Annotated in this window: 42 protein-coding genes and 1 pseudogene (2 of these 43 cut by a window edge); 31 read left to right on the forward strand and 12 right to left on the reverse strand. The window is 61.2% G+C overall.

Features of this window, described 5'->3' with window-relative positions:
* Window positions 1–661: the 5' portion of an AraC family transcriptional regulator gene (locus VGD45_RS24930; RefSeq protein WP_331158086.1), read on the reverse strand. It extends 302 nt beyond the left edge of the window; the window shows 661 of its 963 coding nt (coding positions 1–661); it begins with the start codon at window positions 659–661; its stop codon lies off the left edge, out of view.
* An 84-nt stretch (window positions 662–745) separates the two neighbouring features.
* On the opposite strand from VGD45_RS24930, the gene VGD45_RS24935 reads away from it, so the two are divergent.
* The 10 genes from VGD45_RS24935 (at window position 746) to VGD45_RS24980 (ending at window position 12869) form a co-directional block, all read left to right on the forward strand.
* Window positions 746–1504, forward strand: a complete 759-nt coding sequence (locus VGD45_RS24935; RefSeq protein WP_331158087.1) for a glucose 1-dehydrogenase — start codon at window positions 746–748, stop codon at window positions 1502–1504.
* A 172-nt stretch (window positions 1505–1676) separates the two neighbouring features.
* Complete coding sequence (locus VGD45_RS24940; RefSeq protein WP_331158088.1) at window positions 1677–3836, forward strand: TonB-dependent receptor; 2160 nt, start codon at window positions 1677–1679, stop codon at window positions 3834–3836.
* A 91-nt stretch (window positions 3837–3927) separates the two neighbouring features.
* Window positions 3928–4917 carry an amidohydrolase family protein gene (locus tag VGD45_RS24945; protein ID WP_331158089.1) on the forward strand — a complete coding sequence of 330 codons (990 nt, stop codon included), beginning with the start codon at window positions 3928–3930 and terminating at the stop codon, window positions 4915–4917.
* A gap of 183 nt (window positions 4918–5100) precedes the next feature.
* Window positions 5101–6273, forward strand: a complete 1173-nt coding sequence (locus VGD45_RS24950; RefSeq protein ID WP_331158090.1) for a thiolase C-terminal domain-containing protein — start codon at window positions 5101–5103, stop codon at window positions 6271–6273.
* 28 nt (window positions 6274–6301) lie between these two features.
* Window positions 6302–7267, forward strand: coding sequence for a fumarylacetoacetate hydrolase family protein (locus VGD45_RS24955; protein ID WP_331158091.1), 966 nt, complete (start codon window positions 6302–6304; stop codon window positions 7265–7267).
* Window positions 7268–7269: 2 nt separating this feature from the next.
* A complete protein-coding gene (locus VGD45_RS24960; RefSeq protein WP_331158092.1) occupies window positions 7270–8211 on the forward strand; it encodes a VOC family protein in 942 nt (313 codons plus the stop codon).
* Window positions 8202–9710: a bifunctional 3-(3-hydroxy-phenyl)propionate/3-hydroxycinnamic acid hydroxylase gene (locus tag VGD45_RS24965; RefSeq protein WP_331158093.1), complete on the forward strand. Its 1509-nt coding sequence runs from the start codon at window positions 8202–8204 to the stop codon at window positions 9708–9710. The genes VGD45_RS24960 and VGD45_RS24965 overlap by 10 nt, the downstream gene beginning before the upstream one ends.
* Before the next feature lie 9 nt (window positions 9711–9719).
* Complete coding sequence (locus tag VGD45_RS24970; protein WP_331158094.1) at window positions 9720–11315, forward strand: AMP-binding protein; 1596 nt, start codon at window positions 9720–9722, stop codon at window positions 11313–11315.
* Window positions 11316–11322: 7 nt separating this feature from the next.
* Window positions 11323–12075, forward strand: a complete 753-nt coding sequence (locus VGD45_RS24975) for an alpha/beta hydrolase (protein WP_331158095.1) — start codon at window positions 11323–11325, stop codon at window positions 12073–12075.
* Window positions 12075–12869 (forward strand): SDR family oxidoreductase, encoded by a 795-nt coding sequence (locus VGD45_RS24980; protein WP_331158096.1) that lies wholly within the window; start codon window positions 12075–12077, stop codon window positions 12867–12869. The genes VGD45_RS24975 and VGD45_RS24980 overlap by 1 nt, the downstream gene beginning before the upstream one ends.
* A 48-nt stretch (window positions 12870–12917) precedes the next feature.
* Here VGD45_RS24980 and VGD45_RS24985 read toward each other — a convergent pair whose 3' ends face one another.
* The 5 genes from VGD45_RS24985 to VGD45_RS25005 all read right to left on the reverse strand — a co-directional run bounded on the left by VGD45_RS24985 (window position 12918) and on the right by VGD45_RS25005 (window position 20821).
* Complete coding sequence (locus VGD45_RS24985) at window positions 12918–14855, reverse strand: NPCBM/NEW2 domain-containing protein (protein ID WP_331158097.1); 1938 nt, start codon at window positions 14853–14855, stop codon at window positions 12918–12920.
* 21 nt (window positions 14856–14876) lie between these two features.
* Complete coding sequence (locus VGD45_RS24990; RefSeq protein ID WP_331158098.1) at window positions 14877–18041, reverse strand: TonB-dependent receptor; 3165 nt, start codon at window positions 18039–18041, stop codon at window positions 14877–14879.
* A 164-nt stretch (window positions 18042–18205) separates the two neighbouring features.
* Window positions 18206–19279 (reverse strand): FecR family protein, encoded by a 1074-nt coding sequence (locus VGD45_RS24995; RefSeq protein WP_331158099.1) that lies wholly within the window; start codon window positions 19277–19279, stop codon window positions 18206–18208.
* Window positions 19276–19824: an RNA polymerase sigma factor gene (locus tag VGD45_RS25000; protein WP_331158100.1), complete on the reverse strand. Its 549-nt coding sequence runs from the start codon at window positions 19822–19824 to the stop codon at window positions 19276–19278. Before VGD45_RS25000 ends, VGD45_RS24995 begins: the two co-directional genes overlap by 4 nt.
* Before the next feature lie 97 nt (window positions 19825–19921).
* Complete coding sequence (locus VGD45_RS25005) at window positions 19922–20821, reverse strand: AraC family transcriptional regulator (protein WP_331158101.1); 900 nt, start codon at window positions 20819–20821, stop codon at window positions 19922–19924.
* A 172-nt stretch (window positions 20822–20993) separates the two neighbouring features.
* Between VGD45_RS25005 and VGD45_RS25010 the strand changes: the two genes are divergently transcribed.
* The gene (locus tag VGD45_RS25010) at window positions 20994–21953 is read left to right on the forward strand and encodes an aldo/keto reductase (protein WP_331158102.1); all 960 of its coding nucleotides are present in this window, start codon (window positions 20994–20996) and stop codon (window positions 21951–21953) included.
* 11 nt (window positions 21954–21964) lie between these two features.
* On the opposite strand, the gene VGD45_RS25015 is transcribed toward VGD45_RS25010, so the two are convergent.
* The gene (locus VGD45_RS25015) at window positions 21965–22729 is read right to left on the reverse strand and encodes a FadR/GntR family transcriptional regulator (RefSeq protein ID WP_331158103.1); all 765 of its coding nucleotides are present in this window, start codon (window positions 22727–22729) and stop codon (window positions 21965–21967) included.
* A gap of 252 nt (window positions 22730–22981) precedes the next feature.
* Between VGD45_RS25015 and VGD45_RS25020 the strand changes: the two genes are divergently transcribed.
* The 4 genes from VGD45_RS25020 to VGD45_RS25035 all read left to right on the forward strand — a co-directional run bounded on the left by VGD45_RS25020 (window position 22982) and on the right by VGD45_RS25035 (window position 30149).
* Window positions 22982–25495, forward strand: coding sequence for a DUF4832 domain-containing protein (locus VGD45_RS25020; RefSeq protein ID WP_331158104.1), 2514 nt, complete (start codon window positions 22982–22984; stop codon window positions 25493–25495).
* 167 nt (window positions 25496–25662) lie between these two features.
* Window positions 25663–28083, forward strand: a complete 2421-nt coding sequence (locus VGD45_RS25025; RefSeq protein ID WP_331158105.1) for a TonB-dependent receptor — start codon at window positions 25663–25665, stop codon at window positions 28081–28083.
* A 34-nt stretch (window positions 28084–28117) separates the two neighbouring features.
* A complete protein-coding gene (locus tag VGD45_RS25030; protein ID WP_331158106.1) occupies window positions 28118–28783 on the forward strand; it encodes a response regulator transcription factor in 666 nt (221 codons plus the stop codon).
* A gap of 10 nt (window positions 28784–28793) precedes the next feature.
* Complete coding sequence (locus VGD45_RS25035; protein ID WP_331158107.1) at window positions 28794–30149, forward strand: HAMP domain-containing sensor histidine kinase; 1356 nt, start codon at window positions 28794–28796, stop codon at window positions 30147–30149.
* A gap of 177 nt (window positions 30150–30326) precedes the next feature.
* Here VGD45_RS25035 and VGD45_RS25040 read toward each other — a convergent pair whose 3' ends face one another.
* Both VGD45_RS25040 and VGD45_RS25045 read right to left on the reverse strand, forming a co-directional pair.
* Window positions 30327–30989, reverse strand: a complete 663-nt coding sequence (locus VGD45_RS25040; protein ID WP_331158108.1) for a hypothetical protein — start codon at window positions 30987–30989, stop codon at window positions 30327–30329.
* Window positions 30986–32527 carry a family 43 glycosylhydrolase gene (locus VGD45_RS25045; protein ID WP_331158109.1) on the reverse strand — a complete coding sequence of 514 codons (1542 nt, stop codon included), beginning with the start codon at window positions 32525–32527 and terminating at the stop codon, window positions 30986–30988. The genes VGD45_RS25040 and VGD45_RS25045 overlap by 4 nt, the downstream gene beginning before the upstream one ends.
* Window positions 32528–32663: 136 nt before the next feature.
* Between VGD45_RS25045 and VGD45_RS25050 the strand changes: the two genes are divergently transcribed.
* From VGD45_RS25050 to VGD45_RS34205, 5 genes and pseudogenes are all read left to right on the forward strand, one after another.
* Window positions 32664–33071 carry an NIPSNAP family protein gene (locus VGD45_RS25050; protein ID WP_331158110.1) on the forward strand — a complete coding sequence of 136 codons (408 nt, stop codon included), beginning with the start codon at window positions 32664–32666 and terminating at the stop codon, window positions 33069–33071.
* A gap of 285 nt (window positions 33072–33356) precedes the next feature.
* The gene (locus tag VGD45_RS25055; protein ID WP_331158111.1) at window positions 33357–34187 is read left to right on the forward strand and encodes an alpha/beta fold hydrolase; all 831 of its coding nucleotides are present in this window, start codon (window positions 33357–33359) and stop codon (window positions 34185–34187) included.
* A 174-nt stretch (window positions 34188–34361) separates the two neighbouring features.
* Window positions 34362–36389: a glycoside hydrolase 43 family protein gene (locus VGD45_RS25060; protein ID WP_331158112.1), complete on the forward strand. Its 2028-nt coding sequence runs from the start codon at window positions 34362–34364 to the stop codon at window positions 36387–36389.
* Window positions 36386–38344 carry an NPCBM/NEW2 domain-containing protein gene (locus VGD45_RS25065; protein ID WP_331158113.1) on the forward strand — a complete coding sequence of 653 codons (1959 nt, stop codon included), beginning with the start codon at window positions 36386–36388 and terminating at the stop codon, window positions 38342–38344. Before VGD45_RS25060 ends, VGD45_RS25065 begins: the two co-directional genes overlap by 4 nt.
* 64 nt (window positions 38345–38408) lie before the next feature.
* Window positions 38409–38486 (forward strand): annotated as a pseudogene (locus VGD45_RS34205) (hypothetical protein); the annotation flags it as partial.
* A 31-nt stretch (window positions 38487–38517) separates the two neighbouring features.
* On the opposite strand, the gene VGD45_RS25070 reads toward VGD45_RS34205, so the two are convergent.
* The gene (locus tag VGD45_RS25070) at window positions 38518–39438 is read right to left on the reverse strand and encodes a pyridoxal-phosphate dependent enzyme (RefSeq protein WP_331158114.1); all 921 of its coding nucleotides are present in this window, start codon (window positions 39436–39438) and stop codon (window positions 38518–38520) included.
* A 278-nt stretch (window positions 39439–39716) separates the two neighbouring features.
* Between VGD45_RS25070 and VGD45_RS25075 the strand changes: the two genes are divergently transcribed.
* The 8 genes from VGD45_RS25075 to VGD45_RS25110 all read left to right on the forward strand — a co-directional run bounded on the left by VGD45_RS25075 (window position 39717) and on the right by VGD45_RS25110 (window position 53296).
* Window positions 39717–40841 carry an alanine racemase gene (locus tag VGD45_RS25075; RefSeq protein ID WP_331158115.1) on the forward strand — a complete coding sequence of 375 codons (1125 nt, stop codon included), beginning with the start codon at window positions 39717–39719 and terminating at the stop codon, window positions 40839–40841.
* Between the two features lie 79 nt (window positions 40842–40920).
* Window positions 40921–43116, forward strand: a complete 2196-nt coding sequence (locus VGD45_RS25080; RefSeq protein WP_331158116.1) for a TonB-dependent receptor — start codon at window positions 40921–40923, stop codon at window positions 43114–43116.
* A 76-nt stretch (window positions 43117–43192) separates the two neighbouring features.
* Window positions 43193–44830 (forward strand): MFS transporter, encoded by a 1638-nt coding sequence (locus tag VGD45_RS25085; protein ID WP_331158117.1) that lies wholly within the window; start codon window positions 43193–43195, stop codon window positions 44828–44830.
* 31 nt (window positions 44831–44861) lie between these two features.
* Entirely contained in the window at window positions 44862–45968 is a 1107-nt protein-coding gene (locus VGD45_RS25090) for a LacI family DNA-binding transcriptional regulator (protein WP_331158118.1), read from the forward strand.
* Window positions 45969–46139: 171 nt separating this feature from the next.
* The gene (locus VGD45_RS25095) at window positions 46140–48251 is read left to right on the forward strand and encodes a hydantoinase/oxoprolinase family protein (RefSeq protein WP_331158119.1); all 2112 of its coding nucleotides are present in this window, start codon (window positions 46140–46142) and stop codon (window positions 48249–48251) included.
* Entirely contained in the window at window positions 48248–50074 is a 1827-nt protein-coding gene (locus VGD45_RS25100; protein ID WP_331158120.1) for a hydantoinase B/oxoprolinase family protein, read from the forward strand. Before VGD45_RS25095 ends, VGD45_RS25100 begins: the two co-directional genes overlap by 4 nt.
* Before the next feature lie 4 nt (window positions 50075–50078).
* A complete protein-coding gene (locus VGD45_RS25105; protein WP_331158121.1) occupies window positions 50079–51575 on the forward strand; it encodes a CoA-acylating methylmalonate-semialdehyde dehydrogenase in 1497 nt (498 codons plus the stop codon).
* 182 nt (window positions 51576–51757) lie between these two features.
* Window positions 51758–53296, forward strand: a complete 1539-nt coding sequence (locus tag VGD45_RS25110; RefSeq protein ID WP_331158122.1) for a phospholipase D family protein — start codon at window positions 51758–51760, stop codon at window positions 53294–53296.
* A gap of 6 nt (window positions 53297–53302) precedes the next feature.
* Here VGD45_RS25110 and VGD45_RS25115 read toward each other — a convergent pair whose 3' ends face one another.
* Entirely contained in the window at window positions 53303–53875 is a 573-nt protein-coding gene (locus VGD45_RS25115; RefSeq protein WP_331158123.1) for a lipid-binding SYLF domain-containing protein, read from the reverse strand.
* A 22-nt stretch (window positions 53876–53897) separates the two neighbouring features.
* Entirely contained in the window at window positions 53898–55619 is a 1722-nt protein-coding gene (locus tag VGD45_RS25120) for a L,D-transpeptidase family protein (RefSeq protein ID WP_331158124.1), read from the reverse strand.
* A 124-nt stretch (window positions 55620–55743) separates the two neighbouring features.
* Between VGD45_RS25120 and tal the strand changes: the two genes are divergently transcribed.
* The 3 genes from tal to VGD45_RS25135 form a co-directional block, all read left to right on the forward strand.
* A complete protein-coding gene (gene tal, locus VGD45_RS25125; RefSeq protein ID WP_331158125.1) occupies window positions 55744–56850 on the forward strand; it encodes a transaldolase in 1107 nt (368 codons plus the stop codon).
* A 72-nt stretch (window positions 56851–56922) separates the two neighbouring features.
* On the forward strand, window positions 56923–57624 hold the full coding sequence (locus tag VGD45_RS25130) for a class D sortase (protein WP_331158126.1): 702 nt from the start codon (window positions 56923–56925) through the stop codon (window positions 57622–57624).
* 10 nt (window positions 57625–57634) lie between these two features.
* A protein-coding gene (locus VGD45_RS25135; RefSeq protein WP_331158127.1) for a hypothetical protein crosses the window boundary here: on the forward strand, window positions 57635–57671 show its 5' end (the start). It continues 602 nt past the right edge of the window; only the first 37 of its 639 coding nucleotides appear in the window; it begins with the start codon at window positions 57635–57637; its stop codon lies beyond the right edge, outside the window.

Genomic DNA, 57671 nt, shown 5'->3' on the forward strand with positions numbered 1-57671 from the left:
AAGCGTGGACGGCGGCCAGTGTGCGGCTGACGTGTGGATCGGCGAGGCCCGCGAGCAGGCCGATGGGAACACTCGGCTGTGTGATCGCGGAGCGCAGGACTTGAATGAACAGCAGATCCATCAGACGAGTCGCCACGGCGACGTAGCCGGGGCGGGTGGCCTGGCTTTCGTGATGGATGAAATCCAGGGCCATCTTCAGCTGTGGGGCGAGGTTCTGTTCCTCGACACTCAGATGCATCATGGCGGGCAACTGATCGATCAGGATCGCGGCGCCTCGACCCTTGAGAGAGAAAACGCCCGAGAGGATGGTTACGTCCGGCTCCGCGTTGCCTGCTCGCAGGATGTTGGGCCGACCCAGCGTGCCGCCCGTCCAGAATTCGGATCCATTCGACGCGATGAGATCGCGGGCGGTTTGCAGCGGACTGTCCGGGAAAGATGCCAAAGCGTGACGCGGCCAATGCATTGCCACCACCAGGTCTCCCTTGGAGAGCTGGACGGGCCTGGCCTCGCCCAGCAGCCAGCATTGGCCTTCGATCACGTAGTAAAAAGGAATCCCGTGGCCGGATTCCATGTCGATTCCCCAATCTCCGCCGCAGCGGATTTCCGCGAGCACAGAGCCGTCGATTCGGATGGATGAAAAGATATCGCTCAAGACGTCCATGGACGCTGTTCGGATGCATCGTGTCGAAAGACCGGTACCTTGGAACAATACGTCCTGGCGAGGCCAATTCCTAGAGGTTTGTAAATGACTACGCTTGAAGGACAGTGCGCGATCGTCACCGGCGCAAGCGGCTCCATTGGTTTTGCAACGGCGCGGCGTCTCGCCGAAGCGGGCGCTGCCGTCGTGATGGCCGATATAAAGGGGCAGGAGGAGGCCGCACGCCGACTGGCAGAGATCGGACACACGGCGTTCGCTTGCGACGTCAACGTCACTGATGAGAGAAGTGTCGGACGATTGGTGGAGTCGGCCATGGGCCGGTTCGGCCGCATCGATATCCTCGTCAACAACGCCGGCATTGCCAGCGTGCTGAAGCCAGCGCCATTCGAGTCGATTGCCTCCGATCAATGGCATCAAGTTTTTGACGTCAACGTCGTTGGGGCGGTTCGTATGTGCGCGGCCGTCTCGCCCCACATGCGCAAAGCGAAGGCGGGCCGGATCATCAATCTTACGTCGGGCGTCGCTTACAAAGGCACGCCAGGACTATTGCATTACGTGGCGAGCAAAGGCGCGATGATCTCGGTCACGCGGTCGCTGGCGAGCGAGTTTGCCGCCGACAACGTACTTGTGAACGCAGTTTCTCCAGGCTTCACAGTCACCGACAGCATGGCGGCGTCGCCCGAGATGATCGAGCGCTTTGCGTCGGTTGCTCGGGCAACGAGGTTGATCAAGCGCGACTCGGCGCCGGCCGACGTCGCCAACGCCATCTACTTCCTGGCCGGGCCGGATTCTGGATTCGTCACTGGCCAGGTCCTCGTCGCGGACGGCGGATCGGTCTTTCACTAGCGGCGGCGGACGATAGGTGTCGAAAAGCGAACTTCCAAGCGCTATTCAGACGCCGATGGCTCCCTAGAATGTCCTCCACATCCAAGGCCCGTCACGGGCCAAGAACCGAAGAATGCAAGGGGGGCATGCAATGCATTCGAGAAATCATCGTCTCTGGTTTCTTGCGACCGTCATGACGTCAGCCGTTGCCGGAGCGGACCTCGCTCACGCGCAAACCGTGACGCCACCGGAAGCAAGCGCCGCCGATACTTCGAGCCCGAGTTCCTCGGCGAGTGGTGAGGGCGAACTCCACGGCGTTCTCGAGGACGTAGTCGTCACGGCGCAGAGGCGTTCCGAACGGCTGCAAGACGTGCCCATCGCGGTGACGGCGCTGAGCGGGGAAGCTCTGGCATCTAAAGGACTGGCGAGCACCTTCGACATCGTCGCAACGACGCCCGGGTTGACGTTCGTCCAGGCCGGCGGCTCGGCGGCGCCACGCATCCGTGGCGTTGGCTCGAGCGCTGCTCAAGGCGGGAACGAAAACGCCGTTGCGACCTATGTCGATGGTGTCTACTACGTCGCGCCGTACGGCACGATCTTCTCCCTCAACAACATCGAGCAGATTGCCGTCCTGAAGGGGCCGCAGGGAACGCTGTTCGGCCGTAACGCGACCGGTGGACTCATTCAAGTCACCACCCGAGATCCCGAGCAGGACTTTGGCGCAGAGGTGAGCGCAAGTTACGGCAACCGAAACACTCGGGGTGGATCGCTCTATGTGACCGGCGGTCTGACGGATCAGGTTGCCGCGGATCTCGCGGTTTACTACGACGACCAGATGGATGGCTTCGGCAAGAATCTGTTCAACGGCCAGGACGTGAACAAGTCCAAGAACGTCAACGTTCGTTCCAAGCTGAAATGGGATCTCGGCGATGACACGACGGTGAAACTCAGCGGCGACTACGGGACTCGCGATACCGGCCTCGATCGACGGCCGCTGTATGGTTCGTTGCCATCGACGGGTGTGCCGTTCACGGGTGGTCCCCATGACGTGAACTCGAATGTCCAGCCCTTCTTCAAGAACCGCCAATATGGCGGCAGCCTCGAAGTCGTCCATCATTTCGACGCCTTCGACCTGATCGGCATCAGTGCGTATCGCTACTCTCGCTCGCACCTCGAGTTCGACGTGGAGGGCCTGCCGCAGAAGATCATCGACGCACTCGATATCGGCAAGGATCACCAGTTCAGTCAGGAGATTCAGCTGGTATCGACTGCGCCGGGCCCGTTTTCCTGGCAGATCGGCGGTTACTATTTCAGATACAAGGGCGGCTACGACCGGGTGGTCATCGACCTGCCGCCCGCCACCCAGGACTTTCAGTCCTACACGCGCGCGCGGTCGCCGGCGATCTATGGACAGGCTACCTACGAATTTGTGAGCGACACGTCGCTCACTCTCGGTCTGCGCTACACCTCCGAAGACCGTTACCAGGACACCAGCGGCACGCTGTTCATGAAGGCGACGAACACGCTGATCACCCAGCCGCCGCTGCACGACAAGATCACCGCGAGCCGTCCGACGTGGCGCATCGCGTTGGATCACAACCTGAATCCGGATACGCTGGTGTACGCGTCCTATAACCGTGGCTTCAAGAGCGGCGGCTTCAATACCGGCATCTACTTTCCGGCGCTGGTGCCTTTCGCGCCCGAATCGCTCGACGCGTACGAGATCGGCATCAAGTCCGATTCGTTCGACCGGCGCGTGCGTATCAACGCATCCGGCTACTACTACGATTACAGCAACATCCAACTGGTGAGTTATTTCGGCGGGCAGGTGACGATTCGCAACGCGGCCCAGGCCGGGATCTATGGTCTGGATGCCGACATTACTGTGAAGCCTGTCGATCGCCTGACGCTGACAGCAGGCGTCTCATACATCCACGATCGGCTGGGCACCTACACCAATGCGCAGGTCAGCACGCCGCTGCCGGCGGGTGGCAACGCGATCACTCAGGGAATCGCGACGGGCAACAAACTTCCCTCGACGCCCGATTGGACGCTCGACGTGGGCGCGGACTATGTGATCCCGCTCATGAAGGGGGAGATCACGGCCTCCGCTCACTACTTTCACAGCGATGGCTGGTTCGCGGAACCGGACAATCGTTTGAAGCAGCCGGCCTACGATACTCTGAACGCGTCCGTGAAATGGGACCTGCTGAATGGCCTGAGCCTCTCGGCGTGGGGCAAGAACCTGACCGATGAGCTCTATGCGGTAACTCTGCAGACGCAATCTCAAGCCGACATCCTGGTGGCCGCTCCGGGACGGTCGTACGGGATCACGGTCGCATACAAGTATTGATCGGGCCGAGAGAACAGACATTGGCGACTCCTGTCCGCGAAACTGCTGCTGAAGACTTTGAAAATGCTCGTGACACGAAGGAGTGAACCTCATGTCGGTTGAGACTGCGAACAGGCTCCGGTGCTTCTGCTCGAAGTGCATCGATTTCCACACTCATTTTCTGCAGCTCGACGTGTTCAACGCCTGTCAGCCGCACAGCGTATCGAGTTGCTTCGGCCGGGTCAGCTGGCCGCTCGATATGCCGGTGATGCAGCGGATGTTCAATCCGGAGCTGCAAATCCAGGACATGGACCAACGCGGAATCGACGCGAACGTGCTCACGTCCGCAGACGTGATGCAGAGCCGCGCCTGGGCGTCGCCCGATGAAGAACGACGGATGACGGCCATCGTGAACGAGGAGTGCGCTCGTTGGGTCGATGCGTATCCCGGCCGTTTCATCGGCTCCGCTGTGCTGCCGCTCGGAGATATGCGCATGGCGCTCGCCGGAGTGGAGGAGGCCGTGTCGGCGGGCCTCGAGGTGATCAATCTGCCGAGCAATTATCGGGGTGACTACCTGGGACATGCGCGCTTCACCGATCTGTTCGCGACGATCGAGGACCGCAACCTCATCGTGTTCATGCATCCGGAAGGAACGCCGGACATGTGGTTTCAGAATTACGCGCTATGGAATTCGATCGGCCAGTCGATCGAAGAGGTCAAGGTCATGTCTTCGCTCATCTACGAGGGCGTGATCGACCGGTTTCCGCGCTTGAAGCTGGTGATGGCGCACGGCGGCGGCTACATGCCTCACTACATGGGCCGGCTCGATCGCAACGTGACCGACAAACCGTTCACCGCGAAGAACCTGACCAAGAAACCCAGCGAGTATCTGAGCGACTTCTATTACGACAGCTGCGTGTACGATCCTCGGACGCTGGAAATTCTCATCGAGCGCGTGGGTGCCGATCGAGTTTTGCTCGGGGGCGATTATCCCGCTGCGACCCTCGACCCGATCGATTTTCTCGACCAGGTGCGAGTGTCGGACGTCGATCGAGCGAAGATTGCCGGCGGCACTGCCGTCGAGCTTCTCGGGTTGGCTTGATATGTTCGGCATCCGTTAGAGAACCGATGAGTCTGCGCGGCAGCGTGCGCTTCGCACGCTGCTTTTTTTTGCCCGAGCACCGGACGATGAGTGTCTAAAAGCGAACTGCACACGGCTGTGCGTCCCATCGACATCGAGGCAGACTGACACAAACAAACATTGCAACCGCTCAGGATCGTTGTCATGCCCAGTACTGTCATCGCCGGCGTCGACATGACCAAGTTCGTCAAGCCCGGAACGCAGCAACCTTTCCGAGTGATGGCGTCGAGGGCGATTCAGGGCGCCCTCAAGGAGGCGGGCATCGACGCGAAGCTGATTCAACAAGCGTATGGGGCCTATGTTTACGGCGACTCCGGCGGCGCCCAGCACGCGCTCTATGACAATTTCATGAGCGGCATTCCCATCTTCAACGTCAGCAACAACTGCTCATCCGGCTCGACCGCTTTGTTTCTTGCGCGCCAGGCGGTGGAAGCGGGAGTCGTCGAATGTGCTCTGGCGTTCGGCTATGAAGAGATGCAGCCCGGCGCACTGGTGACGCATTGGCCCGACCGGGAATATCCCTCCGGACACTACGCCGACGCCTTGGGGCCAATGGGATATCCAGAGGCGCCGATCGGACTGCGACTATTCGGCGCAGCCGGCGACTACTACATGAAAAAGTATGGCGTCGACGCGGACATCTTTGCCAAGGTCGCCGTCAAAACCAGAAGCCATGCCATCAACAACCCGATGGCCATTCTGAATACGCCCTTGACCGTGGATGAAGTGCTCCAGGCGAAGGTTGTCTACCTGGATTACATGACGCGGCTCATGTGTTGCCCACCCTCTTGTGGGGCCGCGGCTGCGATCGTTTGTAGCAAGGACTTCGCCGCGCGTCATGGAATCGCGGGAACCGTGGAGATCATCGGTCAGGCGATGGCGACGGACACGGCGCTCGCCTGGAACAATCCCATCGATCTCGTCGGCGCCGATGCCACACGTCGAGCCGCCCAGCAAGCCTTCGAACAGGCCGGCGTGGGCCCCGAAGATATTCAGGTCGTCGAGCTGCATGATTGTTTCACGCCCAACGAGGTCGTGAACTACGAAGCGCTCGGCCTCTGCGAAGAGGGAGGCGCGCTGCGCATGGTCGAGGCGGGCGATAACACCTATGGCGGCAAATTCGTCGTCAATCCTTCCGGCGGCCTCATGTCCAAGGGGCACCCGCTGGGAGCGACCGGCATCGCCCAATGTTATGAGCTCTGCAATCAGCTGCGCCACAACGCCGGTCCGCGGCAGGTCGACGATGCAAAAGTGGCGCTTCAACACAACATCGGCGTGCCTGGAGCGGCGGTAGTCACGATCTATCGCCTCGCGTGACCCCACGGCAACAACCCACGGTCATCTCATGAAACTCGCCAGCTATCGTATCGAGGGTCGAAGCAGCTTTGGTCTGGTCCGTGACCAGGGAATCGTCGATCTCGCGTCGAGACTGCACGGAGTCGCTGACCTCAAGTCGCTGCTCGAACAGGGCTTGAGTCTGCTGCAGGAGGCGCCTCAACGCGTCGACTATCGAATGGGTGACGTCCAATTCCTGCCCGTCATTCCGAACCCGGGCGCGATCTTTTGTGTCGGTCTGAACACCCAGTCCCATTTCGAGGAGGTCGAGGAGGCGCTCGGCATCTTCAGCACCAAGCCGCAGCGTCCGTGGTTGTTCATGCGCACCGCTCGCGCTCAGGTCGGACACGAGCAGCCTCTGGAAAAGCCAAACGGTACTCCGTTGTTCGATTACGAAGGTGAGATTGCGATCGTCATCGGCAGGTACGGAAGATTTGTACCGCCGCACCAAGCCTTGAGCTATGTCGCCGGATATTCATGTTTCAACGACGGCTCGTTACGGGACTATCAGATGCATTCGCCGCTATTCACGGCGGGCAAGAATTTTCCGCGGTCGGGCGCTTTCGGTCCGTGGTTGGTCACGCCTGATGAAGTCGGCCCGATCGAAGCACTGCGCCTGACGACGCGGATCAACGGCACCATCGTTCAGAACATGCCGTACAGCGATCTGTTGTTCTCGTTCGAGCAGTTGATCAGCTACATCTCGCAGTTCACCGAGCTGCAGCCCGGCGACGTGATCGTCACGGGCTCCGGCGAGGGTGTCGGCGTGCTGAGGCAACCCCCGCTGATGCTACAGCACGGCGATGTCTGCGAAGTAGAGATCACTGGCATCGGCACGCTGCGAAATCCCGTGGTCGACGCGGAAGGTGAAAATCGATCGCCAGTGAGCCTGACAGACGTTGATGCAGCGATCCTGAGCAGTTTCGGGAAACGGCCAAAGGCGCGCTCGTCGCTGCGAGCTGCGAAGGAGAAGTAACAATGGGGCGCGTGACCGGAATAGCGTACGTCCGTTATCAAGCACCGGATCTGGATCGAATGGAGCGATTCCTGATCGATTTCGGTCTCAGCCGATCCGGCCGGACATCGTCGGCTCTTTATATGCGTGGCACCGGCGCGGATCATCACATCCACATCACCGAACTCGGCGACGAGCCTCGCGGGCTGGGGCTCGGTTTGCGCGTGGAGAGTCGCGAGGATCTGGAAGAGATCGCTGCCGCAGCCAAGGTGCGAGTGGAGGAGTCCAGCGAGCCAGGCGGTGGAGTAAGAGCCATCCTCAGGGATCCCAACGATATGAGAGTGGACATCGTCCATGGCCAGCGGACGTTGGAGCCCGTCCCTGTGCGCGCGCCGCTGGTAATAAATGATTCCGTTACCGCTCCACGCCGTGGCGAGTTGCAAAGGCCGGTTCGAGGACCCTCGCACGTGGCTCGCATGGAACATGCCGTGCTCGCAGGTCCAAATTTCGAGGCCGCCAGCAGCTTCTATCAGAACCTGCTCGGCATGAAGGTTTCGGATCGCATCTACGCGGGCGACCCAAGCTCGCACATCGTCGTGTTCCTGCACTGTGGGCTTGGCCGGGTCCATACCGATCACCACACCGTGGCACTGATGAAATCGCCCACGAGCGCGATCGATCACAGCGCGTTCGTGACGCTCGATTGGGATGACCTGATGCTCGGTCATGAACATCTCGAGCGGGCCGGCCACCATCACGAATGGGGCGTCGGCCGACACATCATGGGCAGCGAGATCTTCGATTACTGGCGCGATCCGTTCGGCAACAAGGTCGAGCATTGCGTGGACGGCGACATGGTCAACGACGACCACGTGCCGGGCCTCGCCTCGATCGAAGACGACATTCTATCGATCTGGTCGCCGCCGATTTCCAAAACCTTTGGCGAGATAACGAAATGCAGATGACTCAAGGATACGACGTAGCAGTGGTGGGCTACGGAGCTTGCTCGGCCGTGCTCGTCAACCTGTTGCTGGCACGCGGGTTGAGCGTCATCGTCTTCGACAAAGAGGCAGGCGTCCTGGAGATTCCCAGAGCCGCGCACATGGATGACGAGACACTGCGAACCTTTCAGACACTCGGCGCGGCGGATGATCTGGCGCCGACCTTTACTACGTCCGCCGACTACGGCATCTACAACGCTCTCGACCAACGAGTCTGGGGATTTACCCAGGTCGATCCCAAGCCGACCGACCAAGGCTGGCTGAGTGACTATTGGTTCTTCCAACCCGATGTCGAGCACTATCTGCGCGCCAAGGCGTCGAGGGCCGGGATCACGGCCAAACTTCACTGCGAAGTCACCCAGTTGGCACAACGTCAGCAGGACGTTCTGATCACGTACCGGGATTTGCGGCGGTCGAGCGAACAGACTCAACAAGTAGCGGCGCGCTATGTGGTGGGCGCCGATGGCGCAAGGTCGTTCGTCCGCAAGCAAGCCGCCATGGAGATGGAATCCCTCGCGCCGAGCCAACGCTGGATGATTGTCGATATCCGCGTCCACGATGGCGTGGCGAAGAATCTGTCGCGCGACTGCTGGACCAAAGTCACTCCCGAAGAGACGATCACTTTCGTCCCCATGCCCAAAAACATGCAACGCTTCGAGTTCTCCATGAAAGAGGGACTGACTGAATCCGATGTCAAGAGCAGGCAATCCATCGAGGCTTTCATCAGCAAGTGGTTCAAGCCGGGCGACTACGACGTGCTGCGCGCGGACGTCTACCATTTTCATTCCCTGGTCGCCAAAACCTGGCGCAAGGGGCGTGTGCTCATCGCCGGCGATGCGGCTCATCTCATGCCGCCGTTCCTCGGGCAAGGTGTCTGCTCCGCAATTCGCGACGCGCTGAATCTGGCATGGAAACTGGCGCGCGTGGTTCACGGTGAATCCTCCGAAGCGCTGCTCGACACTTATGGGTCGGAGCGTCGGCCGCACTCTTACACCTTGGTCAAAATCGCCGGCGAAGTAGGGAACAATCTAAAGTGGATGGCGAACGCCACGCCGGAAGAGCTGGCCGCAATGCCAAGGCATGACTACGCGCAAGCCAGGCCGCCGCTTGGACCCGGCGTGTATGCCAGCCCGGGCAGGGCGGGTGGAACGCTTGCTCCTCAACCGCTGCTCGCCGATGGTCGCCTGCTGGATTATCGAGTTGGCTACAACTTCGCTTTGGTGGGTGACCCCGCTTTGATCGCTGGCCTCTCGGCCAAGACCGCCGCCGCTCTCGAGAGACTGGCGACGGTGCTTGTGCCCGACGACAGTCCGGCGGTGCACGACGCACTCACGAAGCTCGGCGGCGCAGTCATGCTCGTCCGCCCGGATCGATACCTGGTCGGGGTCGCCGACTCGGTCTCCGAGATCGATGCCGTGGTCGCGCGGCTCACCGATTCGCTTCATTGCACGGCGCCGGCTTGAGCACTCTCGATGAGCGAGTCCCTGCAACAGAAGCTCGATCATTCGCAGCGCCAGGCCATGCTGGGCATGGATATTCCCTGGCTGCTCGATCAATGGGCCGAGAAAACGCCCGACAAGCCTTTCATCCTCTGGGAGCCGTTTGTCGGCGAGTGCTCGACATGGAGCTACTCTGATGTTCGCGCCGCTGCGAGAGCGTTCGCTGCAGGGCTCAAACGCCGTGGCGTCAGGCAGGGCGACTTCGTTCTGCTGCATATGGATAACTGCCCGGAGTTTCTGATCAGCTGGTTCGCGTGCGCGATGTTGGGAGCCGTGGTTGTCTCGACCAATACGCGCTCGGTCGCCAGAGATCTCACTTATTTCGCGAACCATACCAGGGCTGTCTGCGCGATCACGCAGCCTGCCTTCCTGGAGTTGGTTCATCGAGCCTGTCCAAGCCTCGACTTCGTCGTCGTGAGCGACAACGATGCTGGCGCTCCGGCAGAGATGCCATCAACTCCTGGTGCGCTCGCGTTCGCGGAACTGTTGAGTTCCGACGATGACTTGGCCGAGCGCGACGTGGATCCGTTTGCGAATCTCTCGATACAGTTCACCTCGGGGACCACGTCGCGACCCAAGGCCGTGCTCTGGACGCACGCGAATGGAATTTGGGGCGGGATGGTGTCGGCGGCGCATATGCGTCTTCAGCATGATGACATCGCGCTGGTGTTCCTGCCGTTGTTCCACACCAACGCCCAGGCATACTCGATGCTGACGACGTTGTGGTGTGGCGCCACGTTGGTGTTGCAGCCGAAATTCTCGGCGTCCCGATTCTGGGATGTTTCCATCCGGCATCGGGTGACCTGGCTATCGACGATTCCGTTCACGGTCAAGGCGCTCGAGCAGTACGCGGTGCCTGACAACCATTATCGCTTCTGGGGCCTGTCATCGCATCTGCCGAGCGTGACGGCGCGCTTCGGCATCAGAACGATTGGCTGGTGGGGGATGACGGAGACGGTCACGCAGGGCATCGTCACCGATTTTCATCACTCCGGTCCCGAGCTGTCGATGGGACGTGCCGCGCCGGAATATTCCATTCGCATACTCACGGAAGACGGGGCGGACGCAAGTCCCGGCGAGCGAGGGCGGCTGTACATCCGAGGTGTGCGCGGCGTCTCTCTCTTCAAGGAATATTACGGCGACCCTGCTGCCACCGCCGCAGCGTTCGATGCCGAAGGATGGTTCGATACCGGCGACATCGTCATGGTGTCCGAGAGCGGCTGCCTGCTATTCGGCGATCGCGACAAAGACATGCTGAGAGTAGGCAATGAAAACGTTGCCGCTTCCGAGATCGAAGGCGTCATTCTGCAATCGGGACTGGTCGAGGAATGCGCCGTGGTCGGGCAGCCGCACTACATGTTGGACGAGGTGCCGGTGGCCTTTGTCGTGCCGAAGGATCCGTCCTCGGACGCCGTCGCTCGAAGCATCATCGAGTATTGCAGGCAAAACCTTGCCCAGTTCAAGGTCGTCCGGGACGTTCATCTCATCGACCGGCTGCCTCGCGGTCTCATGGAAAAGGTCCTGAAAAAGTCGCTCAGAGACCGACTCGCGCCAATCACCGAAGGTTGATCGAGCCATGCCAGGTTTCACGAGTGGACAACTGAAGCTCAACTATCAGGAACGAGGCAACGGCTTTCCGGTCGTCATGCTGCATGGATTCGGTATGAGCGCCCACTTGTGTTGGGTCGCCAACGGATGGCTGGAGCTACTCAGCGCTCGAGGCTTCAGGGCGATCGCGCTCGACAGTCGGGGTCACGGCCTGAGCGACAAGCCGATCGTCGCGTCGGAATACGCCGCCGAGGTGATGACGAGAGACGTGATCAATCTTCTTGATCATTTGGACATCCAGCGCGCGCACTTCATTGGCCATTCGATGGGAGCTCGTACCGCGTTCGATATCGCATTGAAGTATCCGGAGCGACTGGATTCGCTGATCGGTGTCAGCGTGGGCGCCAATCTGTTCGAGCACGTTCAACCGACTGCGCTCATCGCAGCGTTGCAAGGAGCAGATCCGGCAGATTTGCCGCCCGCCGTGGTTCGAACCGTGAATACGCTGCTGTCGGTCGGTAACAAGAATGAGGCACTCATTGCCTGCCTGTCTTCTCCGAGGCCGGTTCCGCGGCCCGATGATCTGCGATCGATCGACAAGCCCGTGCTGGTCGTCTGCGGCGAGGGCGATGGGCTCGTGGGCCATCCCAGAGTAGTGGCGTCAACATTGCCGCGCGCCCAAGCAATTGTCATTCCGAATCGCGAGCACACCGATGTGCTGGCCTCGAGCGAACTGCAAGAACTAGTGAGTGCATTTCTCGCTGACGGCGGGCGCGCGTGATGTCGCAGCCATCGCTCAAGGATCACCTGGCGGCGGCACGGCTCGATGACCGCGTTTATGTCGTGCTGGGCGCTGGTGGAGGCGGGATTGGCGACGCCACCTGCGTGGCGCTCGCGGGCGCCGGCGCAGAAATTGTTTGCGTCGATCGCGTGTCCGAGCATGCGGAATCGATCGCGGCCGCTGTTGGCGGTGTCGCGTATGTCGCTGATGTCACACGTCGCGCAGAGATGGCCGCATTGTTCGAATCGATATCGGGCCGCTTTGGGGAGCGCTTTGCCGGAGTCATCGATATCGTAGGAATAGCAAAGCTGGCGCGCATCGATGCGCTTGACGACGCGGCCATCGATCGGCAATTCGACGTGGTTCTACGTCACGCGATGCTGACGGTGCAGATCGCTGCACCGCTGTTGGCCCGTCGCGGTGGCGGCAGCCTCAGCTTCATCGGATCGCTCGCCGGCATGGCCGCGATGCCGGATCTCAGCTTCTATGGCATCGCCAAGGCCGCGCTGCTTCAACTGGTTCGATGCGCAGCACTGGAGTTTGGTCCGGCTGGCGTGCGCGTGAACGCGGTCGTCCCCGGCTACACATCGACGCCGCGTCTGCTGGAAATGCTGCCCGCGGAAACCTGGGAGCGGGTCGCAGCAAACAACCCGCTGCGCCGGGTGGCGACTCCCCAGGACATCGCCAAGGCACTGCTCTTCCTCGTGTCCGATCTCGCGGACTACGTTACCGGCAACATTCTCACTTTGGATGGCGGTGTCAGCCAGGCATTGCTAGTGCCGGGAACCGGATGACTCGATTGCTCGGTGCGCCGCTGATTCCTTTCCCCAGCGCGGCGGGCCTCACTCGCTAGCCTTTTCCAACGCAGCGTTGCCCCAGGTGACAATCACAGGCCCGCGATCCGAATCGGATTGACGTGCGACGATCTCCACGATATTCACGTTGGTGACGTCGGCCTCAATGCGTTCGGCGCGATCGCGAAACGACTTGGGTTTCGATCTGGCCAGCAGCCGGCCGTCGCCATGGATCTCGAATGTCACGGCGGCCGACTGGCCGAGGCTGCTGTCGTCGACGCCGACGTCCGCGGAAAATCGAGTGAACGCGCGATCGGCTTTGATTTCGAGACGCGAGTTTGCCAAGGCGCCGATGCCCGAACGATATTCCGTCGCACCGATCGACAACGCCTCATCGTAAGGCGTTGCATCCGCCCTCGGGGCTCCCCAACCTGCATATTGGGCGCGCGTGCCGCTCGATCGGGTTCCGGCCCATGGATCGAGCATACGATGAACGGTTGGGTCATTCTGCAAGACAGCGATGCCGTCGACCGCCACATTGATCCTCGCGGTCATCTCCGACAGATACCGGCCGTTGGGTAGCACTGACTCGCCGCGCGCCTTGAGCATCACGGTCTCGTGAGGAGCGATTTCGAAGGATCGCTCTCCGACAAAGCCGGGCATATCCTTTTCGGCCCAGAGATCGCGAAGGGCGATAGGCGAGTCCGATCGCATTTTCAAATGCTCGGCAGTCAACTGCACGGTCGCCGGCAAACTACCACGATTGAACAGTGCCACGGCTTTCTCGCCGTGCGCACTCAGCGTCTTGACAATGATTTGAACGTCGTCGCTGGAGTACGCGAGCACGCCTTGGTTACCGGCAGGGTCTTGATTCACGGCGACGATTTCCTTCGCGCCCCAGATATCGATGAGCGATTGCGGCGCCGAGCGCAGGTCGTAACCGATGATCAGCGGCGCGGAGACGATGGACCAGAGCGCGAAATGACTCTTGGCCTGAACCAGATGGCGCTCGTCGAAATCGCCGTGACCGATGAACAGCATGTCAGGATCGTTCCATCGGCCGGGACCTGCATAGAGCTCGCGTGTCACGGCGGAATCGAACACGTGGAGCATGCGCGACCAGCTGGGCGTGATGTCGCCGCTGGTGCGCCATAGGTTGCCGACATCTTTGGCCCAGCTGCGAGAATTGGCTTCGCCCCAGGCGCAAACGGAATAAACGAAATCCTTGTCCGGATTGACGCGCACCAGTTCGGCCTTCATGTTGGCGTAGAGCGTCTTGATCCCATCGATGTTCGACGAGGCGGGCTTCGATCTCACGATGTACGGCTCGAAGGCTCGATACTTTTGTTTCTCGATGATGTCGCGCGCGGCTGCGAAATCGGCCAGACCGCAGGCGTCGACTTTGATGTAGTCGAAGCCCCACTCCTCGAAGTAGAGTGCGATATCCTTTTCAACATGGCCCAATGTTCCGACTTCTCGTTCTTCGGTAGTGCCCTCGGGCAGATTCGGGCTCGAAAGATCCCAGGCCTGCGAGCAGGCATTGCGGCCAATGTCGGTGTAGATGCCTGCCTTCAAACCCATGCTGTGAATCTTGGCGGTGAAGGGCACGAAACTGGAATCTTTGTTGCCTTTGGTTTTGGCGCTCGGAAACAGATTCGTGCGGATCAGCATGCGCCCGTCGCTCCGCCTGCGCTTCAGCCACCAGCCGTCGTCGATGTTGATGTAACGATAGCCCAAGTCCGCCAGGCCTTCGCGTTTGATCGCTTCGGCGGCCGCGAGAACTTTCTCCTCGTTGATATCGGTACGGAAAGCATTCCAGCTGCTCCAGCCCATGGGTGGCGTCGGCGCGTTGCCGATTTGTTCGATGGACCACCTGCCCGTCGGCGCGAGCGGATCGTGCGGCGAAGCGGTCTGCGCACACGCGCCGACGGTCGCTAAAGCCAAGCTGCCTATGCCGACCATAGAGAGGCGTGGATGAGCTTTCATGGTTTTCGTTCTTATCACTATTCAGAACCTGGCTCGTACGCCAAGCTCGTAGCGGGGACCTGACTCTTGATAGCGCAGCGGTTGCGTGTCGTAACGGCCTTGCGTTTCGAACGGCTCGTCGGTCAAGTTGACGCCGTTCACGAAGATCTGGCAGAAGTTCGTGATGTTGTACGCCACACGCGCGTCCCACTGCTGGGCGGCCAGTACGAACTGCGGCTCCGTAACCGTGATCAGCTGATCGAAGTAGCTATCACGACGTGACCACGACACTCGCACCTCGAATCTGCCGTCGTCGTAGTAGGTCGAGGCGCTATAGGTATTGGACAACCCCGGGAACGCACTGTTGTTCGAGAACGAGCTGCGATCGAACTCCGCGTCGGACGAGGGTAGGGTAGCGGCGGCCGTGAATCCTACGTTCTGCAACAGCCCCGGCGCCCAATCGAGCTGATGCTGGGCGGCGAGCTCGACACCGTCGACCGTGAGATTGCCGAGATTGATGTTCTGAGCGAGCGTGATGGTTGCCGTGTTGCCGCTGATTTCGCTGGTCTCGATGCCGTCGGTGTTGGCAATCGTGAACTGCGCCGGCACCACCGAGTTGGCGATCAAGCCGTCCACTTTCTTGCGGAAATACGCTGCCGATACATACGTTGAGCGGTCGAAATACCACTCCAGGGACACGTCGAAGTTATCGGCTTCGTACGGCTTCAAGTTGGCATTGCCGCCGCTCGCGCTCAGCGACCCCGGACGGAACGTGGCGGGGAAGGTCACCACCGGATTCAAGGAGCCAGTCGGCGGGCGAGTCAGCGATTTGGAATAAGCAACACGCAATAGCAGGTCGGGCGTGAGCTCGAACTTGGCATTCAACGCCGGCAAGAAATTGTGGTACTTGCTGCTCTGGACCACGGGCAGGAATTCCGTGCTGTACACCGCGTTGTACTGCGTGCCCCCCGAGCCGGGCGCAAGCAGGATGTCCGTGAGCTGTTGCTGGATCGAATCGGCGGCCTCGTCGGTCTCGCTATAGCGAGCGCCGATGTTGACGGTGGTGGGGATGCCGCCCAGCTCGCCCTTCAAAGTCATTTCGGCATAGATCGACCAGACCTTTTCCTCGACGGAATAGCCCGAGCCGGGTTGCGCGATCGGCGAATAACCGCGGGGTAGCAGCTGGTTCGCGGAAGTGCCCGGGGCCAGTCCGTTGAGTCGATCGCGCAACGCCAACGCTTCCGGCGACAACAGATAGTTCAGATAAGCCTGCCGGTCGAAGGTCACGAAGTTGCCGGTGAAGGGCGCTCCCGAGCCGTCGAGAAAATCGCCATCGTTCGCCGTGCGCAGCAGTGACGCCGGCACCGGAATGCCGGTGGCTCCATAGTTGCTCCAGCCGACGTCGCCGGCGTTTACGTCCTGCCGAGTTTTCTCCTGGTCGCTGTAGGCGGCGCCGAAACGAATGGCGTCCAACCAGCCGAACTGTAACTCGAGCTCGTTGTCGAACCGGGCCTCGACGATGTCGTCCTCGACATCGGTGCCTTGCTGGGTGGTCCACCAGGTGCGATAGCCGGCCAGGTTGTTTCTATTCCATGTCGAGCCTACCGGCGGAGCTGCGGCGAGCTGTGGGCTACCGGCAGGGAAGATGATCGGATCGTAGCGGAGCACCGCGCCGTCGGTGGCGATGGGGAACCCGTAACCTCGGGTGTTGTCGTAGCCTAGAATCGTGTCAGGCCCGTGGATCACGAAATAGCTGTCGTTGCCGCCGCTGTTGTCCTTCGCGTTCGATGCGCTGAAATCGAGGCTGCTGCGCAGGTTGTCGGTGATATTCCAGCTGAGATTCGCGCCGTACGAGAACGTTTCGGTAGCGCGGTTGGTGCTCAGGTTCAGAAACTCCGGGCCGTTGGTAAAGTTGTAACGGGTTACCACGTTGTTGCCGTCGACCACCACCGAGCCGGGCTGAATGGCGCCGCCGCGATTGCCGAACCAGGCCGACTCCATGCCCGCCGTGTCGACATCGAATTTGGTGTACATCGCATCGACCGTCAGCGTCGCGGCATCGGAGAGCGCGAATTCGAGCGTGCCATTGAGACCGATGCGCTCGCGATCCTCTTCGATTCGAGTGTTGGTCGTCTTGGCGGGGAAGAAATATTGGCCCGGGCCGTTGCCCTGGCCGTCGGCGAAGATTCCCAGATTCGATGCGGTCACGTCTTCCGGAATCCAGGTGCCGATGTCGGCGTACTCGTTGATGTTCTTGCGTTGCTGGTAGGCCGCGGCGAGCATCGCGCCGATGGCGCCATCCTTGAAGGTGTTGCTGATGAAGCCGAAGGCCGTTGGTGTTTGCTCTCCCGATTGCTCGTCATGGAGTCCCTTGGCGCTCAGGACCATGTTCAAACCCGGACGATCCGACGGGCGGACGGTCTTGAGATTGATGGTCGAGCCGATGCCGCCTTCCTGCAGGGCGACGTTGGTGGTCTTGTAGACCTCGGTGCCACCGAGCAGGTCCGAAGGAATGGAATCGAAGTTGAACGCGCGATTATTGGCGTCGGTCGCGATTCGACGGCCGTTCCACAGCACCGTGTTGAACTCCGGACCGAAGCCGCGCACGGTGACCTGCTGACCCTCGCCATTGCTTCGCGAGATGGCGAATCCAGGAATGCGTTGCAGCGCCTCGGCAACGTTGTTGTCTGGAAACTTGCCGATGTCTTCGGACGTGATCGCATCGACCGCGTAGTCGGATTGGCGCTTGATTTCGGCGGACCGTTGCAAGGATTCACGGATACCGGTGACGACGACTTCCTCCAGATCGGAAGCTTCCGGCGTGTTCTGGGCATTCACTGAGGAAGCTGCCAGGACCGTGCTGAGCCATCCCAGCAAGTGTCCATATTTCTTTTGCTTGCGCTGCTCGACCATTGACTCCCCCTGACCCTCGCGTCGTGGCGCGATGTTGGGCTTGATGTTGATGACGCGTTTTTCGGTAACGTCACCGGAGAGTCCCGTGCCTTTGAGCAACTCATCGAGGGCCTGCGGAAGGGTGTAGCTTCCGCGGATGGGATTTGCTCGGATCGCCGAGGCAACATCGAAAGGAAACAAAGTCAGCGCGCCGGATTGCTCCGCAAGTCGCTCTAACGCCTGCGCGAGGTCCTGTGCCGGAATGTCGAAGTCATAACGCGGCTCGTCCGTGGCCGCTGTAGCGAACGACCCCATGAAAACAGCGCCGACCGCCAACGCGACACAAAACAGACTCGTGCTCGAATTTCTCTCTCTGCCGATGATGTGCCGGCGGTCCCGATCGGCGCTTTGGGCTCTCACAGTGACCCCGTCACTAGGTAGACTTGCGAGATGAGGATTTCCGTAATCATCGAGACGATTTATTCGACTCCGGAGGACACCAGGACGTGCGAGTCCGATAGATAAGTGACGCGCAGCCCAAATGTCGTTTCCAGCGCCTTGAACATTTCGGAGGTTTCGCCGACCGGGAATTGTCCGCCGACCCGGATCGCTCCAACCGCGGGATCGGAGAACTCGATATGCACGGTCGAATAGCGATTGATCTCTTTCACGACGGCTTCGAGCGGCTCGCCTGAGAAAATGAGCACCCCTTCGGTCCAGGAGATCCTGCGTGACAGGCCTTGTAGTTCGACATTGCGCAGGTTGTCGAGTACGTCGATGGGGCGAGATCCGGTTTGCGTCTCGCTGGGAATGGTCGCGACCTGACCGGCGACCAGCGATCCGAGTTTTTTCTCGCGGACGCTCGCCGAATTCGGCACCGATTTCCCTTCTGTCGCGAGCGAGGCGACGGCAACCCGTCCCTCGGTGACGGTGACGTCGACCGATCCCTCCTGCTTCAGATAGACCGAAAACGCTGTGCCGAGCGCGTCGATCCGGCCTCCACCTGCGTACACGCGAAAAGGTCTGTTGGGATTCTTGGCGACCGTGAAATAGGCTTCGCCTCGTAGCAAACGAATGTCGCGGTAGCTCTTTTGGTAGGCGACACGAATCTGTGTGTTGGTGTTGAGCATCACGACGGACGCGTCAGGCAACGTGACAGTTCGCCGCTCGCCGACGGCGGTGGCGTACAGCTCCGATGCGTCGACCGCCGCGCCCATGCGGTGGCGACTGGCGATACCGATCGCAATGACCGCGATCAGCGCCGCCACGACTGCCGAAAGCTTCCGGGCACGACTCGAAGCGCGAGGTCTCGCGACGGCGGCTCGGTTGACATCGCGCAGCGGCACGCCAAGCTCGGTCAACACATTCAGCTTGCGCCAGAGAGCGGCGTGCTCCCTGAGCTGTTCCAAATGAGCAGGGCTACGACGCGTCCATTCAGCGAGCTCGCGACGCTCGCTCTCGCTGAGCGGTGCTTCGCTGTCAAGCCGGACCAGCCACGCAGCCGCTTCGGTCTCGACGGCCCGGTTCTCGGGAAAGGGGACGACGTTCTTCATTTCTGCCTCTTGGCGGCGACCGGCCTTGCAACCGCCGAGTCTCGATCACGGCCGTCGCCTTCGCTGTGTCGAATGAAATCCCCGCAAGTGAGTAACGCTTGTTGTAAGTACTTTTCGACGGAGCTCGGTGAAAGCGACATGCGTGCCGCGATTTCCTTGTGGGACAGGCCGTGCACTTTTCGGAGCAGGAACACCTCTCGGCATTTCTCGGGCAGCGTGGCCACGGCCTGGCAATAGACCCCCAGCGCTTCTTCCGCTTCCATATGAGCGTCCGCCGAGGCGTCTGTCCCCACGACGTTGGTCGAGGCCAGGTCTTCAATGTAATCGGTGATTTGTCGCGACTTTCGCGTCAGCGCCGTGAGCGCGATGTTCCTGGCTACCCGAAAGAGGAATGCCTGCGGCTGCGCGACGCTTTTGCTCTGTTCGGAAACGAAAGCGCGGAGGTAGGTTTCCTGCAGGACGTCTTCGATATCTCGTTGGCTGGACACGTATCGCGTCAGAAACTTCTTTAAACTCAACGCGTTTTCTAAGAATGCCACGGACACGGCCGTGAGCTCGCGTCCGGGTCGCTTGTGATGCGCCATCAATGGTCCCCCCTCTAATATAGAAAGACTAGCGGGGCGGCAAAATCCGTAACCGATCTCAAGCGACCACTGCCAAGCCCGGGGAAGCGCGCAAGCGGGCTATGTCGCGCGCCGGCGGATCTCCAAAGTGGCGGCGATATTCACGGCTGAACTGCGACGGGCTTTCGTAACCCACGCGGAAGGCGGCAGTTGCGACGTCAATGTCCTCGACCAGCATCAGGCTACGCGCGTCCTGCAGCCTGAGCTGCTTCTGGAATTGCAGCGGCGTCATCGCCGTCACGGCGCGAAAATGCGCGTGCAGGCTCGACGGACTGATGCCTACTTCCGCGGCAAGCCGCTCGATGCTGAGCCGTTCCCGAAAGTTCTGCCCGATCCAGGCGATGGCGCGGCCGACTTGTGCCACCCGGCCGTGGCTGGAGGTGATGTGGCGCATCCTGGCGCCGTCCGGACCGGCGAGCAGGCGATAGAGAATTTCCTGCTCGGCACTCGGCCCGAGCACGGGCAGCGCTGCAGGATCGTCGAGGAGGCGAAGCAAGCGTAGCACCGCGTCGAGCAGCTTGGCGCCGGCGTCGGACACCGTCTTGCCTATGGTCGGAGAGGGCGCTCCCGGCGGCGGCGGCACGCGCAACGCCAACTGCCCCAGCATGACCGGATCGAAATCGAGGTACAGGCAGAGATAAGGCTTGTCAGGCGTCGCCTCGACCACTTGGCCAGTCGCCGGCAGGTCGTGGGTCACGACCCCATAGCGCCCCGGTGCATATCTGAACACGCGCTCGCCCAGCGTGACCTCCTTTTGCCCCTGCGCGACGAGGCACAGTTGCGGCCGGTAAACATTCGGCATCGGCATCGTCGCCGTGGAGGATCGAACCAGCGTCACGCGTTCAATGGGGGTGGCGTGGAAGCCATCCTTCGAGACGTGCCCAGCGATTATCGTCGCAATTTCCGCCAGTGTTTCCATGGGCAGGACCATCGCACGCGCGCGGAAGCGGGGCAACGCGAACCCGCAGCTTCAGGAGGATCAGGCAGAAATCTCGGCGCATCGGGCTAACCGTTCGGGGTCACCGCGCATCACAGTCTCGGCGACGTCTGGCTCGCAGCAAACCTGGCTGCGGAACAAATATGGAGCAAATATGACAATCGATAATCTGAAGCCCGCCACGGTCGCACTGGGCACGTGGGCTTGGGGCGACAGCGGCGAGAGTGGCGCCGGCTACTTCGGCAGCAGCCTGACTCAGGCTGGCCTGGAAAAGATCGCGGACACGGCACATGCGGCTGGCTTCACCCTATGGGATACCGCCGTTGTGTACGGCATGGGCCGGTCGGAGACCGTACTCGGGCAAGTCCTGAAGCGCTTCCCCCGCAGTGACTACCAACTCTCCACGAAGTTCACCCCGCAGGCCGCGGGGACCGGCGATGATCCGGTGGCGGACATGCTGGAGCGGAGTCTGGCACGCCTCGGCACGGACTACATCGACATCTATTGGATTCACAACCCGGCCGATGTGGCGCGGTGGACTCCGCACCTGATCCCGTTGCTGAAGAGCGGCAAGGTCAAACATGTTGGCGTCTCGAATCATAACCTGACCCAAATAAAGCTCGCCGACCGGATCCTGGGCGAAGCCGGGTTTCGGGTCGAAGCCATCCAAAACCACTATAGCCTCCTCTACCGCAGCTCTGAGGATGCTGGGATCGTGGACTACTGCCGCAACCACGGCATCCCGTTCTTCGCCTATATGGTGCTTGAACAGGGCGCCCTCAGTGGCAAGTACAGTCCGGAGAACCCGCTGCCGGAAGGCAGCAATCGGGCGGAGACATACAATGGCATGCTGCCTCAACTAAAGGCCCTGACGGACAAGCTCGCCTCGATCGGCCAGAGCCAGGGTGCAGCAGCGCCCGATGTAGCGACAGCTTGGGCTATCGCCAAAGGCACGACGCCAATCATCGGCGTCACCAAAGCCAACTATATCGATGGTCTGGTCCGGGCCACCCAGATGACGCTCTCCAGCGACGACATTGCAGAGCTGGAAGCTCTCGCTGACGCCGCTAAAGTGAACACCCGCGGCTGGTGGGAAAAAGAAATGCAGGTTTAAAGAGCAAGCGATCATCTCATTCTGCGGGGTGATCGCCTGTTGATCGATTTGTTGTCGCGTTTCTCCGCAGTGGCAATGAGTTCCAAGACTTCGGCAATGACTTTCTTCATCGCAAGACGAGCGCTGTTGGGATTTCTTCGTTTTATGGCGTCTCGCACCGCTGCGTGGTCGGTAACACTCGCCGAATGCCCATGGAGGCGGTTCATGATCGGAATGGAGCTGCGCAGCGCGGTGGCCACGACATCGCTGAACTGGGCATAAAAAGGATTTCCTGACGCGTTGAGCACCGCCACGTGAAATGCGATGTCGGAGTCGAGGGCCTCATCCAGACCCTTCTGCGCCGCTATCATCCGCTCGAGTCCTTCCCCGACCGCTTTGATCTGCTCGTCATCCGCGTACGTTGCCGCGAGTGCCGCCGCCTCCGGTTCAATCGCTGAGCGCAGCTGGTTGAAGTGTCTCAGCACCCCGAGGGAATATTTCCTTTCCAGCGTCCACCGCAGCACGTCCCTGTCAAAAAGGTTCCAAGAGGCGGTGGGTTGAACGATCGTTCCCTGCCGGGGACGGGCGCTGAGCAATCCCTTGGCGGTCAACATCTTGACCGCCTCACGAGTCACGGAGCGACTCACGCCGTGCTGCTCGGCCAGCTCGGCCTCGGTGGGAAGCCTCGATTGTTTGTAATTTCCAATGACGATCGATCGACCGAGAATGTCCAGCAGACCGAGCGTCAAATTGCGGCCAAGTAGCGGACGTGTTCGCGCCGAATGGACCGAGTTCAAATTCCTGAGCTCCGCGTGAGAACGACGTGACACTAAAGTTGACGATATAAAAATATCATAGATACAGATTGGCATGGGCTTCCATGCCCAATGCGCTTGCGCTCCGCAAGTCGAATAAATCGACTCGACGATTACGGAAATCCTCATCTCGCGAGTCTACGTAATGACGGGGTCGCTGTGAGAGCCCGAAGCGCCGATCGGGACCGCCGGCACATCAGAGGCTCACCTGCCAGTCCATCCACGGGGGATAGAGTGAAAAGAAGTCAGATCGGAACGACGCTGTTGCTCGCGGCTTGCGCGCTCAGCGTGGTCTCAGCGCTCGCGGTCACCGCACGCGCCGCTGAGGTAACCTATACAGCAGACGACACGACGATCTTCGCAAACCCGGAGCGTGGTTTTCATCATCGCGTCGACATCTTGGCCTTGTCGGATAGCGATATCGCGGCCGCCAGGAGCACGAACAGCATCTCGCTGTTGCACAGCTACCTGCGACTCGACGCATTCCGGACGTCAAACATCGACCAGGCGACGCTCAATGCTTTGACCGCAGCCTTCGGCAGAATCCGGGCGGGCGGGGCGAAGATCGTGTTTCGAACCTCGTACAACTTCGGTCCGTACCCCAACTCCGAGCCGGACGCGTCGGAGGCGTGGATCGCGACCCACCTCAACCAGCTCAGGCCGATTCTGCAGGCGAACGCGGACGTGATCGCCTACCTCGAGGCGGGGTTCATTGGCGCATGGGGCGAATGGCACACCTCGACAAATGGACTCGACACGAACATCGACGCCAAGGCTCGCGTCCTAAAAAACATCATGGCCGCGACGGCATCCGATGAGCAGGTCGCGCTGCGCTATCCGAGCGACGTGCGGCTCATGCTTGCTCGCAGCGATCTGACAGCCGCCGAGAGGGATCGCATCGGAAACCACCAGGATTGCTACGGCGCGAGTGATCCGGATGATTGGGGCACTTGGGCCCGAGACCCCGCATACACAGTGGCCCAGGACAAGGCGCTGATCGGCCAGGTTGGCGTCAACCACTTCGTAGGCGGCGAGACGTGCAATGTCAGCAGCCCTCGTGCCGACTGCGCGACCGCGCTCGCGGAAATGCCAGGCATGCACTTCACCGAGCTGAATATCGACTACGAACCTGGGGTCATCCAGAACTACCGCAACCAAGGTTGCTTCGACACCATGCAACGCCAGCTCGGCTACCGGCTGCGGCTCACCGCCGCGACGTACCCGACAAATGTCAGTTCGGGTGGCGCCATGACTTTGAATATCGGGCTGAGCAACTCCGGTTGGGCATCTGTGATCAACCCGCGCCCGGTGTTTGCAGTCCTCGACGGTCCGGGTGGCCGTTTCGACATTCCACTGTCCGTTGACCCCCGCAGCTGGGAAGCCGGCCAGAGTCCGACGATCAATCAGACCGTCACTCTGCCGACGATGCCGAATGGCACGTATCGCCTTGCCCTGTGGTTGCCCGACCAGGCAACGAACCTGCGCAACGACCCTCGCTATAGCATCCGGCTCGCGAACACCGGTACCTGGGACTCCGCGAGCGGCCTGAACGTCCTCGCGACGAACGTCGTTGTCGGCACCGGCGGTGGCGACATGAACCGGGAAGCGGAAGATTCCGCAAACACGCTAGGTGGCAGCGCCGTCGTAGCTTCGTGTTCGTCGTGTTCAGGCGGGTCGAAGGTTGGCTGGATCGGTGGCAGTGGCGTTGGCACGCTGGCGTTCAACGGTGTCAACGGCGGCACGGGTGGGAGCAGTACGCTGACGATCGGCTATTCGACTGCAGAGATCCGTGGATTGCAGATCAGCGTCAATGGCGGCGCCGTGCAGACACTGAGTCTGCCGAGCACTGGCGGGTGGAATATTGTCGGCACGACCACCGCAACGGTGAACTTGTCCTCAGGCTCAAACAACACGATCCGGTTCACGAACGCATCGGGCCCGGCACCGGACCTTGACCGGCTCGCATGGACTGTCCCCAGTAGCGGGGGAGGTGACACCACACCGCCCACAACGCCGCCCAGTCTGACCTCGCCGAGTCATACGAGTAGTTCCGTTTCGTTGAATTGGGGTGCTTCGACCGACACGGGGGGAAGCGGCTTGGCCGGCTACGACGTTTACCGTGGCACAACTAAGGTCAACGTGACTCCAGTCACCGGAACGACGTACATCGACAGCGGGCTGGCCGCCTCAACTAGCTACAGCTACACCGTGCGTGCCCGCGACGGAGCAGGGAACCTGTCCAACTCGAGCAACACAGTGACGATTACCACCGATGCGGACCCAACGCCGGCGAGCCTGGTAATCGACGACTACGACGGAACACCGGCGTGGTCTGCCAGCACTACGAACGATCTCGGCAGTTGGACCGGGGCGAACGGATTCGCCAATGGTGGTGGAGCAGGCGTCGCGTCTACCGGTGCTTTGAACCTCCAGTATGCAAACTCCGGCTGGTTCGGAACCGACATCTACACGGATGTGACCTCGAAGACGTATCTGGTTTTCCGAATCAAGGGCAACAGTGGCAACGAGCAAAGCCACTTCCACGTCAGCATCGGCGGAGTCGACAAGAGGTTCGACCAGTTCGTTCTAGCGACCGGTGGTGCTCCCGTCATTACTACCAGCTATCAAGATATCCGCATTCCGCTCGTGAGCAACGGCATCAGTCGGACGAGTCCCGGCCAACTTGCGCTCGCGTTTTGGTTCGGAGCGAGCGGCACTGTCTCGATTGACGAAATTCGCTTCGAGTAATTTTCGAAACGCACGACCCGTAACGGTCGCATCTGGAGGTGGTGGAGAGAGAAGTCCCCACCACCTCCTGGGCGTCGGGGGCAACTCCCGCGCCGGCCGCAAGTTTCGCGACAGGCTCGATTGCTAGCTTGGCTTCCGAAGACTATCACCGTCCAAGGAACCAGCCCATGCCGCAAAGATTCTTGCCGCTCGCAGCTCTTACATTATGTGTATCTGTCTCGCTTCCGGCGCATGCTCAGGCGCAACAGGGGGCGGAGGGTGGCGTTCGTGGACGCATCGTGGATTCGGTGACTGGACGGGCGTTACCGACGGCCACTGTGCGCCTCATGCGAAATCAGCGGGTTCAGGGCACGGTTGAAGCCGATACCGCCGGAGAGTTTTCGTTCGATCACGTGCCGGAAGGCGTGTATTCGGTCGAGGTCGAAGAGCAGGGCTACGTGAAAGCCGTGCAGGCAGATGTGCGGGTCGTGCTTCGCAGAGTGGCTGCCGTCGAATTCGCGCTGGTGCGCGGGAGCGGTGAGGTGCTTGCCGAAGTGGTTGTCTCGGCGCGCGCGGCAGCTGGGGATCCCCGGGCGACGCCGAACACCGTGCTGCTGGAGCGTGAAGAGATACGGCGTAATCCGGGCAGCGCAGGCGACGTGTTCCGAGCGCTGGACATTCTGCCGGGCGTCGTCTCGACGGGTGAGTTCTCGAGCTTCACCGTGCGCGGCAACGGGCCGCGGGACAACCTGATCCTGATCGATGGCATTCCTTTCGATAAGGTCGCGCATTTCGATGAGTCGCTCGGCGAGCAGGAAGCCGTCGATGGCGGCGGACGATATTCGATCTTCGCGCCGAACATCATCGGCAGCGCCAAGTTTTCTCCGGGCGGCTGGCGGGCAGCCGAGGGCGGCAGGAATGGTTCGTTGCTGGAGCTGCAGATCGCGGACGGCAATCCCGTGAGCTCCACGGCGGGCGCACGCGTCGACATCATCGGAGTGGAGGCGGACTACGACGGACCGAGCTACGTGGCCGATAACACCAGCTTGCTGCTATCGGCGCGCCACTTCGATTTCAGCAACTTGTTCGAAGCGATCGATGAGAAGGACATCGGCACGCAGACCCTGACTGATTTCATCGTGAAGTCCGTCACCGACCTGAATGACGATCATCGTATCGAGCTGCTGGCGATTCACGCAAGCGAAGATTCCAAGCGAACGGTCGAGAATGCGCTCGAGTCCGAAAACTTCGAGGACGTGGGACTTGAGGACTCGAAGCAGGACAGCACCTTGCTCGGCGTGACGTGGCGGTGGTCTCCCGGTGAGGTCGCACAGCTGCGCAATACGTTCTATTACCGCAACAGCGATACGACAGGCACGGAGGGCGAGGCCTATCCGGATCTCGCGGGTCCCAACCCGACACCGGCGACGACGCCGGTCCGCGAGAACATTCTGCGCATCAAGGAGCGTGAAACAGAGATCGGCTGGCGCAGCGATTTCAGCACGTTGCTCGGCTCGGATGGACTCTTCTCCGCGGGCGCGCGGGTCGCTCGCGTGGATCTCGACTTCGACCGTCGTCTATCCGGCGACTGGACACGGTATGTGTACGAACAGTCGGACTTTCGCCCCGACCCGACACAACAGTACATCGTGCTGACGCCCGAAGAATACAACTCGACGTTGAGCGCCGCGGAGACGCAGGTTGCCGCGTATGCCGACTACGCCTGGACCCTCGGCGATTTCACATTGACACCCGGAATGCGCTACGAGCGCGACGGGTTCTCCGGAAAGTCCGTCGTCGCCCCGCGCCTGCTATTGAATTGGCAGCCCGATGCGGTCACCCGAGTGTGGACCGGAGGTGGCGTGTATCATCAAGCGCCGCGTTATCTCGATATCGCGCTCGATCCGTCCAATCTCGACCTGAAGAGCGAGCGCTCCACGCAGTGGGTGCTGGGCTATTCCCGGCACTTGCGCCAGGACCTGCGTTTTTCGGCCGAAGGGTATTATCAGCGGCTCGACGATCTGATCGTGTTCGACGATCGGACCACCAACATCGCAACGAACAGCGGCGAGGGTTCCGCGACGGGCGTGGATCTGATGCTTGCCAAGCGCATGAGCCGAGGCTGGAGCGCTTCGGCGACTTACTCATACTCCCGCGCCCGCCGCGACGACAAGCTCGGCGAAGGGGAATATGCGTCGGATTGGGATCGGCCGCACGCGTTCGGTGTCGTCGGCGTCTGGCAGCCGAGCGATCGATGGACATTCTCGGCGAAATGGAAATATGCTTCGGGCCGGCCCACCGATGCGTTCATCGTGCACAGCGACGTGTTGGGAGCCGCAGGCCCCGTGCGCTACTCGAAGGAGCTGACGCGCACCAACGCCGACCGTCTGCCTGCCTATCATTCGCTGAGTCTGCGCGCGGACTACCAGCGCCGCTTCGGTCCGCTGAGCCTGGTTGCTTATCTGGACATCCTGAACGTTTACGGTCGGGAGAACGCCAACGGATATGAATGGGACGAACGTCGCGGCGTCAACATCATCGAAGGACTCGACGAGCCGCTGCCCACCATCGGACTCAGGTTCGAATATTCCTGGACGCCCGGCGAATGAGCCGAGCACCGAGTCTGTTCATTGAGATTGCCCATTGAGATTGCTCATCATCGAAGATAACCAGCGTCTCTGTCAGGCTGTGGCGGAGAGCCTGCGTGCGCAAGGATTCGCAGTCGATACAGCGGCCTCGGCGACCGAGGGACTGCGAATCTGGCGAGCGGCCGACTACGATGCCGCCGTGCTCGATCTCATGCTCCCGGACGGCACCGGCCTGGGCGCGCTGAAGGAAATGCGTGACCGAGGTAACATGACACCCGTGCTGATCCTCACCGCGCTAGGTGCGATCGAGGATCGCGTGCGCGGTCTGGATTGCGGCGCGGATGACTATCTCGTCAAACCCTTCGCGATGCAGGAGCTCATCGCTCGGCTGCGAGCGCTGTTACGTCGTCCGGGCGCGGCATTGGGTCGCACACTGACGCTCGGTAGCGTGAAGCTCGATACGTCCGCGCGCATCGCCACCGTCGGTGAGACGCAGCTCGATCTGACACGTTCGGAGCTGATCGTGCTCGAAGCGCTGCTGCGCAATCAGGGACGGGTCATCTCGAAGGAGCGGCTTGCCGAATGCCTGTACGATTTCGAGCAGGAGCGCAGCGCGAATTCAGTGGAGACCCAAGTGCACAGGTTGCGCAAGAAGCTCGCGGCCGCGGGCGCTGATGTGTCGCTCCGGACTTTGCGCGGTCTGGGCTATCTTGCCTCCTGATCGCGGCTCGATGCGTGCCCCGTCCCTACTTCGAGCACTCGTCGTTCGACTGACCATTGTGGTCGTGCTGGCGCTCGCCGGCAGCTATCTGCTGTTGTACTTCGAATTTCGCGAAGGGCTGTGGGGTCTGGAAGGCCAGAGCATTGCCATCCAAGTGCAGGACCTGCGTGCGTCGATCGTGTCGGGGACGGGCCCACCGCGTCTCGAGTTGCCACGATCCCTGCAAGAGTTCTACTCCCAACCGGATACATTGAACGGCTATCAATTGCTGAGCGCAGATGGCACGGTGCTGGAGTCGGGCGGTTTATCTGCACCTGATCTGCCATTGCCGGTCGATCGAGGCGGTGGGCAGGTCGTCATGCAGCTGGAAACGGATGCGTTGTCGGGCAACAGCATCATGGCTGCCGCGCTCGATCTCGATGATCGTCACGGCCAATACTGGTTGCGTGTGGTGCGGAATCTCGAAGATTCAGAGAGTCTGGTCGCCCAGCTCATGCTCGGCGCGTTGGACGAGCTGTATCCGCCGATTGCCCTGCTGCTGATCGCCGTGGTCAGCGTCGTGGTCGTGACGGTGCTGTCATCGCTTCGCTCCTTGCGTGCCGTCTCGCATCAGGCCTCGATGTTGTCGCTACATCGTTTGGACGAGCGGTTACATGCCAAAAACCTTCCTCGGGAGCTCGTTCCGCTGGTTCAGGCAGTCAACGCCTCGCTCGATCGGCTCGAAGCGGACTATCGAGTGCAGAGGGAATTTACCGCCAACGCCGCGCATGAGCTGCGGACCCCGCTTGCGACATTGCGAGCACGGCTCGAGTCCCGTTTTTCGGCGCAGGAGCTCGGCGATGTTGCGTTTGAAATCGAACAGCTTGCGCGGCTCGTCGAGCAACTGCTCTGTCTTGCGCGTCTCGATTCGCAGGAACAGTTCCAGTTTGCCCCATTCGACGCTCACGCCGTTGCGCTGGAAGTGGCTCGGGAGCTGGCGCCTGTTGCGCTCGAATCGGAGCATTACGTGACCGCCACGACGCCCAACGCTGCCGTGCCTACGCACGGGAATTCAACACTGACGCGCCTGGTCTTTCGCAATCTGATCGAGAACGCGATTCAGTACACGCCCGCCGGCACATCGATCACGCTGTCCGCCGATGCTGCCACTGTGATCATTGCCGATGATGGGCCCGGAATCGCTGCACACGCGGCTGCATCCCTGTTCGAGCGCTTCCGCCGCGGTCCCAATGCCTCAGGCCCCGGCGCGGGCTTGGGGCTCGCAATCGCGAAGTGCATCATGGAGCGGCAAGGCGGGCGCCTGTCGCTCGACGCGAATGCGGCCCGCGGGGCGCGTTTCGTGATGGAGTTTCCCGAGGCTTTGTAAGTTCACGCGTTGCTCGGCGCGCACGGGTCAGATCGATCGATGCTTAGGCGGAGGTTGGATTCCGCTGCCAACATGCGATGCGCTCGATGCAATCGCGCGGCGGAAGCATCGTGAACATCAGCTCGACGACGGCACTGTGCCCGAGCGCCACTGCGACGTTCCAACGAGGCCAGATTGCTACAAGCGGGTGTTGAGTCCCACCAGCGGTCGATCATCCTCATCGAGAAACCTCGCACAGAAGTCCGTTGCGCCACCGCCGTTGATGATGGCAGCGCGGATGACGTTGCGCCCTTTGCGCAGCGTGACGCGGTGTGAGACGCCGTCGTCGATTACGCTCTGACGGTCGTCGTTGAGCGCGATCACCGGCTCTCCATTGAGCCACCAGCGTGAGGCGGCATTCGAGCCGATGGCCAATCTCACGTTCTGCATCTCGCGCGGCGAGTCTACGGTGGTCTCGACCCAGAACAGCACGTTGGACGTTGGCTTCGAGAGCGACCACGCGAAGTGGTACAGGTTGAGGTTGTAGTTGAGCGTTTCGAGTGCGTGCCAAACGTGCTCGGCACCGTTGATCGTGACTTTCGCGCCTTCGCTCGGCCGCACGCCGTCGGGAAGCGCGGCGAGCTTCAGTGCTTCCTCGACAGCCGGCTCCGTAAGACGTCCCGCCACCGGCACCGGTTCGAGCACGAACCAGCGATGGATGAAGCCGCGCGAGTCCACCCGCTGCACGTCGCCTTTAGGGCGCGTCAATGTCGACGGCGCAGGGCGCGCTCCCTCCTGTGCGTGTACGAGGCCTGCGGTGGCCAGGCTCAGCGAAAGAACAGTGAGTGCAATTCTCATCATGGGGCTCCGAGCAGCCAGCGCTGACGATCGCTGGCGGGATCAAACTTCGACAGCGTCGGCGTGCTGCTGCCCACGGCAGAGAGCGCCCAGGTGGCGCTCGAGTTCGGCACCGACTTGGGACTGATGCGATAGGTGCCGTCGATGAGTTGGTCGATGCGCCAGAGTTGCTCGGGCGCGCCGGTGAACGAAGTGGCTTCGAGCTCGCCACCCTGGGTCGCAGTCAGCGAGCGCTCGGTGCCCGCGATGGTGATACGGAAGTAGGGCGCGCCCGGATAGCCGCCGGCGCTGGCAACCGGTGCGATGACCCACTTCTGCTGGGCCTGTAGCATCGCGGGCGCAAGACGCACGCGAGTCACCGCAGGCCAGTTCGCTGCGACGTGCGCAGGCTCCTGATCGGCAATGGGTGGGCCGATCTGAGGCACGAATGGAGCCGCTTCCGGTGGCGGTCCCGACGCTGGCGGAGCGCTGCCCACGATGCCACTTCCCGGCGGACCGCCCCGGCGCTGGCGCAACCCGCCCACCGGCGATCCCTGCACAGCAAGCTCGAGCACCGTCCCTGTCCTCGCGGACTCGATGCTATAGGTGCCCGCGACGAGGTTGTCACCCGCGACGGGCCAGCCATCGCGCCAGAGCAGCGGCCGGATGTCGAGCACGCTCACGGCGCCTCGATCCAGATCTGCCTCGTAGTGCAAAGAAAACTTTTGCACGCCCTCGCCCAGATCCAGCAACCCGAAATGCCCCGGTCCGATGTGACGTCCGCGAGAAGCGGCGAACAGTTTGCCGCCGCCCTCGATCATGTCCACGCCCATGTTATCCAGATAGGGACCGGTGACTTTGCGCGAGCGTCCCATGCGGATGTTGTACGTCGAGTTCGCGCCTTGGCAGCACGAGCCATGCGTCACCAGCAGGTAATACCACCCGTCGCGATGAATGAGGATCGCTGCCTCGGAGTTAATGGCGACGTTGACGGGTTTGCGCTCGGGGTCACGACGCAAGCCGGTCTTCGGATCCAGCTCGACGAGACGGATGTAGCCGAAGTACGAGCCATAAACGAGCCACAGGCGTCTTTCCGGATCGAGCAGCACGCCAGGGTCGATCGCGTTGCTGTCTTCGACACCGTCCGACCAGACCACCGGCCCGCGGTCCTCGCACTTGTAGTCGGGATCCTCAGGCGCCAGGGTCGGACACACGAGGAGACCGATCGCAGACTTCGGTTGGGTGCCCGGCGCGGAGTAATAGACGAAGAACTGATCTCCCACTTTGATTACGTCAGGCGCCCAGGTGTTGTTGCCGCCCTTAGCGAGTACTTCCGGCCCGGCCTTGCCCCCGGGTACGGCGGACATCAGCGAGCCCGCGCGCTTCCAAGCCCAGCCATCCTCGGAGGTGAGGATGGGAATGCCGGCTCCTGTGCCGTAGGTGTAATAGCGGCCGCCGTGAAAAATGATCGTCGATGGATCATGGACGATGACTTCGCCCTCCAGCGCGAGCGCCGGCAGGGCGAAGAACGCTGCCGACAACAGAAAGATTCTTCGCAGCATGTGTGCTCGGTGATGTGCTTTTTCGGCGCGTAATGTACCCTCTTTCATCGGCGAAAGGCGAATCGCTAATAAAATCCGCACGTATGGTAGATTCATGAGCATTCGCGCAGATTCTGTCGGGTTGGGGAAAATCCAAATGAAATGGATGTTTCTTGCAGTGTTGGCATTGACGCTCGGGACAGTCTCGCCATTACGGGCGGATGACGATAGTTCGCGCGTGTTCGAGATTCGCACGTACACCACGGCCGAAGGCAAGCTGCAGGATTTGCAGCGGCGATTTCGTGAGCACACCCTGAAGCTCTTCGAGCGACATGGCATGGTCAACATCGCCTACTGGATCCCTCAGGATCCGACGGCGTCGAACAACACCCTCATCTATGTCCTCGCGCACAAGAGTCGCGAGGCCGCCGCGCAGAGCTGGGCCGCGTTCAGTGCCGACCCCGAATGGAAACGAGTGAGAGCAGCCTCGGAAGCGAACGGCCCCATCGTAATAAAAGTAGAATCGACGTTCGTCCAAGCCACGGATTTCTCGCCGATGAAGTAGCTCGCAGTCTGCGAGGCAGGGGCCCAGCACGGGAGATATTGGAATGAAGCGACACGCACGCAGCCTCGTTGCATTGCTGAGCCCGCCACGAGGCACGAAGTAATTTCATAAACTGCCCGCGGCCCATCGCTGCCGCGGGTATCTCAGCGTCGAGTGATTTGTACGAGTTTATTGCGGGACCACTGGTTGCTTGTTAGAGTTGGTCGAAGCGATCGTGTGGAACTCACGCTAACAGCGTGACTGCGCGAGGCTGCTTTCTGCGGCAGAAGTACCAGGGTAAGGACTGTGACACATCACATGATCGGGTTTGCGGGCTCACGAAGCGTGCTTCGTGCGTTCGCACTGCTGGTTGGCTTCTTCGTCCTTGTTTCTCTTGGCACGCATGCCTCCGCGGCGAGCGACAAGTACACGTTCGTGCTCGTACATGGCGCCACGGCTGGCGGCTGGGAGTGGAAGAGCACCGGCAAGTTCCTGAGCGACGACGGTCACACCGTTTACCGCGCGACCCTCACGGGTCTCGGTGAGCGTCACCACCTCAATAGTCCCGAGATCGATCTGCAAACCCACATCGACGATGTGGTCAATTTGATTTTGTTCGAGGACCTGCGCGACGTGGTGCTCACCGGGCATAGCTACGGCGGCATGGTCATCACCGGTGTGATGGATCGGATTCCCGAGCGCATTCGTCACGTCGTGTTTCTCGACGCCGCCGTGCCTGACGACGGTATGTCGCTGTGGGATCTTTTTGGCGGCAGGCAGCAGGACCCCACACGTTTCGCGGACGGCTTCATGCAGGTGCCTTGGGTGAAGCCCGACACACCGCCGCCGCACAGCGTGAAGCATTCGATCAAATGTTTCAATCAGCCGGTCTCTTATAAGAATCCCGCCGCATTGGCCTTGCCGGTCACTTACGTGGCCTTCGTTCCTAAGGACAAGTCCGCCGAGGAGCGTGCGAAGACGGATAAGAGCTGGCAGCGCGCGGCCGCTCGTGGCTGGACGATTCGCACCTTTCCAGGCGGACACGTCGCGCAGCAGGAAGATCCACGAGGCGTGGCTACGCTGATCGAGCAGTCGGTGAACGATCGCAACAAGCCGCCAGCCAAAGCGGTCAAATAACAAACAGCTGCAGCACCAAATCGTTCGACCCTGAGTATCGACTGCTACGCGCGGCAAAGCTGCCGGAGGTTGCGCCGGCGGACCCTGTTTTAAATTGTACGAGTATTGACGAGCACCGGGCGGGGTGCTAATTACGCTGCTCGCCGCGGACAGGGGGTGACGATGCGCAGGTGCGTGGGAATTCTTTTGCTCGTGCTGTTCGAGTGGACGGGCGGCGCGCAAGCCGACACCTGGACGCCGGATAACGGCAACGGCACGTATACGAACCCGCTGTTCTATGACGAGTTCTCCGACCCCGACATGATCCGGGTCGGCGAGGACTTTTATCTCACCGGCACGACCATGCACTCGATGCCGGGATTGCCGATCCTGCATTCGAAGGATCTGGTCAACTGGAACTTCGTGGGTTACGCGGCGCGCACGCTGGATCTCGGTCCGTCGTTCCGGCTGGAGGGCGGCGGCAACATTTATGGCCAGGGCTTTTGGGCGCCGTCGTTTCGTTATCACAACGGCACGTTTTATATCTTCAGCAATGTGAACAAGCAGGCCACGCAGCTGTTCACGGCCACGAATCCCGCCGGCCCGTGGCGCCAGCAATCGATGCGCAAGAGCCTGCACGACCTCTCGGTGCTGTTCGACGATGACGGCAAGGCGTATGCGGTGTGGGGCTATCGCTCGATCCAGTTTGCGCAACTCACGGCCGATCTCACCGACATCGTGCCGGGCACGCAGCGCGAAATCATCGCCACCGATGCGGGCATGGGCGAGGGGCTGCACTTCTACAAGATCGACGGGAAATACTTCATCACCAGCGCCTGGTATGACGGTCGCATGCGGATGCCCGCGGCGCGGGCCGATCGCCCCGGAGGTCCTTACGAAGTGAATCAGGCGATCAGCATCGATGAGGACTTCGGCCTCGCTCAAGGTTATCGGCTGAGGGACATGCGCGGCAAAGCGCCCCCTTATGAGATCCGTCCCGGTGATCCGCACGCGCTCGGCCGGCTCTCGTTACATCAAGGTGGAGTGATTCAAACATCGAGCGGCGAGTGGTGGGGCTACTCGATGATGGACTACAACTCGGTGGGGCGACTGACGGCGTTATCGCCGGTCACCTGGAAGGATGGATGGCCGTACTTTGGCTTGCCAGGGAACCTGGGACGCACGCCGCGGACGTGGGTAAAACCCAAGACGGCCGTCGCGCAGCGCGTGGCGGTTCCCTACGAACGCGATGACGATTTCTCCGGCAGCGTGCTCAAGCCGATCTGGCAATGGAATCACGTTCCTGTCGAGAACGCCTGGTCGTTGGACGAACGCAAGGGCTATTTGCGATTGCATGCCTTGTCCGCGACCAGTCTGTGGGATGCGCGGAACACGCTGACGCAACGCTCGATCGGCCCGCGCTCGGCGCCATCCGTGCTGCTCGATACTGCCTCGATGCTGGATGGCGACGTGGCGGGCCTTGCGCTGTTCAGCCGGCCATATGCGTGGTTGGGCGTGCAGCGCGCAGGAGATAAGAAACAGCTGATTCAGTTCGACGAGCAGACCGGACGCAAGGCCGTCCTCGATCTGCCTTCGCAGCGTGTCTGGCTGCGCGCGGAATGTGACTTTCTCACCGAGCAGGCGCGGTTCTCATATTCGCTCGACGGTAAACGTTTCGCGCCATTCGGCGAGCCGTTCACGATGGTCTTTCAGCTCACGACATTCCAAGGCGTGCGCTATGCATTGTTCAACTACAACACACGGGGCGAGCGCGGTGGCTCCGCCGATTTCGATAACTTCGCAGTTGCTCAGCCTGCGCCGCGAGGTCTGATGCGGCCGATTCCGTATCGCGAGCGGATTCTGTTGAGCGCTGTGGGACACAGCTACGGCCTCGGCGCTGGCGAGGGCGGGCTGGTGGTCGGCGAGCCTGGCGCAGTCAAGATCGTGGACATGCAGCTCGGTCGTGTTGCGCTAGAGCTCGGCGGGCGTTTCGTCACCGTCGAGGCGAGCGGTGCGGCTCGATTGACTAGCGAGCGGCCCGGCATGGCGGAAACGTTTCAATGGATCGAGACGCCCTCCGGCGAGCTGGTGCTGATGTCGCTGCGTACGCATCGTTTTCTGCGCATCGATCCACAGTCGCAGCAAATCGTCGCGGACAGCCCCGGGCCGTTGCCCGATGGTTCGGATGGGGTGCGCTGGGCCTGGGTGAAGGAACGGACATGACCACGAGATTTCTGGCGCCGGCAACCTTCGCGCTGCTCGCGATGTTTCCTGTTTTTTTGGCCGCGGGGCAGAGCGATCCGCTAGCGCCGACCGGTCGATGGAGCGCCTACACCGGGGGTCGCGCACCAACCCCGCCCATGGGATGGAGCAGCTGGAATGCCTTCGCGACCGACATCGATGAGGACAAAATCCTCGGATCCGCGCAAGCGCTGGTCGACAGTGGGCTGGCCCGGAAGGGCTATCGTTACGTCAACATCGATGACGGATGGTGGCTGCAGCGGCGGACGAGCGACGGCCAACTCGTGATCCGCTCGACGCGCTTTCCATCCACCGTGCGCGAAGGCGGTCTGCCATCGTTCCGACCGTTCACCGACCGATTGCACGCGATGGGACTCAAGGCGGGCATCTACTCGGATCTTGGCCGCAACACCTGCTCACAGGCCTACTCGCCGGACGAGTCTGATCTGCCGAAAGGCTCGGTCGAAGAGCGCGAGGTCGGACTGTACGGGCACATCGAGCAGGACATCTCTCTGTTCTTCTCCGAGTGGGGCTTCGACTTCATCAAGGTAGATGGATGTGGCGTGCGCGCCTACGCAGCCAACAGCGAGAAAGTAATATCCGGCGCCTATCGCGAGTTCAAGCCGTTGCTCGACATGGAGTCGGTCGCAAGGTCGGACATTCCTGCAGTTCAGTCGCTGTTCCGACAGATCGACGCGGCGCTGATTCGCAACAACCCCGACGGTGACTTTGTGCTGTCGCTGTGTATTTGGGGCGCGGGCAATGTGCGCGCCTGGGGCAAGGACTTCGGCAACATTTCGCGAACCAGCGACGATATCAACCCGACCTGGGGCCGCTTGCTCACGAACTTCGACAGCGCTGCCAGGCGGGCGCTCTACGCTCACCCCGGCTCATGGAACGACCCTGACATGCTGTTCATCGGCAAAGGCGATTTCGCTGCGGGCCACCTGACCGAAGCACGGTCTCATCTATCGATGTGGGCCATGATCAATGCTCCGCTGATGATCGGCATGGATCTGCGAACTGCGCCGCAGGCGTTGCTGGATGTGTTTGGCAATGAGGAAGTGATTGCGCTGAATCAGGATCCTGCCGGGCATCAGGCCGTCGTTGCCTTCGATAGCGGCGAGGTCCAGATTTTCGTGAAGACGCTGAGCACGGGAGATAAGGCCGTCGCCATCTTCAATCGAAGCGCCGCTGCGCTCGAGGTCGACTTGACCGCGGCCCACCTGAAGTTCCGGGATGATCGCGATGTGGCCCTGGTGGATTTGTGGAACGGCCGCAAACAAAGCTTCCGAAAGCAAGCGAAGCTGCAGCTCGAAGGGCACCAGACGCTCGTGTTCAAGGCGCGTGGCGCTCGAGTGCTCGCCGACGGTCTGTATCTTTCCGAGCAGCCAGGGAACGTGAATCCCGCCGTCGATGGCGTGGTGTGGCCTGCCCCGGATCCGACCATTCATCGCTCGGCATTTGGCTGGCAGGGAACGCGAAGCAGTGGCGAACGCCCGATCTATGCGGGATGGGGCGGGGCGCAGCCGGATAGCGCGCCGTATGGCGAAGCGCTTCGCATCAGCGGCAGAAAATTCGAGACGGGCATTGGCGTCCTCGCAAACTCTCGGCTGGAGGTGCGCAATCAAGGCTATCGGCGGTTCACTGCGACCGTCGGCGTCAACGACTCGGCTCGAGATGATCGACATGCCGCGACTTTCGTGGTGTATGGCGACGGCAAAGTGCTGGCCACCAGCCGACCTTTGAAATGGGGCGATGAGGGGCAGCGGATGAGCGTCGATGTGTCGGGCGTGAAGATCATCGAGTTGGTTGCACGGGCCGCCATCGATGATCCTGCAAGCCTTCCTGTGAGTTGGGCGGAAGCAGCACTGGTGTCTGGCTCCGCCGCGGCACAGACGTCGCAGTACTTCGATCATGGCATGACAAGCAGCTGAATCGCTGGGCCAACGATTGGGTCCGCTGCATTCCGGCGCCGCGCGGAATTTTATGATGACCAACATGGAAGACAGCGGCACGCTGACGGCGTTACGGCGCCTGTCGCGCACCGGGCTCGTGGACCTGCAGCGTGTTCTGGTGCTGCGTTTGCGGGCTCCGGGCCAGCACACGCTCAAAGGTCGAACTGCTGTTGCCAACGCGTCAGTTGCGCCAGCGACGTGCCGTAGCCACCGCAGACTTCGATCAGCGGGCGCTCGAAAGGAAGGAGCTTGTCAGCATGAACGTCGACAGCTGCGAGTGCCGCTCCGCACGCGGGCTCCACTAGCACGCGCATTCGATCCGCGAATTTCAGGCAGGCCATGATGGCGTCGGCGTCGGTTACCATGAGGCTGACGATCGGGCATGTCTTGGCGAGGTCGAGCGCGTGCTGCATTACGCGGCGCGCGCCGAGAGACGTTGCGATCGTCGTTATGGCGGGCAGCGTAACGAGCTCGCCGGTAGTGACACTTGCGTAAAAGCTCGCAGCACCTGCTGTTTCGACAGCTATCACCGGAATGTGCGCGAGACCGTTTCGCGCGAGCCCGGCAACGATGCCGGCAAGCAAGCCGCCCCCGCCCACGCTAGTGATCACGCAGTCGAACGTGGCGCCTGCCGCGACTGCCTCGTCCACTAGCGTGGCATGTCCATCCCAAAGTGACGGATCGTTGAAGGGATGAAGATAGAACGCACCGGTTTGCGCGGCCAGCTTGCGAGCATATTCATCCGCGTCGTCGAACGATGAGCCGTGTACACGGATTGCCGCCCGGTGTGTTTCGATTGCCACTCGCGCCTGAAGAGACGTGGTCTCCGGGACAACGACTGAAATGGGAACGCCTAACTTGCTGGCAGCGTAAGCGGCTGAAATCCCGGCGTTGCCACCAGAGGCGCAAACGATTTGCCGCGCCCCCTGATCGACCGCGCGTCTGCACGCAAGCCCCACGCCTCGCAATTTGAAGCTCCCCGTTGGCTGCAGGGCATCCATTTTGAACAGCAGCGGACGCTGCAAAGAGCTGTATGAAGCGTCCGCTTCGAGCAAAGGAGTGTTGATGTGCATGGAGTCTTGTCCGGCGAAATGAACCGATTCACATTAGATCAGAAATTACGGCGCAAGCCGAGAGAGCTGTGCCTGGATTGATCAATGGACAAATAGCCACGTAAAAACAAAGATGTAAGAGACTATACGGCCTTGATTCGAGCTCGGACGTGACGCGATGCAGGGCGGCTCGCATCGTTTGCTTGACCATCATGGGCGAAATCCAATATAACGTTTCATCAAGGATGACTTCGCCCGGAACCCGGATTGGGCTCGATGTGACAGATGGGGATCACTTGATGCAGCTCCAGCCTCACCGAGAAGATGATTCGCTCGTAATCGTCGAAGCCGCGGATGGGCGGAGCAATCGGTTCACGCTGGACGCAGCGGCGTTCGAAGCGAACGTGAGCGCTACACGTCGGTTGCTGCCGCCGGCGACGAAACTGTTCCAAGTGGTAAAGGGCAATGGTTACGGATTGGGCCTGGAGCGGGTCATCGCGCTGGGTCGGCGCGCGGGCGTCGATGGCTTCTGCGCCGGTACACCGAGCGAAGCCCTTCGAGCCAAACGTCTTGCCCCAGACCTGCCGATCCTGTTGTTTCCGTCTTGCGCGCCTTCGATGTTGCCTGCTCTCGCCGAGGCCGGCGTCGTTCTCAGCATCAATAGCGAGCAATCGTTTGTCGAGTTGATGCAGGCAGGCGTGAATGCATCGGTGTTCTTCAAGCTCGAATGTGGCTTGGGCCGCTACGGTCTCGACCAGAGCTCGGTGGCCTCGGTCCTGGGCGCCTATCGCAGGCAATCTCGAATTCGCTGCATCGGTGTCTACTCTCACTTTGGCAGCGGCGACGATGAGCTTCTCGACGCTGGAATCGCTCGCTTCGAGAATTTCCTGACGACATTGAAGGCTGCCGTGCCGACGCCGCTGACGACGATGATCGCCAGCAGCCCGACAATTCTGCGGCGCCCGCAGCTTGGCTATACGGCAGTCGATCCGGGCCGCTTGCTATACGGATTGGTCGAAGAGGCCGAAGGTATCAGGCCAGTGCTTCGCTCCGTCGCCAGCACGCTGCTGCAGGTCACCATGTATGCCTCTACGCAAACCGTGCACGTTGGTTACGCCAACCGCATCGAGCTGCCGCCCGGCGGCCGCACCGGCGTTTTCCCGCTGGGTTGGCTCGACGGGCTATCGACGGGAGGATTCGAGTACGTGCTGGTGCGAGGCGTGCGTGTTCCTGTCATCGGGCGAACCCTGCTGCATTCGATTGTCGACCTTTCAGCCGTGGCGGAGGCCGAGGTCGGAGACGAAGTGGTGTTGATCGGGCAACAGCGCGGTGAGCGTCTGACGCTCGCCGATCTGGCTCGAAGCCATGGTGTGAGTCCCATCGAGCTTCATTTCCGGCTGCTCGGTGCGATCGGGGCGGAATAGGTTTTCGAAGATTCAAGAAGAGGGGGGAGTCATGAGCGTGAGCGACAAATCGACAGACCGGTCGAGAAAGGGGAAACAGATGCGTGCCACTATCGATGTGCTCCGAGATATGAATCGCGTGGTCTTGCTTTCCACTTCGATTATCGGAACAGCGCTGACCACGACGGTTTTCGCTCAGTCCGCGGGTTCCGGGGCTGCGGCTGCAGACGGGCAGGCGGCTCCGCTCACCGAAATCGTCGTGACCGCCACGCGCAAAAGCCGCGCGGAGGCCCTGAAGGATGTGCCGCTCGCGATCGCCGCGTTCACAGGGCAACAGCTCGAGGCCCAGCACGTGCAAACTCTCGTCGACGTGGGGCGCATGACGGCGGGAGCGAGGCTCGAGGCGAACGGTACCTTCCCGGCTGCGGCGAACTTTTTCATTCGAGGCGTTGGCGTGAACACGTCGAACCCTTCCGACGATCCGACGGTCGGCGTGTTCGTCGATGGCATGTATTTGGGCGTGAACGTCGGTGCGCTCACCGACCTCTTCGACATCGAATCGGTCGAAGTACTGCGTGGGCCGCAGGGAACGCTGTTCGGCCGGAATGTAACCGGCGGCGCGGTTCTCGTCAGGAGCAAACGTCCGACCGGGGACTTCGGCGCGCGTGCCGAAGCGACCGTGGGTTCGTTCGATCGCGTGGACGTGAACGCCGCCATCGAGGGGCCCCTGCTGAAGGACCGGTTGAATGGCAAGCTCGCTGTCAGTCGCAAGGACAATGGCGGCTACTTCAGCAACGCAGCGGACCCCGACAATCGTATCGCCGAGACCGATGCTGTGATCGTGCGGCCGATGCTCGAGTGGCGAGCGAATGACTTCACGTTCACGCTCATCGGCGAAATGGGCCGGCAAGACGACTATGGAACGCCGACTAAGAATCTGGCGATCAAGCCTGCCGCGATCGCGATCGCACCGCCCGTGCCGACCGGCAAGTTCGATCTGACCGCCAACATCTTTGCTCACACCAGCACCGATTGGGATCAGATGGTTGGCGAAGCAAACTGGACGCTCGGAGAAGGCAAGCTCACGACCATTCTCGGTTACCGGAAGCTCGAGGTCGATGGCCAGGCGGAGATCGATGGCACCGAGGCGTCGCTGTTCCAGTTCGAGACGCCGACCGGGCTGCGTCAGCGACAGCGATCCGCCGAGGTCGTCTATGCGACGCGCCTCTTCGATCGCGTGGATCTCACGAGCGGCGCGAATGTCTTCGATCAGGATGTCGACTACAGAGAGAGCCGGACCATCCTGGCGAGTCGTCCGGCGGGCCGGGGCGTTCTCGAACATACTGCTGGCGGCATTTTTGCCCAAGCGGACATCGGCATCGTGGCGGATGTCACTGCGACCGTAGGCGGCAGGTACACGATCGAGCGAAAGCACGCGACGGTCGCCAACTTCGGCCAGTGCGATCCTCAGGTCATTCAATGCAACTTTGGTACGAACGATTCGCAGACCTGGCGGGACTTCACGCCGAAAGCCGGCGTGCGTTGGGCCGTGACCGACGATCTGATGACTTATGCTTCGTTTACCCGAGGCTTTCGCAGCGGCGGCTACAATCTCCGCAACTCTGTCGGACCTGCCGGCCCCTACGATCCGGAGAACGTCGACGCTTATGAGATCGGTATCAAGTCGGTGCTGTTCGACGGGCTGGTGAGAGCGAACGTGGCGTTGTATCGAAATCAGTATAGCGATCTGCAGCGCCAGACCCTCGACGATCAGGCCCGGCAGCGAACGCTCAACGCGGCGAGCGCGCGCATCGAGGGAGCAGAGCTGGACGTGGTCCTGGTTCCCTTCGAAGGCCTGTCGCTGGCGGGCACGTTCGCCACCACCGAGGGGCGCTATTCCGAATTCAATGGCGTCGATCTCACAGGCGACGGCATTGCCGATCCCGATCTGGCCAAGAGCTTGAAACTGGCGCGTCTGCCGAGACAGACCTATTCGTTCAACGTCAGCTACGCAGCCCAGCTTGCCGATCGGGGATCGCTCACCTTTCAGGCATCGTACGATCGGACCGGGCGGCGCAGCGCCAACGACTTGAACACATTCTTTCTCGACGCCTACGGATTGGTCGAGGGCAGCATCACATTCAAGACAGCGGACGAGCGTTACTACGTTTCGCTGTTCGGCAAGAATCTGACCAACGAGCTGTATGGGACTACGGGCACCGATATCGGGACGTTTCGAGCGCTTTACATCGGCGCGCCACGCAACTGGGGAGTGACGTTCGGGACGAGTTTCTGAAGCGGACGGTGTCGCGGCGCAAGCCGCGACACCCATTCTGAGGCGACTGGCGAGACGAAGGGGGGAAGCGGTAGTAATGACCAGGCGCGATGCCGCGGCGAGAACCGATGTCATGAGCGGCGGACGCTCATATATATTGTTCATTCTGATGCTGGTCTATGTCTTCAATTTCCTGGACCGGCAAATCCTTGCCATCCTTGCGGAAGACATCAAGGCGGATCTCGGGCTCAGCGATTCCGCGATGGGATTTCTGTTGGGGACCTCGTTCGCGGTGGTGTATGGCGTGTTCGGCCTCGCGTTGGGCAAGGCTGCCGACGTTGCCAGTCGCAAGAACGTCATCGCCTGGAGTATCTCTTTTTGGAGTCTCATGACCGCTGCCTCGGGGTTGGCGCGAAGTTTTTTGCCGCTCGCCTCCGCGCGCATGGGAGTGGGAGTGGGAGAGGCGGGAGCTTCGCCGGCGGTCTACTCGTTGATCTGCGATATTTTTCCACCTCGTTTCCGTACCACTGCGCTCGCTTTCTACTCGAGCGGAATATTCCTCGGCGCCGGCATTGGCCTGTTCATCGGGGGATATATCCTGACGATCTGGCAAAGCGCCTTTCCCGTTCCCGCCGAAGCGCCGGGTGGGTTGGCGGGCTGGCAGGCCGCGTTTCTGATCGTCGGCTTTCCCGGCCTGCTGCTTGCCTTATGGGTAGCCACACTGCGTGAACCGCCTCGTGGCAGCGGAGATGGCGTGCTCGTTGCTCCACACGGCAATCCTCTCAAAGCCGTGCTTCAGACACTGATGTCACTGGTCCCGCCGTTCAACTTCGCAGCGCTCTTTGTCGTGGGCGGAGCCGCGGCGGTTTTGAAGAACCTCCTGATGATGGGGCTGGTAGCGACGGGGGTCAAAGCTCTGATCGCACTGACCGGCAACGTCTATCAGTGGGTAACGCTGGGTGTGGGGATCTACAGCGTGTCGTCCTGGGTACAACACCTGGCGCTGACCGATCGGTCGGCGTTCGGCATGTTGTTTCGTTGTCGCACCGTGGTGCTTTCAAATCTCGGCTGTGTCGGCGTTACTTTCGTGACCGCGGCCGCGCTCGGCTGGCTGCCGGTGTTCTTTCAGCGTTATCACCAAGCTCCCGCGGACGAAGTCGGGCTCGTCCTGGGTCTCTCATATGCAACCGCAGGCTTCGCCGGTGTCATGGTCGGCGGCTGGATGACAGATCGCCTGGTAGCTGCGAGAGGAGCCGCAAGCAGACTGCTGGTGATCGCTGTAGCGCTTGCTGGGGCTGGCCTCGCGATTGCCATGCTCGTGCAAGTGCCGTCCAAATGGCACGCGTATGCTTTGACGATTCCTTTCAACTTCCTGTCCGCGGCCTGCTACGGGCCCGGAGCAGCGAACGCGAACTCCCTCGTGACACCCCGGATCCGTGCGACCGCCTCGGCGACATACATCGTAATCCAGGTGCTGCTCGGCACGGCTTTGGGCCCGTACATCGTCGGGGCGGTCAGCGACTCGTTCATTGCCAGAGGATGGTCGCCCGGTGCGGCAGTCGCGGACGGAATGCTCGTGGCTTTGATCGCACTCGTGCCCTCCATCATCCTTCTTTGCGTGTCGGCGACCTCGGCCAACGCGGATGAGGCGAACCGGTTCGAGCGGGAAAAGAGCTTCGGCGAGTCGGGTCCGGCTGAACCCTGGGGGCAGGCTACTGTAAGATGCAGCAGATGAGCAGCCTGCGTAGGGACCCGTCGTGCCGAGGATGAAACAGCCCAAGAGCGTCGCGCCAGCGACATCGGAGACGACCTCCGATGCAGCTCGGCGGCCGCCGACGATTCGCGACGTTGCCACCCGCGCAGGTATTTCGATCGGCACGGTCTCCCGGGTCCTGAATGAAAACGACACTGTAGCAACCGACATTCGCGAGCGCGTTCTGGCCTCGATGCGAGAGCTCGGGTACGTGCCGAATCGAGTGGCGCAGAGCATGCGCAAGCGCGCCACGCTGGCGGTGGGGTGCCTGGTTACCGACGTGCGGCTGAACGCGGTGGCCGAAATGATCAGCGCTGCCGAGAGCCGGTTGCGAGCAGCTGGCTACGATATGTTCGTGGCGAATACCCACAACGATCCCAAACAGGAAGCGGCCATCCTGCGTTTCTTCCAACAACGGCAGGTCGACGCCGTGATCACCGCGATAACGGACGATCAGGATCCCAGCCGGATGCGGGAGCTGAAAGCGTTGAGCATGCCGGTGGTGCTTTGGGAAAGAGACGGCGGCAACTCTCTCGATACGGTCCTTACCGATCATTTCACGGGTTGCCTGCAGGCCTGCAGTTATCTACTGGGATTGGGCCATCGACGCATCGCCCTGGTCGGCGGCCAATCAGCGACCTGGGCCGGTCGCGAAATGGAGCGTGGCTATGGTGCCGCGATCGCGCAGGCGGGTGGCGAGCTCGATCCCTCGCTCATCTTTCATACCGGCTCGTTCAATGTCTCCAGCTGTTCTCAAATACTCAGAAGCGCGGATCCGGTGACGGGGGTCATCGGCATCATCGATGACGTTGCGCTCGTCTGTAAGGTGGCCCGTGGCATGGGCCTGAAGATCCCCGAGGATCTTTCTGTTATCTCGATCGGTGACAGCGACTTCCTCAGCATGAATTCTCCCACCATTACCGCCATACGATATGACCACGCGAGAGTAGGCGAGACCGCGGCCGAGTTCGTTCTGGATCGACTGGGCAACAAGTCGGACGGCGCGGCACGCCGCGTCATCTATCCGGTCGAGCTCATCGTCCGGGAATCCTGCGCCCAACTGAAAACCGCGAGTCGAGCCAACCTGATCAGCGCGCGCGTTTCCCGCCGTACCAAATAAAAGGGCGCCGCCGCCGGATGCGACGGTTGTGTAAGGCTTCACTGATGAACCGGTTCATCATTTTTACCTAGAATCCCGTTATAAATGGACGTTGGTCGTTGACAGGCGCGGGATACGTCAATATAACGTTTCATCAATACGGCGCTAATGCTGCCAACGACCGAGGGGAAGATGTCACAGATCACGTACCGCGCCGGCGTCGATATCGGGGGAACCTTTACCGATATCGTTCTGCTGGGCAGCGATGGCTCCACGCATACCAAGAAGTTGTCGTCGACCCCGGCCGACTATGGGATGGCGATCGTTTCCGGGCTGCAGTCGCTGCTCGAGGAATTGAATGCAACGGCCGGCCAGGTTCGGGACTTGACGCATGGGACCACCGTCGCCACCAACACAATTCTCGAAGGCAAGGGCGCGAAGACGGCGCTTTTGACGACCGCAGGATTCCGCGACGTCGTCGAGATCGGCAGGCTTCGCTTGCCGACACTCTACGATTTGAACTATTCGAAGCCTGTACCGCTGGTGCCACGCAGGTATCGCTACGAAGTTGCAGAGCGCCTCTCGAGCTCCGGCAGCGTTGCAATGCCATTGGACGAAGCGGGTGTTGTGCGGATCGCCCAGCAACTCAGCAGCGAGCAGATCGAGTCGGTCGCGATCTGCCTGCTTCATTCATATGCCAACCCGGCTCACGAGATCAGAATCCGCGACCTGCTGCGCGAAGAGCTCGGCACGAACATATATCTGACGTGCTCGCACGAGATACTTCCCGAGATTCGCGAATACGAAAGAACCAGCACCACCGTCGTCAACGCCTATCTCGGACCGGTGGTGGTCGGGTATCTCAAATCGCTGATCGGGAAACTTCGCGCTATCGGAATGGCCGGGCCCGTGCACATCATGCATTCCAATGGCGGCGTGATGACTGCGTCCAGTGTCATGGAGAAGCCGGCCACCATCATCGAATCCGGTCCGGCAGCCGGTGTGATCGCCGGCGCGCATGTCGCGAATGCATCGGGCTATTCGGACATCATCACTGTCGACATGGGTGGCACGACCGCCAAGGCTGCGATGATCGAACGCGGCCAGCCGGCGCGAACGACCGAGTACGAGGTTGGCGCCGGCATCAATCTGAGCAGCAAGCTGGTGAAAGGTGGCGGTCATGCCGTGAAGCTGCCGTTCATCGATGTGTCGGAGATAGGCGCCGGCGGCGGCAGCAAGATCCGCATCGACAATGGCGGTCTCATTCAAGTGGGTCCCGAGTCCGCCGGCGCGGTGCCTGGGCCGGTGTGTTATGACGCCGGCGGTACGACTCCGACATTGACCGACGCGGTGCTCACGCTAGGTTATTTGAACCAGCGACACCTGGCGGGCGGCGAGCTCGTCATCAACGCAGCCAAGGCGCGGCAAGCGATCGAAACAGTCGTTGCCAAACCCACCGGCGTCGAGATTCTGGATGCGGCCTACGGAGTATTTTCCATAGCAGCTGCAACCATGACCCGCGCGGTCAAAGCCGTGTCGACCTATCGGGGCCGCGACCCTCGCGATTTCGCATTGTTTGCGTTCGGCGGCAATGGTCCGATCGTCGCCCATGCCATCGCGGCCCTGATGGACATGAAGACAGTCATCGTGCCGCCGAGTCCGGGAGTCTTCAGTGCTCTTGGGCTCCTTTATTCCAACACGCAACACGAATGTTTGCAGACGCTGCTCGCGCGCCTCGACTCGCTTCATTCGCGCGATCTCGCGGTATCGCTGTCAAAACTGGCAACGCGCGTCCGACAGGCGATGTTGGCTGAAGGCAGCACGGCATCAGACATCGACGTGACTTATGCGCTCGACCTGCGCTATGCCGGGCAAGCCTACGAATTGACGGTACCGATCGGCAGCGATGACGCCGGAGAGTTTCGCATCGATGGCATTGCCGATGCCTTTCATCGAGAGCACGAGCGAACCTATGGTCATTTTTCACGTACAGACTCGATAGAGATCGTGAATTTGAGGGCGAGCGGAGCCCTGCGTTCGCAAAACGAGCGAAGCTACGATGCCACGCCTGCAAGTCCCGGCAATCGCGGGCGCGCGCAGATCGAGCCCACGGTCCGCACGGCCTATTTCGGAAAGCAGAGAGGGCTCATCGAGACGCCGGTCGTGCCGCGGTCGGCGCTGTCGAGCTCTCCGCGGCGCGGTCCGTTGATCGTCGAGGAATACGATTCGACCTGCGTCGTGCCTCCGGGCGCGTCGGCGGTCGTGGACTCCAACAGGAATATCGTGATCGAGCTCGGGGCATGAACATGAAAGAAAATGTGGATCCGGTGACGCTCGAGATCGTCAAGAACGCCCTTGGCTCCATCGCCGACGAAATGGCGCTGGTGATTCTGCGTACGGCGTATTCGCCCATCGTTCGCGATTCGATGGACTTCTCGACCGCGGTGTTCGATCGGAACGGACGCACGGTGGCCCAGGGTCTCACCCTCGCAGTCCATCTGGGCGCCTTTCCCGACGCCATGCGCAAGATCGTTTCGGAGCATGGCGAATCGATGCGGCCGGGGGATATGTTCCTGATGAACGACCCCTATAGCGGCGGAGGCATGCACCTTCCGGATATCTACATGATCCTGCCGATCTTCGAAGCCGAACGAGTCGCGGCGTTCGTTGGCACGATCGTCCATCATGCCGATGTCGGCGGAGCGGTGCCCGGCAGCATGGCTTTGGGCGCGACCGAAATATTCCAGGAAGGTTTGCGTATCCCCCTGGTGAAGATCTACGAGGAGGGGCGGCCCAACGCAGCGTTGTTCAGCGTGCTGGAGATGAATTCGAGAATGCCTTCGCAGCTCATCGGCGATCTGCGGGCGCAAGTGGCATCGTGCAAGGCCGGCGAACGGGGGGTGCGAGAGCTGCTGGCGAAGCTCGGTCCGCAGGCCTTTGCAGATTATTGCGAGGCGCTTCACGATTATGCGGAGAGACTCGCGCGCGCTGAAATTGCGTCCATGCCGGACGGCGATTATTTCTACGAAGACTACATCGATGGGCTCGGCTCCGACCCGACGCCAATCGCCTTCAAAGTGCGCGTGACGGTGGCTGGTAGCGACTTGGTCATCGACTGGACCGGCACCGACAAGCAAGTACAGGGCGCCATCAACGGACCGATCGCGACGACGAACTCTGTTACGTACGCGGCAGTTCGCTCGGCAATGGGAATACCCATTCCCAACTGCGATGGCTTCAGCCGTGCACTGAGCATCAGGGCTGAGTTGGGAAGCATCGTTCATCCCGAAGAACCGGCGGCGTGCGCGGCGCGCGGTGTGATCGCATATCGAATGTTCGACGTGCTGCTCGGAGCTTTCGCGCAAATTGTTCCCGAGAGGATGCCGGCGCTCGGCGAAGGTGGTCCCTCGGTCGTCAGTTTCTCCGGTAGAGAGCGTGGCAGGGGCTGGTTGGTCACCGACGGCATCCTCGGGAGCTGGGGCGGGCGGCCGGGCAAGGACGGCGTGGATGGGATCTCGAATCCACTGGGGAACATGGCGAATCAGCCCATAGAGCTGATGGAGGCACGGCTGCCGATCAAGGTCTTGCGTTACGAGCTCGTGAACGATTCGGGAGGAGGGGGCAGATATCGCGGTGGCCTCGCCATTCGGCGCTCTTACGAGGTCCTCTCGGAAGAAGCGCAGCTCGGGCTCCGCTCCGATCGGCGCAGTCATCTTGCGAGTGGCTTGAAAGGAGGGCTTCCGGGATCGCCTTCTCTGAATATTCTTTCCCGCAAATCCGGGGAGCAACTTCTCGATGTCATGCCTTTGGGCCTCGTCACGCTCATGCGAGGCGACAGGTTCACGCACATCGCGCCGGGCGGTGGTGGCTATGGAGATCCGCTGGCTCGTCCCGCGAGACAGGTCCTGGAAGACATCCTGGATGGAAAGGTATCGAAAGAGTTCGCGGAGAAGATCTACGGCGTGGTGCTGAAGGACGGTCGCAGTCTCGATGAGTTCGAGACGGATAACTTGCGAAGGCGATTGGCGAAGAAGTCACACAAGGATCGGATTACGGAGCAATTGCGGATCTTCCTGAAGACCAATTCTCATTTGTCGTATTCCCATCTGATCGAATCAGTGAGTTGAACCCATGCGAGAAGTACACCACTACGTTTCCGGCGCGACCTCACGCGGTCGCACTACCCGCTTCGCCGATGTTTACAATCCCAATACCGGCGAAGTCTCGGGACGCGTCAACCTGGCGGGTCGCGATGATGTGATTGCCGCCATCGAAGATGCCGCTCGCGCCTTTCCGGCGTGGGCGGATACTCCGCCGCCGCGGCGTGCCCACGTGATGTTTCGGTTCCGGGAGCTGATCAGAGCGAACCTGGATGAGCTGGCGCACATGCTGGCTTCCGAGCATGGCAAGGTCATTGCCGACGCCAAGGGCGAGCTCCAGCGCGGTCTCGATCTGGTCGAGTTCGCTTGCGGCATTCCGCACCTGCTGAAGGGCGAATACTCCGAGAACGTGGCTGCCGCGCTGGACGTGTACTCGATGAGACAACCGTTAGGTGTCGTCGCAGGGATCACGCCGTTCAATTTTCCCGCGATGGTGCCCATGTGGATGTTCGTGATCGCCATCGCCTGCGGCAATACCTTTGTTCTGAAGCCATCCGAGAAGGATCCCAGTGTGCCGCAGCGACTGGCGGAGCTGATGCTGGAGGCCGGGCTACCAAAAGGTGTGTTCAATGTGGTCAATGGCGACAAGGAAGCCGTCGATGCAATCCTGACTCATCCGCTGGTGCAAGCGGTCAGCTTTGTCGGCTCCACCGACATTGCACGCTACGTCTATTCAGTGGGTTCGGCGCACGGCAAGCGCGTGCAGGCGATGGGTGGCGCCAAGAACCACATGATCATCATGCCGGATGCGGACCTCGACCAGGTTGCGGATGCTTTGATCGGCGCCGGCTATGGTTCCGCGGGAGAGCGTTGCATGGCGATCTCGGTCGCCGTTCCAGTGGGAGCTGAGACCGCGGACGCTCTGCGCGAGCGCCTGACCCCGCGTGTACAGGCGTTGCGCGTCGGTCTTTCCACCAGTAGCGACGCTGATTTTGGTCCGATGATCAGCAGAGCCCATCTCGAGAAGGTGAAGGGGTACGTTGAGCGTGGCATCCAGGAGGGCGCGGAGCTGGTCGTCGACGGCCGCAAGCTCCAGATACCGAGTTACGAAGACGGTTTTTTCATGGGCGGCTGTCTGTTCGATCGGGTGACCGCGAAGATGCGGATCTACCAAGAAGAGATCTTCGGCCCCGTGCTCTCGATCGTGCGGGTCGACAATTTCGATGCAGCCCTCAAGTTGCCGTCAGAGCATGCCTATGGCAATGGAGTCTCCATTTTCACGCGCGATGGCGACACGGCCCGCGAGTTCACCCGCAGAGTCAACGTCGGCATGGTCGGCGTGAACGTTCCAATTCCGGTGCCGGTCGCGTTCCATAGCTTCGGCGGCTGGAAGAACTCCGCCTTCGGCGACACCAACCAGCATGGCGCCGAAGGCGTGCGATTCTTCACCAAGGTGAAGACGGTCACGGCGCGCTGGCCGACGGGCATCCGAAAAGGCGCGGACTTCTTCATGCCGACGCTGAAGTAAGAGATTTTTCGCCGGGCAGCAACTACCGATACAACCAGACCAATTACGCTGGCGAGTTGGGATGATGGGCGTTCCTGTGCCTACTGGCTCCTAACAGGCTGACGCCGGAAACAAGTTGAAACTTGCGTGAATGCCAGACTGCTGCTGTACTTCGAGGCAGTGCCGTGCTGAGTACGTGAATCATGCGTGTCTCGTGGCGTGCAGCAGCGGTTGCTCTTCTGTTGTTTCTTGTTGCCTGCGTGCACCTGCCATCTTTGCCCGGGCTGGCGAGCGAGCAGGCGATTGCGCCGGCCAACGGCTCGCCGCTGGATCTTGCCATCGCGACTTTAGAAGAACGATATCCGGGACAGTCCGCATTTCGATTAGTGGTCGAGGGCAACGAAGCGTTCGTCAGCCGAATGCAAAGCGCTCGCATGGCGGCGCGGAGCCTCGATGTGCAAAGTTACATCTGGCATGCGGATGCGACGGGAAGGTTTCTCGCCCAGGAGCTCCTGCTTGCCGCGGATCGCGGCGTTCGGGTGCGCGTGCTGCTGGATGACCTGGACGCGCGTCAGCACAACGTTGCCATCGCCGCGCTGGCGGCGCATCCCAACATCCAGGTGCGCTTGTTCAATCCCTTCGCTTCACGTCGAGGCGCGGTGCGTTTCTTCGTCGAAGCGGCGCTCAGCTTCAAGCGCATCAACCGACGGATGCACAACAAGAGCTGGATCGCGGATAACCGCCTCGCGATCGTCGGTGGGCGCAACATCGGGGATGAGTATTTCGCCGCCAGCGACGAGGTGAACTTCATCGATCTCGACTTCGCGATGATCGGTCCGGTGGTCCGCGACGCGTCGGCGTCGTTCGACAGGTACTGGAATTCGCCCGTGGCGTATCCGATCGATGTGTTGAACCCGAAAGCCGTATCGAGGGATGCAGTCGACCGGTACCGTGAGCGGCTGATCGTTCACGCTCAGGAGGCGAAGCAGAGTCGCTACGCCGAGTCGTTGCGCGCCGACGAAGCGATTCAGCGCATGGTCAGTGGCGAATGGCCGATGGAATGGGCCACGCAGTTCGAGTTCGTATCGGACGATCCGCGCAAGGTGTCGATGAGCAAGGACGAGTTGCACAAGCTGCACGTCGGCGCGGCTCTGGCTCCCATGATCGAAACGGCGCAACAGCGGCTGACCATCATCTCTCCGTACTTCGTTCCTGGAGGAAACGTCACGACGAGGTTGGTGGATGCCAGTCGGACCGGCAGGGAAATCCGGGTGCTGACCAACTCTCTGGTTGCAAATGACGTAGCGGCCGTGCATGGCGGCTATTCACGCCATCGGGAAACACTGGTCGCCGGCGGCGTGCGAGTCTGGGAGCTGAAACCATCGCACGGCGCGGAAGTGGATACGAGTCTGCTCGGCTCTTCGGGCGCGGCGCTACATACCAAAGCTTTCGTGGTCGATGGTCGCACGCTGTTCGTCGGCAGCTACAATCTCGATCCGCGCTCGACGTGGCTCAACTGCGAGCAGGGAGTGCTGGTCCATAACGCGGTGCTGGCCCAGCAGCTCGAACGCCTGTTCGACCGGCAAACGGCGGGTGAGCGCGCATGGCGCGTGAGCCTGGAAGCAGGAGAGTTGCAGTGGACCGACGGGGCCGAGCGCCTGCATCGCGATCCGTATGCTTCGCTCGGCCGACGTGTTCAGGCTTGGCTCGCAAGATTCCTCAGGCTGGACGCACAACTCTGAGGTGAGTCAAGACTTGGCGCGGGGAGTGTAAGAGAACTTTTGTCCCGCCACGGAAGCTTCGGCCATCGCGCCGCCTTTCACGATGGTGAAGACGGCCATGCCTCTGTAATAGCCACCGGCCGTGGTCGCATCCTTCTTACCGCCGCTGGCGCCGGCATGGGCGCCGGTCGTTCCCGTTTCACCACTCGCCGCCGCCGTGATGGCCACCGCGCTCACGCCCGCTCCGAATTCGAAGTTGCCGCTGGTGAATTCGTCGAACGCGCGCTTGTCCTGGAAGAAGATGATCTGGCTGTAGGCTTCGCCGCCGGCCTGCAAACCGATGCTGAGCTTGGTGATGGCTGTATCGCCGACATATTTGCCGCGCTCGTAAACCTGTCCTTTGCCATGCGCTCCACCGACGACGAAGCCGGCTTTGCCGATGGTCGGGAACACTGCGTAGCCGTAGCTGTTCTTGAAGAACGTGGCGCTCTGGCCCGCGTTCTTGAAGAGCCCGATGGTGTCGGCATAGGGATCGGCCCGGACGACGGACGTGAGCAGCGCAATGATCAGGACGCTCGAACTGAGGAGAGCTCTGTGCATGATCGTGCTCCTGCGTTGGTTGTCAGCGTTGCGTCGTAGTCTCGGTTCGGTCATCCGATGGGGAGAACAGGGGTCTGGAGCGCAGCTTGAATCCGGCATCGAGCGCCTGCGCCCATTTCGCATCCTGCCCATAGACATCCCGACGAAAATTGATCTGGCCTTGCGGATCGACCCAGGCGGTCCAGTACGTCAACAGCACCGGAATTTTCTTGTCCAGGGTCAGATTGCGCGTTTCGCCCGTTTCAAGCGCGCGTGCGATCGATGTTTGATTCCAGTGTGCAGGATCGGCGAGCACCAGCTCCGCCAGCTCGAGCACTCGCTCGACGCGAACGCAGCCCGAGCTGAACGTGCGCTCGTTACGATCGAACAGCGCCTGCGAGGGCGTGTCGTGGAGATAAACGAGATACGGGTTGGGAAAGATCAGTTTGGCGCGACCCAACGCATTCGAGGGGCCGGGGTCCTGGCGCAGCGTGTAAGGGAGGTGGCCCCCTTTGAATTGCGTCCAGTCGATCGAGTGTGGATCCACCGCGCGTCCGTTCGCGTCGAGCACCTTGAGTCCCTTGCGAACGATGGCATCGGGATCTCGCTGCGCCGCTGGCAGGATGTCCCCGGCAATGATGCCCGGCGGCACCGTCCAGGTCGGATTCAAGACCAGCTGGGTGATCTCCGAGCGGAAAATCGGCGTGCGACGATAGGGCTTGCCGACCTGCACGCGCGCGTTCCAGACGATCCGCTCCCCCCGAACGAAATAAACGGTGAACCCGGCGATGTTCACGACGATGAAGGCGTCGGGTAAGTCCCGAAGCAATACGCGTCCGCGGTCGAGGTTCACGCGCAGTTGTTGAATTCGAGCGGCGGGCGACACGTTCAACTCGGCGATCGTGCCTGGTCCGAGGACACCGTCGGCTTCGAGGCCCATGCGCTGCTGGAATTTGCGAACGGCTGTCACGAGCGGTGCGTCGTATTCCGTGGCGTCGCTCGCGTCCGTTACGCTCAGATCGCCCGATACGGTCAGGCGTTTACGAATCGAGGGCACTCGTGTGTCGGTTCCTCCCGGCTCGACGGACGCACCTGTTGGGATGGGCGACGGCCCGCCGTTCGCCGTCGCGGCGCGGATTCGGGCCAGCTCGCGCTTGAGATTCACATACAGTGGATGCGTCGGCTTCAATGCCGCGACGAGTCGATACACCTCTGCGCTGGCGAGCGCTCGTTCGATCTTCTGCGCTACGTCGTTGCTGGCGAGCGTGCGTCCATAGTTCCATTGCGAGTCGAACGTCTCCGGATCCACCTTGCCGAACGACAAGTGATAGCTGAGTCGCAGCAGCGCCTCGCTGAGCAGGATGTCGTACTGCGCACGTAACTCGGGAGTCGAGTCTTCTGCGTTCGATTGCCTGGCCAGCTTCTCGATCAGCGGCAGGTGATAGTCCGCGGGATCGAGGCCGTCCTCGTAACTATCGGCGAGCGCCCGACGCAATTGTTCGGCGTTGGCCGCGTGGCTCCAGGCTGCGCGGAAGTTACGCTGTGCATAGAGCTTTTGCAGCGGCTCACGTAAAGCGATGGGCGCGCCTTGAATGCTCGTCGCATCAGCATGCGCCAGCTTTTCGAGCTCGGTCTCGATCGCGAGCGACATTGGATCGCGCTCGCGAGGGGCCGATTGCGAAACGGCGCCGCACGGATACAGGCCGAGCACGGCTGCACAGAACCAGGTGAGCGCGAGGAGCAGGGCGACAGGCGGTGGCTGCATTTCACCACCCTAGCGATGAGCGCCACCCGAGGTATACGCATGGAGTGCAAATAGCCTGCCCGCCGTTCGAGTGCAATGATGCGCGGCCTGTACAACGCTTGCGGTCTCGATGAGGGCTGCAGCCATGACCCACCCCAGCAATCCGCTACGCCGCGTTCATGCTTTGGGCCAGAGCATCTGGCTGGACGACATCCGTCGCGGCTGGCTGCGCGACGGCCACCTGGCCCGGCTGATCGCGGACGACCTGGTCGCGGGCGTGACTTCCAATCCGGCCATTTTCGCCAAGGCCATCAGTGAAGGCGCCGAATACAACGAGGCTATCGCGGAGCTGGCGCGCACCGGCCGCGGCATCGAGGAGATATACGAAACGCTGGCGCTGGAGGATGTGCAGGCGGCCGCGGATCTGTTTGCACAGACTTTCTCGGCCTCCAATGGCGCCGATGGCTTCGTCAGCCTGGAGGTGTCACCGCATCTGGCCGACGACGCCAAGGCCACGGTGGCCGAAGCATTACGGCTGTGGCGAGCGTTCGATCGCCCCAACGCCATGATCAAAGTGCCCGGGACGCAGGCGGGCCTGGCGGCCATCACCGAACTGATCGCCGCGGGCGTCAATCTCAATGTGACTTTGTTGTTCAGCGTCGAGCGTTATCGCGCGGTCGTGGATGCTTACCTGGCCGGCTTGGAACAACGGCTGAACGCCGACCAGCCGATCGACAAAGTCGCCTCGGTGGCGAGTTTCTTTTTGAGCCGTATCGATACGATGGTCGATGCCAGGCTCGACGCACTCAACACCATGGAGGCAAGCGTGATGCGTGGACGCGCGGCCATAGCCTGCGCGAGGCTCGCATATCAGTACCATAAACAGTGGACGGCCGGCCGGCGCTGGCAGGTTCTCGCAGCGGGCGGCGCGAAACCGCAACGATTGTTGTGGGCGTCCATGTCCAGCAAGAATCCCGCGTACAAGGACACGATGTATGTAGAAGAACTGATCGCGCCGAACACCGTAGCCACTTTGCCACCCGCGACCGTGGACGCCTACCGCGATCACGGCGAGCCGGCGGTGCGCATCGAAGACGATCTTGCCGGCGCTCTCGATACGATGCGGTTGCTGCACCATTTGGGAATCGATTCGAACGTCGTTGGCCGGCAACTGGAACGGGAGGGCGTGCAGAAGTTCAAGGAGCCATTCGATGCGTTGCTGGCGTCGCTGCGGACGCGCGTCGGGCGATGAATCGCAGTCGATGATCGGGAGCGTTGCGGAATTTCGATATCGCGGCCGGGTCGAGTCGACCACAGTTGTCTCATGCCAGTCTCCGCCCGGCGTACATCCTTCGTTTGCGCGACGTCATCGATGATCGGTGGCTTCGTCCTGCATCTGGTGCAACGGGTTCTATTGGGTGGCGGCCTTGCGATGATGCTGCTCAGTGTAGCCACGCTGGCGGCGGGCGAACTCGGCCGGCGCGCCGACATAGAGAGCTTTTCAGCCGAATCCGTCGAGGGCGAGTGGCAAACGCAAACGCCGCCCGACATGTCGCTGTGGTCGGCACGACGCGTGCGGGATTTCAAGCTGGCGCAGGCAGAAAACCTCGCCATGCCACTGGCCGTGTTGCGAGTGCCGACGCTGGGGCTGAGCGTGCCGGTGTATCCCAACACGACCGAGGTTCATTTGAATCGCGGCGTGGGCGTGATCGAAGGCATGGCGATGCCCGATCGCGGCGGCAACCTGGGTCTCGCCGGCCATCGCGACGGATTCTTCCGAGTATTGAAGGACATCGCGCCGGGCACGGTGATCGAGATTCAAACCCGTCGGCGCATGCATCGTTACCGCGTGTCGTCCATCGATATCGTCGACAAGACGGACGGCCGGCTGCTGGTCGATACCGACGATCCGACCATCACCCTCGTCACGTGCTATCCGTTCTATTTCGTCGGTGACGCTCCGCGTCGTTTCGTCGTGCGGGGCGTGTATCTCTGGCCGGCAGTCGCGGATCCCGCCAGCACATAGGAGCTTTGTCATGCGAACGATTTCATATCTCGTACCGATGGCGGTCC

The organism is Steroidobacter sp. (assembly GCF_036402275.1).
Classification (GTDB): Bacteria; Pseudomonadota; Gammaproteobacteria; order Steroidobacterales; family Steroidobacteraceae; genus Steroidobacter.

Excerpts from the sequence above, each read along its gene's own strand:
- VGD45_RS24935 (WP_331158087.1), top strand. The coding sequence starts at position 746 with ATGACTACGCTTGAAGGACAGTGCGCGATCGTCACCGGCGCAAGCGGC.
- VGD45_RS24940 (WP_331158088.1), top strand. The coding sequence starts at position 1,677 with ATGACGTCAGCCGTTGCCGGAGCGGACCTCGCTCACGCGCAAACCGTG.
- VGD45_RS24945 (WP_331158089.1), top strand. The coding sequence starts at position 3,928 with ATGTCGGTTGAGACTGCGAACAGGCTCCGGTGCTTCTGCTCGAAGTGC.
- VGD45_RS24950 (WP_331158090.1), top strand. The coding sequence starts at position 5,101 with ATGCCCAGTACTGTCATCGCCGGCGTCGACATGACCAAGTTCGTCAAG.
- VGD45_RS24955 (WP_331158091.1), top strand. The coding sequence starts at position 6,302 with ATGAAACTCGCCAGCTATCGTATCGAGGGTCGAAGCAGCTTTGGTCTG.
- VGD45_RS24960 (WP_331158092.1), top strand. The coding sequence starts at position 7,270 with ATGGGGCGCGTGACCGGAATAGCGTACGTCCGTTATCAAGCACCGGAT.
- VGD45_RS24965 (WP_331158093.1), top strand. The coding sequence starts at position 8,202 with ATGCAGATGACTCAAGGATACGACGTAGCAGTGGTGGGCTACGGAGCT.
- VGD45_RS24970 (WP_331158094.1), top strand. The coding sequence starts at position 9,720 with ATGAGCGAGTCCCTGCAACAGAAGCTCGATCATTCGCAGCGCCAGGCC.
- VGD45_RS24975 (WP_331158095.1), top strand. The coding sequence starts at position 11,323 with ATGCCAGGTTTCACGAGTGGACAACTGAAGCTCAACTATCAGGAACGA.
- VGD45_RS24980 (WP_331158096.1), top strand. The coding sequence starts at position 12,075 with ATGTCGCAGCCATCGCTCAAGGATCACCTGGCGGCGGCACGGCTCGAT.
- VGD45_RS24985 (WP_331158097.1), bottom strand. The coding sequence starts at position 14,855 with ATGAAAGCTCATCCACGCCTCTCTATGGTCGGCATAGGCAGCTTGGCT.
- VGD45_RS24990 (WP_331158098.1), bottom strand. The coding sequence starts at position 18,041 with ATGGGGTCGTTCGCTACAGCGGCCACGGACGAGCCGCGTTATGACTTC.
- VGD45_RS24995 (WP_331158099.1), bottom strand. The coding sequence starts at position 19,279 with ATGAAGAACGTCGTCCCCTTTCCCGAGAACCGGGCCGTCGAGACCGAA.
- VGD45_RS25005 (WP_331158101.1), bottom strand. The coding sequence starts at position 20,821 with ATGGAAACACTGGCGGAAATTGCGACGATAATCGCTGGGCACGTCTCG.
- VGD45_RS25010 (WP_331158102.1), top strand. The coding sequence starts at position 20,994 with ATGACAATCGATAATCTGAAGCCCGCCACGGTCGCACTGGGCACGTGG.
- VGD45_RS25025 (WP_331158105.1), top strand. The coding sequence starts at position 25,663 with ATGCCGCAAAGATTCTTGCCGCTCGCAGCTCTTACATTATGTGTATCT.
- VGD45_RS25035 (WP_331158107.1), top strand. The coding sequence starts at position 28,794 with ATGCGTGCCCCGTCCCTACTTCGAGCACTCGTCGTTCGACTGACCATT.
- VGD45_RS25040 (WP_331158108.1), bottom strand. The coding sequence starts at position 30,989 with ATGATGAGAATTGCACTCACTGTTCTTTCGCTGAGCCTGGCCACCGCA.
- VGD45_RS25045 (WP_331158109.1), bottom strand. The coding sequence starts at position 32,527 with ATGCTGCGAAGAATCTTTCTGTTGTCGGCAGCGTTCTTCGCCCTGCCG.
- VGD45_RS25050 (WP_331158110.1), top strand. The coding sequence starts at position 32,664 with ATGAAATGGATGTTTCTTGCAGTGTTGGCATTGACGCTCGGGACAGTC.
- VGD45_RS25065 (WP_331158113.1), top strand. The coding sequence starts at position 36,386 with ATGACCACGAGATTTCTGGCGCCGGCAACCTTCGCGCTGCTCGCGATG.
- VGD45_RS25070 (WP_331158114.1), bottom strand. The coding sequence starts at position 39,438 with ATGCACATCAACACTCCTTTGCTCGAAGCGGACGCTTCATACAGCTCT.
- VGD45_RS25075 (WP_331158115.1), top strand. The coding sequence starts at position 39,717 with ATGCAGCTCCAGCCTCACCGAGAAGATGATTCGCTCGTAATCGTCGAA.
- VGD45_RS25080 (WP_331158116.1), top strand. The coding sequence starts at position 40,921 with ATGCGTGCCACTATCGATGTGCTCCGAGATATGAATCGCGTGGTCTTG.
- VGD45_RS25085 (WP_331158117.1), top strand. The coding sequence starts at position 43,193 with ATGACCAGGCGCGATGCCGCGGCGAGAACCGATGTCATGAGCGGCGGA.
- VGD45_RS25090 (WP_331158118.1), top strand. The coding sequence starts at position 44,862 with ATGAAACAGCCCAAGAGCGTCGCGCCAGCGACATCGGAGACGACCTCC.
- VGD45_RS25095 (WP_331158119.1), top strand. The coding sequence starts at position 46,140 with ATGTCACAGATCACGTACCGCGCCGGCGTCGATATCGGGGGAACCTTT.
- VGD45_RS25100 (WP_331158120.1), top strand. The coding sequence starts at position 48,248 with ATGAACATGAAAGAAAATGTGGATCCGGTGACGCTCGAGATCGTCAAG.
- VGD45_RS25105 (WP_331158121.1), top strand. The coding sequence starts at position 50,079 with ATGCGAGAAGTACACCACTACGTTTCCGGCGCGACCTCACGCGGTCGC.
- VGD45_RS25110 (WP_331158122.1), top strand. The coding sequence starts at position 51,758 with ATGCGTGTCTCGTGGCGTGCAGCAGCGGTTGCTCTTCTGTTGTTTCTT.
- VGD45_RS25115 (WP_331158123.1), bottom strand. The coding sequence starts at position 53,875 with ATGCACAGAGCTCTCCTCAGTTCGAGCGTCCTGATCATTGCGCTGCTC.
- VGD45_RS25120 (WP_331158124.1), bottom strand. The coding sequence starts at position 55,619 with ATGCAGCCACCGCCTGTCGCCCTGCTCCTCGCGCTCACCTGGTTCTGT.
- tal (WP_331158125.1), top strand. The coding sequence starts at position 55,744 with ATGACCCACCCCAGCAATCCGCTACGCCGCGTTCATGCTTTGGGCCAG.
- VGD45_RS25130 (WP_331158126.1), top strand. The coding sequence starts at position 56,923 with ATGCCAGTCTCCGCCCGGCGTACATCCTTCGTTTGCGCGACGTCATCG.